General features: G+C 38.8%; 55 protein-coding genes, 10 tRNA genes, 2 riboswitches and 1 other annotated feature (1 of these 68 running past the window's edge). Of the genes, 46 read left to right on the forward strand and 19 right to left on the reverse strand.

Features of this window, described 5'->3' with window-relative positions; all coding sequences use genetic code 11:
- Positions 1 to 19: 19 nt before the first annotated feature.
- The 15 genes from ACOZIR_RS00005 to ACOZIR_RS00075 all read left to right on the forward strand — a co-directional run bounded on the left by ACOZIR_RS00005 (position 20) and on the right by ACOZIR_RS00075 (position 9169).
- Positions 20 to 112 (forward strand) — tRNA-Ser (locus ACOZIR_RS00005).
- 27 nt (positions 113 to 139) lie between these two features.
- Positions 140 to 216, forward strand: a tRNA-Met gene (locus ACOZIR_RS00010).
- 4 nt (positions 217 to 220) lie between these two features.
- Positions 221 to 296: transfer RNA gene (locus tag ACOZIR_RS00015), tRNA-Asp, on the forward strand.
- A gap of 8 nt (positions 297 to 304) precedes the next feature.
- Positions 305 to 380, forward strand: a tRNA-Phe gene (locus ACOZIR_RS00020).
- 10 nt (positions 381 to 390) lie between these two features.
- A tRNA-His gene (locus ACOZIR_RS00025) sits at positions 391 to 466 on the forward strand.
- An 11-nt stretch (positions 467 to 477) separates the two neighbouring features.
- Positions 478 to 551 (forward strand) — tRNA-Gly (locus ACOZIR_RS00030).
- A gap of 6 nt (positions 552 to 557) precedes the next feature.
- Positions 558 to 634, forward strand: a tRNA-Ile gene (locus ACOZIR_RS00035).
- A gap of 3 nt (positions 635 to 637) precedes the next feature.
- Positions 638 to 712: transfer RNA gene (locus tag ACOZIR_RS00040), tRNA-Asn, on the forward strand.
- A gap of 3 nt (positions 713 to 715) precedes the next feature.
- Positions 716 to 806, forward strand: a tRNA-Ser gene (locus ACOZIR_RS00045).
- Positions 807 to 826: 20 nt separating this feature from the next.
- A tRNA-Glu gene (locus tag ACOZIR_RS00050) sits at positions 827 to 898 on the forward strand.
- A 295-nt stretch (positions 899 to 1193) separates the two neighbouring features.
- Positions 1194 to 3155 carry a 1,4-alpha-glucan branching protein GlgB gene (gene glgB, locus ACOZIR_RS00055; protein WP_421535486.1) on the forward strand — a complete coding sequence of 654 codons (1962 nt, stop codon included), beginning with the start codon at positions 1194 to 1196 and terminating at the stop codon, positions 3153 to 3155.
- On the forward strand, positions 3106 to 4257 hold the full coding sequence (locus ACOZIR_RS00060; protein ID WP_016765788.1) for a glucose-1-phosphate adenylyltransferase: 1152 nt from the start codon (positions 3106 to 3108) through the stop codon (positions 4255 to 4257). The genes glgB and ACOZIR_RS00060 overlap by 50 nt, the downstream gene beginning before the upstream one ends.
- Positions 4258 to 4279: 22 nt before the next feature.
- Positions 4280 to 5305, forward strand: coding sequence for a glucose-1-phosphate adenylyltransferase family protein (locus ACOZIR_RS00065; protein ID WP_310878350.1), 1026 nt, complete (start codon positions 4280 to 4282; stop codon positions 5303 to 5305).
- On the forward strand, positions 5302 to 6732 hold the full coding sequence (glgA, locus tag ACOZIR_RS00070) for a glycogen synthase GlgA (RefSeq protein ID WP_033579578.1): 1431 nt from the start codon (positions 5302 to 5304) through the stop codon (positions 6730 to 6732). Before ACOZIR_RS00065 ends, glgA begins: the two co-directional genes overlap by 4 nt.
- Positions 6733 to 6745: 13 nt before the next feature.
- Positions 6746 to 9169 carry a glycogen/starch/alpha-glucan phosphorylase gene (locus ACOZIR_RS00075; protein ID WP_045295389.1) on the forward strand — a complete coding sequence of 808 codons (2424 nt, stop codon included), beginning with the start codon at positions 6746 to 6748 and terminating at the stop codon, positions 9167 to 9169.
- Between the two features lie 38 nt (positions 9170 to 9207).
- Here the strand turns inward: ACOZIR_RS00075 and ACOZIR_RS00080 are convergent, their stop codons facing one another.
- Together ACOZIR_RS00080 and ACOZIR_RS00085 are read right to left on the reverse strand one after the other, a co-directional pair.
- Positions 9208 to 10005: a TIGR00266 family protein gene (locus ACOZIR_RS00080; RefSeq protein ID WP_310878349.1), complete on the reverse strand. Its 798-nt coding sequence runs from the start codon at positions 10003 to 10005 to the stop codon at positions 9208 to 9210.
- A gap of 94 nt (positions 10006 to 10099) precedes the next feature.
- Complete coding sequence (locus tag ACOZIR_RS00085; protein WP_013059568.1) at positions 10100 to 10852, reverse strand: TraR/DksA C4-type zinc finger protein; 753 nt, start codon at positions 10850 to 10852, stop codon at positions 10100 to 10102.
- 353 nt (positions 10853 to 11205) lie between these two features.
- Between ACOZIR_RS00085 and ACOZIR_RS00090 the strand changes: the two genes are divergently transcribed.
- The 8 genes from ACOZIR_RS00090 to ACOZIR_RS00125 all read left to right on the forward strand — a co-directional run bounded on the left by ACOZIR_RS00090 (position 11206) and on the right by ACOZIR_RS00125 (position 22570).
- On the forward strand, positions 11206 to 12627 hold the full coding sequence (locus ACOZIR_RS00090; protein WP_045295385.1) for an isochorismate synthase: 1422 nt from the start codon (positions 11206 to 11208) through the stop codon (positions 12625 to 12627).
- Entirely contained in the window at positions 12614 to 14368 is a 1755-nt protein-coding gene (menD, locus tag ACOZIR_RS00095) for a 2-succinyl-5-enolpyruvyl-6-hydroxy-3-cyclohexene-1-carboxylic-acid synthase (protein WP_310878348.1), read from the forward strand. Before ACOZIR_RS00090 ends, menD begins: the two co-directional genes overlap by 14 nt.
- 3 nt (positions 14369 to 14371) lie before the next feature.
- Positions 14372 to 15181 (forward strand): 2-succinyl-6-hydroxy-2,4-cyclohexadiene-1-carboxylate synthase, encoded by an 810-nt coding sequence (gene menH, locus ACOZIR_RS00100; protein ID WP_045295382.1) that lies wholly within the window; start codon positions 14372 to 14374, stop codon positions 15179 to 15181.
- Positions 15182 to 15197: 16 nt separating this feature from the next.
- The gene (gene menB / locus ACOZIR_RS00105) at positions 15198 to 16016 is read left to right on the forward strand and encodes a 1,4-dihydroxy-2-naphthoyl-CoA synthase (RefSeq protein ID WP_013085280.1); all 819 of its coding nucleotides are present in this window, start codon (positions 15198 to 15200) and stop codon (positions 16014 to 16016) included.
- A gap of 82 nt (positions 16017 to 16098) precedes the next feature.
- Entirely contained in the window at positions 16099 to 17562 is a 1464-nt protein-coding gene (locus ACOZIR_RS00110; RefSeq protein ID WP_045295379.1) for an o-succinylbenzoate--CoA ligase, read from the forward strand.
- 3 nt (positions 17563 to 17565) lie between these two features.
- The gene (gene menC / locus ACOZIR_RS00115) at positions 17566 to 18669 is read left to right on the forward strand and encodes an o-succinylbenzoate synthase (protein WP_045295378.1); all 1104 of its coding nucleotides are present in this window, start codon (positions 17566 to 17568) and stop codon (positions 18667 to 18669) included.
- Positions 18670 to 18947: 278 nt separating this feature from the next.
- Positions 18948 to 19133: riboswitch (cobalamin riboswitch) on the forward strand.
- A 133-nt stretch (positions 19134 to 19266) separates the two neighbouring features.
- Positions 19267 to 21510 carry a ribonucleoside-diphosphate reductase subunit alpha gene (locus ACOZIR_RS00120; protein WP_045295376.1) on the forward strand — a complete coding sequence of 748 codons (2244 nt, stop codon included), beginning with the start codon at positions 19267 to 19269 and terminating at the stop codon, positions 21508 to 21510.
- A 16-nt stretch (positions 21511 to 21526) separates the two neighbouring features.
- A complete protein-coding gene (locus ACOZIR_RS00125; protein WP_013059560.1) occupies positions 21527 to 22570 on the forward strand; it encodes a ribonucleotide-diphosphate reductase subunit beta in 1044 nt (347 codons plus the stop codon).
- Between the two features lie 29 nt (positions 22571 to 22599).
- Here ACOZIR_RS00125 and ACOZIR_RS00130 read toward each other — a convergent pair whose 3' ends face one another.
- Positions 22600 to 22803 carry a hypothetical protein gene (locus tag ACOZIR_RS00130; protein WP_013059559.1) on the reverse strand — a complete coding sequence of 68 codons (204 nt, stop codon included), beginning with the start codon at positions 22801 to 22803 and terminating at the stop codon, positions 22600 to 22602.
- A gap of 65 nt (positions 22804 to 22868) precedes the next feature.
- Positions 22869 to 23027: a DUF1540 domain-containing protein gene (locus ACOZIR_RS00135; RefSeq protein WP_013059558.1), complete on the reverse strand. Its 159-nt coding sequence runs from the start codon at positions 23025 to 23027 to the stop codon at positions 22869 to 22871.
- Between the two features lie 207 nt (positions 23028 to 23234).
- Here ACOZIR_RS00135 and ACOZIR_RS00140 point away from each other — a divergent pair, with 207 nt between their 5' ends.
- Genes ACOZIR_RS00140 through ACOZIR_RS00150 form a run of 3 tightly spaced genes read left to right on the forward strand, consistent with a single transcriptional unit; the run spans position 23235 to position 24800 of the window.
- The gene (locus ACOZIR_RS00140; RefSeq protein WP_028411863.1) at positions 23235 to 23516 is read left to right on the forward strand and encodes a DUF2325 domain-containing protein; all 282 of its coding nucleotides are present in this window, start codon (positions 23235 to 23237) and stop codon (positions 23514 to 23516) included.
- A 54-nt stretch (positions 23517 to 23570) separates the two neighbouring features.
- A complete protein-coding gene (locus tag ACOZIR_RS00145; RefSeq protein WP_310878347.1) occupies positions 23571 to 24326 on the forward strand; it encodes a hypothetical protein in 756 nt (251 codons plus the stop codon).
- Positions 24327 to 24341: 15 nt separating this feature from the next.
- Positions 24342 to 24800, forward strand: coding sequence for a flavodoxin (locus tag ACOZIR_RS00150; RefSeq protein WP_195781698.1), 459 nt, complete (start codon positions 24342 to 24344; stop codon positions 24798 to 24800).
- 30 nt (positions 24801 to 24830) lie between these two features.
- Here ACOZIR_RS00150 and ACOZIR_RS00155 read toward each other — a convergent pair whose 3' ends face one another.
- Both ACOZIR_RS00155 and ACOZIR_RS00160 read right to left on the reverse strand, forming a co-directional pair.
- On the reverse strand, positions 24831 to 25868 hold the full coding sequence (locus ACOZIR_RS00155; protein WP_045295374.1) for a cytochrome d ubiquinol oxidase subunit II: 1038 nt from the start codon (positions 25866 to 25868) through the stop codon (positions 24831 to 24833).
- 15 nt (positions 25869 to 25883) lie between these two features.
- Entirely contained in the window at positions 25884 to 27218 is a 1335-nt protein-coding gene (locus ACOZIR_RS00160) for a cytochrome ubiquinol oxidase subunit I (RefSeq protein WP_045295372.1), read from the reverse strand.
- A gap of 152 nt (positions 27219 to 27370) precedes the next feature.
- On the opposite strand from ACOZIR_RS00160, the gene ACOZIR_RS00165 reads away from it, so the two are divergent.
- The gene (locus tag ACOZIR_RS00165) at positions 27371 to 27616 is read left to right on the forward strand and encodes a type B 50S ribosomal protein L31 (RefSeq protein ID WP_013059552.1); all 246 of its coding nucleotides are present in this window, start codon (positions 27371 to 27373) and stop codon (positions 27614 to 27616) included.
- A 29-nt stretch (positions 27617 to 27645) separates the two neighbouring features.
- Here ACOZIR_RS00165 and ACOZIR_RS00170 read toward each other — a convergent pair whose 3' ends face one another.
- Together ACOZIR_RS00170 and ACOZIR_RS00175 are read right to left on the reverse strand one after the other, a co-directional pair.
- A complete protein-coding gene (locus ACOZIR_RS00170) occupies positions 27646 to 28605 on the reverse strand; it encodes a metal ABC transporter substrate-binding protein (RefSeq protein WP_310878346.1) in 960 nt (319 codons plus the stop codon).
- An 83-nt stretch (positions 28606 to 28688) separates the two neighbouring features.
- A complete protein-coding gene (locus ACOZIR_RS00175) occupies positions 28689 to 29876 on the reverse strand; it encodes a GTP-binding protein (RefSeq protein WP_310878345.1) in 1188 nt (395 codons plus the stop codon).
- A 118-nt stretch (positions 29877 to 29994) separates the two neighbouring features.
- On the opposite strand from ACOZIR_RS00175, the gene ACOZIR_RS00180 reads away from it, so the two are divergent.
- Positions 29995 to 30567: a beta-class carbonic anhydrase gene (locus ACOZIR_RS00180; protein WP_045295577.1), complete on the forward strand. Its 573-nt coding sequence runs from the start codon at positions 29995 to 29997 to the stop codon at positions 30565 to 30567.
- A 3-nt stretch (positions 30568 to 30570) separates the two neighbouring features.
- Here ACOZIR_RS00180 and yidD read toward each other — a convergent pair whose 3' ends face one another.
- Entirely contained in the window at positions 30571 to 30798 is a 228-nt protein-coding gene (gene yidD / locus ACOZIR_RS00185; protein ID WP_013059548.1) for a membrane protein insertion efficiency factor YidD, read from the reverse strand.
- Between the two features lie 150 nt (positions 30799 to 30948).
- Between yidD and ACOZIR_RS00190 the strand changes: the two genes are divergently transcribed.
- From ACOZIR_RS00190 to ytkD, 5 genes are all read left to right on the forward strand, one after another.
- Positions 30949 to 31422: an S-ribosylhomocysteine lyase gene (locus ACOZIR_RS00190; RefSeq protein ID WP_310878343.1), complete on the forward strand. Its 474-nt coding sequence runs from the start codon at positions 30949 to 30951 to the stop codon at positions 31420 to 31422.
- Between the two features lie 163 nt (positions 31423 to 31585).
- A complete protein-coding gene (locus ACOZIR_RS00195) occupies positions 31586 to 32026 on the forward strand; it encodes a Dps family protein (protein WP_043975884.1) in 441 nt (146 codons plus the stop codon).
- An 81-nt stretch (positions 32027 to 32107) separates the two neighbouring features.
- Positions 32108 to 32533 carry a phage holin family protein gene (locus ACOZIR_RS00200; RefSeq protein ID WP_045295571.1) on the forward strand — a complete coding sequence of 142 codons (426 nt, stop codon included), beginning with the start codon at positions 32108 to 32110 and terminating at the stop codon, positions 32531 to 32533.
- Positions 32534 to 32607: 74 nt separating this feature from the next.
- Entirely contained in the window at positions 32608 to 32928 is a 321-nt protein-coding gene (locus ACOZIR_RS00205) for a hypothetical protein (protein ID WP_045295569.1), read from the forward strand.
- Between the two features lie 104 nt (positions 32929 to 33032).
- On the forward strand, positions 33033 to 33503 hold the full coding sequence (ytkD, locus tag ACOZIR_RS00210) for an RNA deprotection pyrophosphohydrolase (protein ID WP_013059543.1): 471 nt from the start codon (positions 33033 to 33035) through the stop codon (positions 33501 to 33503).
- Between the two features lie 47 nt (positions 33504 to 33550).
- Here ytkD and ACOZIR_RS00215 read toward each other — a convergent pair whose 3' ends face one another.
- Genes ACOZIR_RS00215 through ACOZIR_RS00225 form a run of 3 tightly spaced genes read right to left on the reverse strand, consistent with a single transcriptional unit; the run spans position 33551 to position 36114 of the window.
- The gene (locus ACOZIR_RS00215) at positions 33551 to 34357 is read right to left on the reverse strand and encodes an ABC transporter permease (RefSeq protein WP_045295567.1); all 807 of its coding nucleotides are present in this window, start codon (positions 34355 to 34357) and stop codon (positions 33551 to 33553) included.
- The gene (locus ACOZIR_RS00220; RefSeq protein WP_025750714.1) at positions 34344 to 35114 is read right to left on the reverse strand and encodes an ABC transporter ATP-binding protein; all 771 of its coding nucleotides are present in this window, start codon (positions 35112 to 35114) and stop codon (positions 34344 to 34346) included. Before ACOZIR_RS00220 ends, ACOZIR_RS00215 begins: the two co-directional genes overlap by 14 nt.
- 1 nt (position 35115) lies before the next feature.
- Positions 35116 to 36114, reverse strand: a complete 999-nt coding sequence (locus tag ACOZIR_RS00225; protein ID WP_045295566.1) for an ABC transporter substrate-binding protein — start codon at positions 36112 to 36114, stop codon at positions 35116 to 35118.
- 172 nt (positions 36115 to 36286) lie between these two features.
- Here ACOZIR_RS00225 and ACOZIR_RS00230 point away from each other — a divergent pair, with 172 nt between their 5' ends.
- Both ACOZIR_RS00230 and ACOZIR_RS00235 read left to right on the forward strand, forming a co-directional pair.
- Positions 36287 to 37069 (forward strand): alpha/beta hydrolase family protein, encoded by a 783-nt coding sequence (locus tag ACOZIR_RS00230; protein ID WP_045295565.1) that lies wholly within the window; start codon positions 36287 to 36289, stop codon positions 37067 to 37069.
- Between the two features lie 54 nt (positions 37070 to 37123).
- Positions 37124 to 37366 (forward strand): DUF2584 domain-containing protein, encoded by a 243-nt coding sequence (locus ACOZIR_RS00235; RefSeq protein ID WP_028411849.1) that lies wholly within the window; start codon positions 37124 to 37126, stop codon positions 37364 to 37366.
- 34 nt (positions 37367 to 37400) lie between these two features.
- Here the strand turns inward: ACOZIR_RS00235 and pckA are convergent, their stop codons facing one another.
- Positions 37401 to 38990, reverse strand: a complete 1590-nt coding sequence (pckA, locus tag ACOZIR_RS00240; RefSeq protein WP_310878342.1) for a phosphoenolpyruvate carboxykinase (ATP) — start codon at positions 38988 to 38990, stop codon at positions 37401 to 37403.
- A 375-nt stretch (positions 38991 to 39365) separates the two neighbouring features.
- Positions 39366 to 39483, forward strand: a riboswitch (SAM riboswitch).
- Positions 39484 to 39615: 132 nt separating this feature from the next.
- Between pckA and metK the strand changes: the two genes are divergently transcribed.
- Positions 39616 to 40818 (forward strand): methionine adenosyltransferase, encoded by a 1203-nt coding sequence (gene metK, locus ACOZIR_RS00245; protein ID WP_013059536.1) that lies wholly within the window; start codon positions 39616 to 39618, stop codon positions 40816 to 40818.
- 32 nt (positions 40819 to 40850) lie between these two features.
- Here metK and ACOZIR_RS00250 read toward each other — a convergent pair whose 3' ends face one another.
- The 3 genes from ACOZIR_RS00250 to ACOZIR_RS00260 form a co-directional block, all read right to left on the reverse strand.
- Positions 40851 to 41996: a glycosyltransferase family 4 protein gene (locus ACOZIR_RS00250; RefSeq protein WP_045291282.1), complete on the reverse strand. Its 1146-nt coding sequence runs from the start codon at positions 41994 to 41996 to the stop codon at positions 40851 to 40853.
- Positions 41997 to 42014: 18 nt separating this feature from the next.
- Positions 42015 to 42539 carry a phosphatase PAP2 family protein gene (locus ACOZIR_RS00255; protein ID WP_328120091.1) on the reverse strand — a complete coding sequence of 175 codons (525 nt, stop codon included), beginning with the start codon at positions 42537 to 42539 and terminating at the stop codon, positions 42015 to 42017.
- A gap of 191 nt (positions 42540 to 42730) precedes the next feature.
- On the reverse strand, positions 42731 to 43258 hold the full coding sequence (locus tag ACOZIR_RS00260; RefSeq protein ID WP_014457969.1) for a gamma carbonic anhydrase family protein: 528 nt from the start codon (positions 43256 to 43258) through the stop codon (positions 42731 to 42733).
- 107 nt (positions 43259 to 43365) lie between these two features.
- Here ACOZIR_RS00260 and ACOZIR_RS00265 point away from each other — a divergent pair, with 107 nt between their 5' ends.
- Positions 43366 to 44142: an alpha/beta fold hydrolase gene (locus tag ACOZIR_RS00265; RefSeq protein ID WP_013059532.1), complete on the forward strand. Its 777-nt coding sequence runs from the start codon at positions 43366 to 43368 to the stop codon at positions 44140 to 44142.
- Between the two features lie 31 nt (positions 44143 to 44173).
- On the forward strand, positions 44174 to 45232 hold the full coding sequence (locus ACOZIR_RS00270; RefSeq protein ID WP_045291280.1) for a tetraprenyl-beta-curcumene synthase family protein: 1059 nt from the start codon (positions 44174 to 44176) through the stop codon (positions 45230 to 45232).
- A gap of 12 nt (positions 45233 to 45244) precedes the next feature.
- Here the strand turns inward: ACOZIR_RS00270 and ACOZIR_RS00275 are convergent, their stop codons facing one another.
- Both ACOZIR_RS00275 and ACOZIR_RS00280 read right to left on the reverse strand, forming a co-directional pair.
- Entirely contained in the window at positions 45245 to 45814 is a 570-nt protein-coding gene (locus ACOZIR_RS00275) for a class I SAM-dependent methyltransferase (RefSeq protein WP_045291278.1), read from the reverse strand.
- Entirely contained in the window at positions 45811 to 46773 is a 963-nt protein-coding gene (locus ACOZIR_RS00280; RefSeq protein ID WP_275036572.1) for a TIGR01212 family radical SAM protein, read from the reverse strand. The genes ACOZIR_RS00275 and ACOZIR_RS00280 overlap by 4 nt, the downstream gene beginning before the upstream one ends.
- Positions 46774 to 46941: 168 nt before the next feature.
- On the opposite strand from ACOZIR_RS00280, the gene ACOZIR_RS00285 reads away from it, so the two are divergent.
- The 7 genes from ACOZIR_RS00285 to ACOZIR_RS00315 all read left to right on the forward strand — a co-directional run bounded on the left by ACOZIR_RS00285 (position 46942) and on the right by ACOZIR_RS00315 (position 54627).
- The gene (locus ACOZIR_RS00285; protein ID WP_013059528.1) at positions 46942 to 47205 is read left to right on the forward strand and encodes a YtzC family protein; all 264 of its coding nucleotides are present in this window, start codon (positions 46942 to 46944) and stop codon (positions 47203 to 47205) included.
- Between the two features lie 12 nt (positions 47206 to 47217).
- Complete coding sequence (locus ACOZIR_RS00290) at positions 47218 to 47373, forward strand: hypothetical protein (RefSeq protein WP_013059527.1); 156 nt, start codon at positions 47218 to 47220, stop codon at positions 47371 to 47373.
- 158 nt (positions 47374 to 47531) lie between these two features.
- Positions 47532 to 48719, forward strand: a complete 1188-nt coding sequence (locus tag ACOZIR_RS00295; RefSeq protein WP_045291274.1) for an MDR family MFS transporter — start codon at positions 47532 to 47534, stop codon at positions 48717 to 48719.
- Between the two features lie 156 nt (positions 48720 to 48875).
- Entirely contained in the window at positions 48876 to 50198 is a 1323-nt protein-coding gene (locus ACOZIR_RS00300) for a GntP family permease (protein ID WP_045291272.1), read from the forward strand.
- Positions 50199 to 50612: 414 nt separating this feature from the next.
- Positions 50613 to 50831, forward strand: a binding site (T-box leader).
- 64 nt (positions 50832 to 50895) lie between these two features.
- Positions 50896 to 53310: a leucine--tRNA ligase gene (gene leuS / locus ACOZIR_RS00305; RefSeq protein WP_310878339.1), complete on the forward strand. Its 2415-nt coding sequence runs from the start codon at positions 50896 to 50898 to the stop codon at positions 53308 to 53310.
- 417 nt (positions 53311 to 53727) lie between these two features.
- Complete coding sequence (locus ACOZIR_RS00310; RefSeq protein ID WP_045291270.1) at positions 53728 to 54039, forward strand: rhodanese-like domain-containing protein; 312 nt, start codon at positions 53728 to 53730, stop codon at positions 54037 to 54039.
- A gap of 408 nt (positions 54040 to 54447) precedes the next feature.
- Positions 54448 to 54627 (forward strand): sporulation protein Cse60, encoded by a 180-nt coding sequence (locus tag ACOZIR_RS00315; RefSeq protein WP_013059521.1) that lies wholly within the window; start codon positions 54448 to 54450, stop codon positions 54625 to 54627.
- Positions 54628 to 54631: 4 nt separating this feature from the next.
- Here the strand turns inward: ACOZIR_RS00315 and ACOZIR_RS00320 are convergent, their stop codons facing one another.
- Positions 54632 to 55903, reverse strand: coding sequence for an NAD(P)/FAD-dependent oxidoreductase (locus ACOZIR_RS00320; RefSeq protein WP_045291267.1), 1272 nt, complete (start codon positions 55901 to 55903; stop codon positions 54632 to 54634).
- Positions 55904 to 56114: 211 nt separating this feature from the next.
- Between ACOZIR_RS00320 and ACOZIR_RS00325 the strand changes: the two genes are divergently transcribed.
- Positions 56115 to 57533, forward strand: the 5' portion of a protein-coding gene (locus tag ACOZIR_RS00325; RefSeq protein ID WP_310878338.1) for a polysaccharide biosynthesis protein. 225 nt of this gene lie beyond the right edge of the window; only the first 1419 of its 1644 coding nucleotides appear in the window; its start codon is at positions 56115 to 56117; the stop codon falls past the right edge of the window.

Consider the following 57533-nt stretch of genomic DNA (forward strand, 5'->3'; position numbering starts at 1 on the left):
ACATTTGTTATAAATATACGGAGGAATACCCAAGTCCGGCTGAAGGGATCGGTCTTGAAAACCGACAGGGGTGTTAAAGCCCGCGGGGGTTCGAATCCCTCTTCCTCCGCCATTTATATTTATATCATCTTCATATCATCGCGGGGTGGAGCAGTTCGGTAGCTCGTCGGGCTCATAACCCGAAGGTCGCAGGTTCAAATCCTGTCCCCGCAACCAAAGTGGTCCCGTGGTGTAGCGGTTAACATGCCTGCCTGTCACGCAGGAGATCGCGGGTTCGATTCCCGTCGGGACCGCCATTTTGTTTGGCTCGGTAGCTCAGTTGGTAGAGCAAAGGACTGAAAATCCTTGTGTCGGCGGTTCGATTCCGTCCCGAGCCACCATTTTAAGACGGCGATTGTGGCGAAGTGGTTAACGCACCGGATTGTGGTTCCGGCATTCGTGGGTTCGATTCCCATCAGTCGCCCCATCTTAAGTAATGCGGGTGTAGTTTAGTGGTAAAACCTCAGCCTTCCAAGCTGATGTCGTGAGTTCGATTCTCATCACCCGCTCCAAATGAAGGGCCTATAGCTCAGCTGGTTAGAGCGCACGCCTGATAAGCGTGAGGTCGGTGGTTCGAGTCCACTTAGGCCCACCATATTCCACAGTAGCTCAGTGGTAGAGCTATCGGCTGTTAACCGATCGGTCGTAGGTTCGAGTCCTACCTGTGGAGCCATACGGAGAAGTACTCAAGTGGCTGAAGAGGCGCCCCTGCTAAGGGTGTAGGTCGTGTAAGCGGCGCGAGGGTTCAAATCCCTCCTTCTCCGCCAGTCGTTTTAAATTTAAATATGGCCCGTTGGTCAAGCGGTTAAGACACCGCCCTTTCACGGCGGTAACACGGGTTCGAATCCCGTACGGGTCATCTTAAAAAGGTTTGCATATATGCAAACCTTTTTTTTATTTGCGCTTTTTTAAAGATTAAGTAAACAGAAATAATAGTTAGGAATAATTACCATGAATTTTCAGAATAAAAAGTAAGTTTTAAGCAGGATTTTCCCTATATCATATGGAATTATTCATAAAGTAATAAAGTATGAAGAGTATGGGATAAAGAGTAATTTTAAAGAACATTTATTCTATTATATTTGTAGAAAAGGTTTATGCTTTTACTGTAAAAGGGAATGAGTGGTAAGAAGCGTATATTATGTGCGTATATTATGTTTGAAGTTAAAGGGGTGGCAAAAGTGAATCTAGCGGTTCAGCCTACTGAATTTGATGTTCATTTGTATCACGAAGGAAACTTATTTCGCAGTTACTCTATTTTCGGTGCGCATCAGGTAACGGTAGAAGGAATTGAAGGCGTACGATTTTGCGTGTGGGCACCTCATGCAAAGGGTATAAGCGTTGTAGGTGATTTTAATAAATGGAACGGTTTTCAACATTCAATGGTTAAAGTTAATGAAGAAGGTATTTGGATGACATTTATCCCTGAATTAGAACAAGGGACTATTTATAAATATGAAATCATCACACAAAGCAATCAAAAAAAATTAAAAGCAGATCCATACGCTTTCTTCAGTGAAGTGCGTCCAAACACTGCTTCTATTGTTTACTCATTGGATGGGTACAAATGGAACGACCAATATTGGCGTAGAAAGAAAAAACAGCAAAATATATATGAAAGACCACTGTGTATTTACGAGCTGCATGCAGGGTCTTGGAGGACTCATGAAGATGGCAGCCTTTATACATACAGTGAATTAGCACAGGAGCTTATTCCTTATATTGCTGAACAAGGTTTTACACATATTGAGTTATTACCAGTCATTGAGCATCCGCTCGACCGATCTTGGGGATATCAAGGAACTGGATACTATTCTGCTACCAGTCGATACGGTACACCTAAAGAGTTGATGAACTTTATAGATGAGTGTCATCAAAATAATATAGGCGTTCTTTTAGACTGGGTACCCGGGCATTTTTGTAAGGATGAACATGGTCTGTATATGTTCGATGGAGAACCTACTTATGAATACAAAAAAGAACCCGACCGTGAAAACTATGTTTGGGGAACAGCTAATTTCGATTTAGGAAAGCCTGAAGTACAAAGTTTTCTCATTTCGAACGCTTTGTTTTGGTTGGAGTACTTCCATATAGATGGATTTCGAGTAGATGCTGTAGCTAATATGCTTTATTGGCAAAATTCTTCTGGAAAAGCAGTGAATGATGGAGCTGTCAGCTTCTTAAAAAAATTGAATGAAGCTGTTTTTAAATCTGATGAGACGATATTAATGATGGCAGAAGATTCAACGGATTGGCCCCTTGTTACAGCACCTACGTATGAGGGCGGTTTAGGCTTTAATTATAAGTGGAACATGGGATGGATGAATGACGTTTTAACATACATGGAAGCTGGCGTGGAAAGACGTCCTTACCTTCACGATAAAATGACCTTTTCACTAATGTATGCGTTTAACGAAAACTTTATTTTGCCGCTTTCTCATGATGAAGTCGTACATGGGAAAAAATCATTACTTAATAAGATGCCAGGTGATTACTGGCGCAAGTTTGCACAGCTTCGACTGCTATATGGATATTTCTTTGCTCACCCTGGGAAAAAGCTTCTATTTATGGGCGGAGAGTTTGGCCAATTTGATGAGTGGAAAGATTTAGAGGAGTTGGATTGGATGCTTTATGACTTTGACATGCATCGCAATCTTAACGGATATATGAAGGACCTCATCAAGATTTATAAGAGAAGCAAGTCTTTATATGAATTAGACCATAATCCAGAGGGCTTTGAATGGATTGATGTTAACAATCATCATCAACAAATTTTCTCCTTTATTCGCAAGTCGAAAGAAAATCAGGAGATTTTTATAGTTGTTAGCAATTTTTCTGAGCATCCATATCATTCTTACAAAGTTGGAGTTCCAGTTGAGACAGAGTACATTGAAGTTATTAACAGTGATGACGAAGTGTACGGCGGTTCAGGCATTGTAAATAAAAAGTCATTAAAATCAGTGGATGAATCGTTTCACGGTCAACCTTTTTGCATTGAAATGAATATTCCGCCGTTTGGCATTAGTATACTACGAGCAAAGAGAAAACGAGGGGAGAGAAAACAACATGTTAAAAAAGAAATGTGTAGCGATGTTATTGGCAGGAGGAAAAGGTAGTCGGCTAAGTTCGCTTACAAAAAATCTAGCAAAGCCAGCTGTACCATTTGGTGGTAAGTATCGAATTATTGATTTTGCTTTAAGTAATTGTACAAATTCAGGTATTGAAACAGTAGGTGTATTAACACAATATCAACCGCTAGTTCTCAATTCATACATTGGAATTGGAAGCGCTTGGGATTTGGACCGACGAAATGGTGGCGTGACGGTATTGCCTCCATACGCGGAGTCAGATGGAGTAAAGTGGTATAAAGGCACGGCTAGTGCTATTTATGAAAATTTAAACTATTTGACACAATATGATCCTGAGTACGTACTGATTCTATCCGGTGATCACATTTATAAAATGAACTATGAAAATATGCTTGATTATCATATAAACAAAGAAGCAGACGTAACGATTTCTGTTATTGAAGTACCTTGGGAGGAAGCGAGCCGTTTTGGTATTTTAAATACAAATAGTGACCTAGACGTAATGGAGTTCGACGAAAAGCCACAGCGTCCTAAAAATAATCTAGCTTCCATGGGGATTTATATTTTTAAGTGGAGTATTTTAAAAGAATATTTAGAAATGGATGCACGCAATCCATATTCAAGCCATGATTTTGGGAAAGATGTTATTCCGCTTTTACTAGATGAAAAGAAAAAGCTAATTGCATACCCATTCCAAGGTTATTGGAAAGATGTAGGAACTGTAAAAAGCTTATGGGAAGCGAATATGGACTTGTTATGTGATAAAGACGAGCTTAATTTATTTGACTCTTCATGGAAAGTATACTCTGTTAACCCTAATCAGCCTCCTCAATATATCGCGCCAAACGCCTGCGTGGTGGAGTCATTAGTAAATGAAGGGTGTGTTGTTGAAGGGAACGTAGAGCAGTCCGTGTTATTTCCAGGTGTACAAATCGGCTCAGGTTCTGAGGTTAAGAAAACGGTTGTCATGCCTACTGCAAAGATAGGCTCTAACGTATATATTGAAAACGCAATTGTTCCATCGGACATTGAAGTTCCAGACGGTACTATTATTCGACCGACCAAAGGAAGCGAAGAAGTAATTCTTGTTACCCAAGAATTGATTGAATCAGTTGCTAAATGCATTTAACGAACAGAGAGGATGAACGACATTGAATAATCAAATGCTTGGTATTATTGATGCTTGTACAAACACAACAGCGCTGCAGCCTTTAACCTTTTATAGATCGATTGCTGCCATTCCTTTTGCAGGGCGCTATCGACTAATCGATTTTACGCTTTCTAATATGGTGAACTCTGGAATTTCGAGCGTTGCCATTTTTCCTCGTGATCGCTATCGCGCATTGATGGATCATATAGGTTCAGGAAAAGAATGGGATTTGGATCGGAAGCGAGATGGATTGTTTATCTTTCCTCCTATGACAAGTGATTTACACTTAGAAAGTCCATCACTATTCACACAGTTCCGTTATCATATTGACTATTTCTTAAGAAGTAAGCAGGAATACGTATTAATTGCTAATAGTTATACGATATGTACAGTTGACTTTGAGCACGTACTGCAGCGTCATATTGCTTCAAATGCAGATATTACTGAAATGAAGCAAGGTGATAAATCGCTTAATATGTATATTATTAATAAATCTATTCTTGTTGATATTTTGCAAAATGAATCCCATGATTTCTATACGATTAAAGAGCTAGTTCGATATGTGGCACAGTCTCATCGTGTAGAAAAGTATGAGCACCATGGATATACGGCTGAGATTTCTAGCTTAGATGCCTACTATAAAACAAGTATGGAAATTTTATCTCCAGATGTTTGGAAGCAGTTATTTATCAACGAACGTCCTGTTTTCACTAAAGTAAAAGATGAACCGCCTACTCGTTACGCAAAAAAAGCGGTTGTGAAAAACTCAATGATCGCAAATGGGTGCGTGATTGAAGGACATGTGGAAAATAGTATTATCTTCCGAGGCGTTAAAATTGGAAAAGGTACGGTTGTTAAGAATAGCATTGTGATGCAAAAAGGCGTTATTTTAGAAAATAGTGTATTAGAAAACGTTGTTTTAGACAAAGATGTGAAAATAGGAAGTAATGAAACGTTGCTAGGTGAGTCAGGTCTACCTAGAGTCATTGCTAAAGGAACAACTCAAGGAGCGTTGATGAAGTCGTGAATGTATTATTTGCTGTATCAGAATGTGTACCTTTTATTAAAACAGGAGGATTAGCAGACGTAGCTGGTGCCCTGCCTAAAGAATTAAAAAAATTAGGAACGAACGTATGTGTAGTTATGCCAAAGTACGGAACCATTCCTCAACATTATCAAGATGAAATGGTACTTGAGAAAGTTATTCATGTGCAGGTTGGGTGGAGAAGACAGTACTGCGGAATTGAATCGTTAACGATGGATGGCGTTAAATATATTTTCATTGATAATGAATATTATTTTAAAAGAGATAGCTTATATGGGCACTACGATGACGCTGAACGATTTGCTTTCTTCAGCAGAGCTGTGCTTGAAGCTATCCCATTTTTAGAGAATGAGCCTGATATTATTCATTGTCACGACTGGCATACGGCTATGATTCCATTTTTACTTCGTGCTAATTATGATATGTATGATCATATTCAAACGGTCTTTACGATTCATAACTTGCAATTCCAAGGAATCTTCCCTAAAAGCAATTTATATGAGTTATTGAATTTAAATGATTATTATTTTACTACAAGCCAGCTCGAGTTTTATGGGAATATTAATTTTATGAAAGCGGCTCTTGTATCAGCTGATAAAATTACCACGGTAAGTCCTACATATCGAGATGAAATTCAAATGCCATATTACGGAGAAAGTTTAGATGGATTATTGCGTCAGCGAAATCAAGATTTAATTGGGATTGTAAATGGAATCGATGAAGAAGCTTATAGCCCAGACGCAGATCAACTTATATCTTATCCTTATTCGGTAGAAGAGATTGAAGGAAAATATAAAAATAAAAAAGAGCTCCAGCGCTATCTTGAATTAGAAGAAAATAAGGATGTTCCAATTATTTCGATGGTTACAAGATTAACTCAGCAGAAGGGATTGGATTTAGTTAAGCATGTTTTCCATGAGACGGTTAACTTAGGAGCCCAAATTGTTATTTTAGGAACTGGAGAACACGAGTTTGAGCAGTTTTTCCGTGAGATGGAAGATACGTACCCGCAACAAGTAAAAGCCATTATTGGTTTTAATGAGGAACTTGCTCATAAAGTTTATGCGGGTACGGATTTATTTTTAATGCCTTCCCGTTTTGAGCCTTGCGGACTCGGACAATTAATAGCCTTAAAATATGGAACCATTCCAGTCGTGCGTGAAACGGGCGGCCTGAATGACACGGTCAAAGCTTATAATGAATATAGCGGAGAGGGAAATGGCTTCTCTTTTAAGAATTATAATGCTCATGACATGCTTCATACGTTAGAAAGAGCTGTTTCATTTTATCACCAGAAAGATGTATGGAAAAAATTAATGATGGATGCTATGAGTCAGGATTATAGCTGGGGGCAATCGGCATTTAAATATAATCAATTGTATTCAAATTTGACATCTACTCCATCGTGAAAGGGTGAGCAGATTGTTCTCTGATAAAAAAAGCTTTCAAGAGGCTTTTTTAAAAAAGCTGGAAATGACATATGGAAAGAGCTTTAAAGAATCTACTGTTCAAGATCACTATCATACATTAGGAAATATGGTGCGAGAATATATTAGCAGCGATTGGATTTCCACCAATGAAATTCATAGGTCTTCACATACAAAGCAAGTGTATTATCTTTCTATCGAATTTTTATTAGGCAGACTATTGGGTCAAAATCTGTTGAACTTAGGAATTCGGGAAGTTGTAAAAGAAGGATTAAGTGATCTGAATATTTCACTTGAAAATATTGAGGAAATAGAAGTAGACGCAGGATTAGGAAACGGCGGATTAGGTAGGCTTGCTGCTTGTTTTTTAGATTCTCTTGCTTCACTTAATCTTCCTGGTCACGGTTACGGGATTCGCTATAAACACGGTTTGTTTGATCAAAAGATTGTAAACGGCTTTCAAATTGAGCTCCCAGAACAATGGTTAAGGCATGGGAATTCATGGGAGGTACGCAAATTAGATCAAGCCATAGAAGTGAACTTTTGGGGCGAAGTTGAAATGGTACAGGAAGATGGAAAATTCTCTTTTCGTCATGTAAAAGGAGAACCCGTCTCTGCTGTTCCTTATGACATCCCGGTTATCGGGTATAAAACAGATACAGTGAATACACTTCGCCTTTGGAATGCGGAGCCTTCATCATTTCCAGTACATAAAGATGTGATGGAGTATAAGCGTCAAACAGAGGCTGTATCAGAATTTTTATATCCGGATGATACACATGAAGATGGTAAAATATTAAGGTTGAAACAGCAATATTTTCTTGTGTCAGCCAGCTTACAAAGTATTATCAGAGCACATCGAAATACCTATCAAACACTTACAAACTTTCACGAAAAAGTAGCCATTCATATTAATGATACGCATCCTGTACTTGCGATTCCTGAGCTAATGAGAATTTTACTGGATGAAGAAAAAATGGAATGGGAAGATGCATGGCATATTACGTCCAATACGATATCATACACAAATCATACGACTCTTTCTGAAGCCCTTGAGAAATGGCCGATTGATTTATTTCAACCCTTGCTTCCACGCGTGTATATGATTATTGAAGAAATTAATGAGCGTTTTTGTAAAGAATTATGGGAAGCATATCCAGGGGACTGGCAGCGGATTGAAAATATGGCTATTTTAGCGCACGGGTTAGTAAAGATGGCTCATTTAGCAATTGTGGGAAGTTATAAAGTAAACGGCGTGGCAAAGATTCATACTGATATTTTAAAAGAACGAGAAATGAAAGATTTTTATCAGTTTTATCCTGCTAAATTTAACAATAAAACGAATGGAATTACTCACCGGCGCTGGTTGTTAAAAGCTAACCCGCAGCTTTCCTCCCTTATTACCGAGATGATAGGAGATAAATGGATTAAACAGCCGCATTCTCTTATAAAGCTCCAAGAGTATGTGGAAGATCCAAGCTTTTTACAAGGACTAAAAACAGTAAAACAACAGCGTAAAAAGCTGCTTGCGGATATTATTCAAGAGCAAACGGGAATTAAAATAGATTCACATTCTATTTTTGATGTACAGGTTAAAAGGCTTCATGCTTATAAAAGGCAGCTTTTAAATGTGCTGCACATTATGTATTTGTACAATCGATTAAAAGAAGACCCTAATTTTCAAATTGTTCCTCGTACATTTATTTTTGGTGCGAAAGCATCTCCCGGCTATTATTATGCAAAAAAAGTCATAAAGCTAATTAATTCTGTAGCTGATGTTGTCAATCATGATCCACAAACATCACCGTTTTTAAAAGTCGTTTTTTTAGAAAACTATCGAGTGTCACTTGCTGAGTATATCTTTCCGGCAGCGGATGTCAGTGAACAGATTTCAACAGCCAGCAAAGAAGCTTCAGGAACGGGAAATATGAAATTCATGATGAACGGAGCATTAACTCTTGGCACCATGGACGGAGCGAACGTCGAAATTAGCGAGGCAGTAGGAAAAGATAATGTCTTTATTTTTGGGCTAAAAGCCGAAGAAGTGTTGAGCTATCAGCAAAATGGAGGATACCGTGCCTATGATTATTACCATCATGATAAACGGATTCGACAAGTGCTCGAGCAGCTTACAAACGGCTTCCTACCTGACACATATGACTTATTCGAGCCTATATATGATTCATTACTAATGCAAAATGATGAATACTATGTACTCCGTGACTTTGACTCATACGTTACGGCACAGCAAAAAGTAAACGAAGCTTATAGAAATGAAAATAAATGGCTTCAAATGAGTGCGACGAACATTGCACATTCCGGCTTTTTTTCTAGTGATCGAACGATTGAGGAATATGCATCTGATATTTGGGGAATTCACTCCACTAAAAATTTATTGAATCAATCAATAAATAAATAAATAAAAAAGGTCCAGTCTTTGACTGCACCTTTTTTATTTTATCTGTTGTCGCCGTTTAAGAAATCACCTAAAGAACCAAAGATGCTGCCTTCACCTTTACCTCCCGTTGGCGAAACTGCACTTGATAAAACGCGATCGGCTAGTCGGCTAAAAGGAAGAGATTGAATCCAAACTGTTCCCGGGCCTGACAGAGTAGCAAAAAACATGCCTTCTCCTCCAAACAGAGCTGTTTTGATTTTCCCTACATATTCGATGTTGTAATTTACATCACGGGTCATGGCCACTAAACAGCCAGTATCCACACGAAGGCGTTCACCCGGCTGCAGCTTCCTTTTATGAATGGTGCCGCCTGCATGTAAAAATGCCAGGCCATTACCTTCCAATTTTTGCATAATAAAACCTTCACCGCCAAAGAAGCCCGTTCCTAGTTTTTTTTGAAAATCAATACCAACGGATACGCCTTTGGCAGCGCATAAAAAGGAGCTTTTTTGACAAATGATTTTATGATCGAGCTGCTCCAAATCGACAGGAATAATCTTACCTGGAAAAGGTGAAGCGAAAGATACTTTTCGTTTGTGATATCCGTTATTTGTATATAACGTCATAAATAAACTTTCACCAGTTAATACCCGTTTCCCTGCTCCTTTTAGTTTATTAAAAAGCCCGCTGCTGTTGGAGGAAGAACCGTCACCAAAAATGGTTTCCATCTCAATATCATCTTCCATCATCATCATTCCTCCAGCTTCTGCTATAACGCTTTCTGAAGGATCTAATTCAATTTCAACAAACTGCATGTCATCTCCATACAATTTATAATCAATTTCATGTGCATTCATCATTTTCACCTCATTATAAATTCTAATCTCCTATTCATTCGATGTCATCTCCTATAGCTCCTACTAAAAATAGAAAAAAGAGTAGTATGAAGAACTACTCCTTTTCAGTGTATGGATCTTTCTCATAGGCCGGTAAATCTCCAAATATGGTCATCGTACCTTCTTCATCCAGTGCATTTTCATATCGCTCATGCTCTTTTGAAGGGTAAATAGGAAGAGGCTGTCCATATAAATCGGTAGCGGCAAAGTTTTCATAATCTTCAACGTACCCGATAGCTTCATCCGCCTCAATATAGGTTTCACTATAGTTGGACGTATCTTCTATAAAATCAGAAGGAGATTCAGACGTCCCGTAACGCGCAACGTCTTGCCAAGAATCTTCTGCGTCATACCCTGTCGTTTCGGTATCATCATAGTCGTATTGACCAAATGGGTGATGGAGAACATTTTCTTCTACAGGCCTGTGCTTTGGAATATCCTGTGACGGGCTGTGTTCTCTACAGTATAAAGTAGTTGGTACAGCCTGAAGTCTTTCAAACGAGATATCTGCTCCGCATACTTTGCATGTTCCATACGTGCTGTGAGCGATTGCCTGAAGTGCTTCTTCTATTTCATGTAGCTCTTGTTTTGCATGTTCATTTAGTGCAAGGTCCTTTTCACGCTCGTATGTTTCTGTGGCTGTGTCACCAGGGTGGTTATCGTAGCTTGAAAGTTCTCCTACAGCATCGTGAGCGTCGCTTCGAGTTAGACCAAAATGATCATTTTGGTCAAAGTGCGATTGAATATCAGCCTGCTGCTGCTGTAAATTTTGTTTTAACTGACTGATTTCTTGTTTTGAAAGTGTCATGAAGCTCCCCCTTAAAAATTTAGTGTGCTTTTGTAGTATGTGTTAAAAATTCAAAAAAACACGATTCATATTAGGAGGATTTGGGGTATTCATGAAGCTAAGAGAGAAAAGGAGTGGAAAATTAAAGAAAGGTAAAGGTTATAGAAAAGGGTATGATAAAAGTAACGTTCTCAAGGTTTAAGGAGTACTAAATAGATCATAAAGATTTTTGATTCATTTAATGAAAAGACATAATTTAGACAAGCGAAATTAATTTTTTCTCGTGAATCGCGATGCTAGATTTTTTTGAACTGAAAGTTTATAATAAGTTAGTTACAGACTTAAGAAAAAAAAGATGAACGGGGGGACGTAGTGTGATTGCAACGACCGAACAGTTAGTACAAGAATACATTAAAGATGCGATTGAGTGTGCAAAAAATGAAAATCAGCCAAAATTGGTCAGTTTAGTGAAAAAAGTAAGACCTATTGACCCCCTTATTTTTTATGCGAACGGACATGACCAGTTTTATAAAGAACGCTTTTTTTGGAAAGATCCCAACAGTTATTATACATTTGTTGGATTAGGATATGCGCATACTATTTGCACCAATGCGGCAAAAGAACGTTATTTCCACATTGAAAATGAATGGAAGCGCTTTATAAAAGAAGACTTTTATAAAAACAACCAAATTTTCCCGGATGGGACAGGTCCTCTTTTATTTGGAGGATTTTCATTTGACCCAAATCAGTATCGAGAAAACTATTGGAGTGATTTCCCGAGTTCAAAATTTATGATTCCAACTGTGTTATATACTCAGGTAGACAAAGAAGGATATCTTACCGTTAATATGATGGTTAAAGGACAAGATTCTGTAAAAGAGCACATCAATTATTTTGAAGAGGTCCAAAAACTTGTTCGTTGTGAAGAGTACGACGGGGAATCTCATATTTCACCTTTGCTGTTGGAAAAAGAGGAAATTGGGGTAGAGAAATTTAAAGGAAATGTTGAAAGAGCTACTACTTTAATTAAGCAACAGGCTATAGAGAAAGTGGTTCTTGCTCGCCAATTAAAAGTAAAATTTAATGAAGATATTTCTACTGAATACGTGCTTCAGCGTCTGTTAAAGGAACAGCCAACTAGCTACACATATATTTTAGAGGGAGAGAATCAGCATTTTATCGGCGCTTCCCCAGAAAGACTAGTGCAAAAACAAGGAGATTATGTGTTTTCCACTTGTTTAGCAGGTTCGATTCCAAGAGGAAAGACAAGGCAGGAAGATCACGAACTAGGTGAGGAATTGCTTCAAGATCCTAAGAACTTAATTGAGCACGATGTTGTTGTTCATATGATTAAAGAAGCGATGAATTCTTATTGTTATGAAGTAGAAATTCCAAGTAAGCCAAGTTTATATAAAACAAAGCATATTCAACATTTGTATACACCTGTTAAAGGGCGTATAAAGGAAGATGTGACGCTATTTTCATTTATTCAAAAGCTCCATCCAACACCAGCGCTAGGAGGATATCCTCAACAGGAGGCATTGCCTATTATTCGAAAGCTAGAATCCTTTGACCGAGGGTGGTATGCAGCTCCTTTAGGATGGATGGATATCAACGGAAACGGTGAATTTATAGTAGGAATCCGCTCCGCTGTTATTCAGCAAAAAGAAGCCGTTTTATTTGCGGGCTGTGGAATTGTAGCAGATTCTACGCCTGAAAGTGAATATGAAGAAACAAGAATTAAATTCAACCCGATGCTTTCAGCTTTAGGAGGGATTATGCGTGGAACACATTAAATCATTAACAACGTATATTGCGTCATTCGTGGATGAATTAGTAGAAGCAAATGTTGAAGAAGTAGTGGTCAGTCCAGGGTCACGTTCAACGCCTATTGCGATGCTTATGGCTGAGCACCCTGATATTCATGTGCACTTAAACATTGATGAACGTTCTGCCGGCTTTTTTGCTCTAGGAATAGCAAAAGCAAAGAAAAAACCAGTGGCGCTTGTATGTACATCTGGAACAGCTGCAGCGAATTATTATCCTGCAGTAATTGAAGCTCACTACTCACGCATTCCTTTAGTAGTTATCACAGCGGATCGGCCGCATGAGTTAAGGGATATAGGTGCCCCGCAGGCCATTAATCAGAATCATCTTTTCGGTCAATATGCGAAGTGGTTTGTAGATACAGCTTTACCAGAAGAAAGTGCAGATATGAATCGTTATATTCGAACAGTAGCTTCAAGGGCTGTTCATACAGCTCAAGCTATACCGAGCGGTCCTGTACACATTAACGTACCTTTACGTGAACCGATTGTACCAGATTTGTCTATTGAAGATTTATGGAGTCAGGGGAAACGCGGTAAATCATATGTGGCTGCTATTCATGGAGAAGCATCTCTATCTGAAAAAGGATTCGAAGAAATTGTGAAGCGCTTAGAGGGAACAACAAAAGGACTTATTATATGCGGAGATCAAATGTCTTTAAAAGCAGTAGACAGCGTATGCCGTTTAGCTGACGCTTTAAGTTTTCCCGTGCTCGCAGATCCGTTATCACAATTAAGAAGCGGCAAGCATTCAAAAGAAAATGTAATAGAGACATATGATACATTTTTAAAAAGTGATAAGGTTGATGAGCGTTTTCACCCGGAAGTTGTCATTCGTTTTGGCGCGATGCCGGTATCGAAACCTTTATTGCAATTTTTAAAAGCACACGAGCCGAAAGAAATGTTTGTAGTTGACCAAGGTAAAGGCTGGAGAGATCCTACTTTACGTTCAACAGTCATGATTGAAGCTGATGAAACATTATTTTGTGAAGAACTGATCAAGCGCCTTTCAGCGAATCAAGAGGAGTCTACTTCATGGCTGAGGCTGTGGAAAAAGATTAATAATCAAGCCGCACAGGCTCTGAAAACATTAACTTCTGGCCAGGAGTGGTTCGAAGGACAAGTGGTTCAAGAAATTGTTGATGTAGTACCTGAAGGCACGGCTTTGTTTGCGGGAAATTCAATGCCTGTTCGAGATATTGATTCTTTCTTCTTAAATACGGAAAAAGATATTCCACTCTTTGTAAACCGAGGAGCAAATGGAATTGATGGTGTGGTTTCGTCTGCTCTAGGCGTAAGCACTGCTTACGACCACACCGTTTTATTTATTGGTGACCTATCGTTTTATCACGATTTAAATGGTCTGCTGGCAGCTAAAATGCATAATTTAAATTTAACCGTTGTGCTAGTTAATAATGACGGCGGAGGAATTTTTTCATTTTTACCGCAGTCGAAACAAGAAAAGCACTTTGAATTTTTATTTGGTACGCCAACTGGATTAAATTTTGAGCATGCCACTCGTCTGTATGATGGCACATTTTCTTCAGCAAGCAGCTGGGAAGAATTTCGACATGCAATGAACCATGCTTTCACAAAAGGCGGGTTACATGTTGTAGAGATTCGTACAACTCGTACAGAAAATGTAGAGACTCATCGCAGTTTGTGGAAACTTGTTTCCGAGGAAATAAATTTGTCAAACGGTGAGGAATAGGCAATGATGTATCAATTAAATGGTGTATCTTACTATGTGCACACCGAGGGAAAAGGAGAGCCGCTGCTTCTGCTTCACGGCTTTACAGGTTCTTCTCAAACATGGCGTACCTTTATAAAGAAATTTGTTAAAGACTATCAAGTAATTGCTGTTGATATTATTGGCCATGGTCAATCAGCAGCTCCGAAAGAAATCAAACCATACTCAATGGAAGCAGTTGTTGAAGCACTGCATGAGCTACTTCAACAGCTATCTCTATCACAGGTGAATGTAATTGGATATTCGATGGGAGGAAGGCTTGCTCTTTCATTTGCTCAGCGATATCCACACCTTGTGAAAAAGTTGGTATTAGAAAGCGCATCGCCTGGTTTAAAAACGCGAGAAGAACAAAAGCTAAGAAAAGAAAAAGATGAACAGCTGGCGAGCCGCATTATGAAAAATGGGATTGAAGAATTTGTGAACTTTTGGGAGGGAATCCCTCTTTTTAGTTCTCAAAAGCAATTGCCTAGCCATGTTCAAGAAGCGGTGCGTAAAGAAAGACTTTCACATACAGAAATCGGCCTTTCCAACAGTTTGAAAGGAATGGGAACAGGAGTTCAGCCGTCCCTTTGGGAGAAGCTGGACGATCTGTTGATGCCGGTTTTGCTTATTACAGGAGAAGTAGATCAAAAGTTTTGTTTAATTTCCAAAGAAATGCAAACATTAATACCAAATGCTACTTCTAAAATTATTTTAGGGACAGGCCATGCAATTCACGTGGAACAACCCGAGATTTTTGGTAGAATAGTAAGTGAGTTCTTAGCTACTACATAATTAGGAGGAAATAAAGATGACAGTTGAATGGACATCAGTACGTCAGTATGAAGACATTTTATACGAAACATATAATGGAATCGCTAAAATTACGATTAACCGTCCGGAAGTGCACAATGCATTCCGTCCAAAAACAGTAATGGAATTAATCGATGCATTTGCTTATGCTCGTGACGATGCAAGCGTTGGAGTAATTGTATTAGCAGGTGCTGGAGACAAAGCATTTTGTTCAGGCGGAGACCAAAGAGTTCGTGGCCACGGCGGCTATGTAGGAGAAGACGAAATTCCACGTCTAAATGTTCTAGATTTACAGCGTTTAATTCGCGTAATTCCAAAGCCGGTTGTTGCGATGGTATCAGGCTATGCAATTGGTGGAGGTCACGTTCTTCACGTTGTATGTGACTTAACAATTGCAGCGGATAACGCAGTCTTTGGACAAACAGGTCCTAAAGTTGGAAGCTTCGATGCAGGATACGGCTCTGGTTACTTAGCTCGCATCGTAGGTCATAAGAAAGCGCGTGAGATCTGGTTCTTATGCCGTCAGTATAACGCTCAAGAAGCACTAGACATGGGATTAGTAAACACAGTGGTTCCACTAGAGCAGCTTGAAGCTGAAACAATTCAATGGTGTGAAGAGATGCTAGAAAAAAGTCCGACGGCTCTTCGTTTCTTAAAAGCAGCATTTAATGCTGATACGGACGGCTTAGCTGGTATCCAGCAATTTGCGGGTGACGCAACGCTTCTTTATTACACAACGGACGAGGCAAAAGAAGGTCGCGATGCATTTAAGGAAAAACGCAATCCAGACTTCCAACAGTTCCCACGTTTCCCTTAAGCAGCTGAAACAGCTTGGTGATTATCATCAGGCTGTTTTTTCAATTTGATTTAGTTAATCAGTATAAAAAGGAGAGAAATTTATGAGTAGCCAAACGATTCCTAATGGGCTTATGCAAAGAGCATATTTGACACCAAATCGAGTGGCGGTAGAAACACCGCAAACGTCGCTTACTTTTCAAGAGCTTCATAAGCGTGTTCAAAAAGTAGCGCAGCAGCTTTCGTTTAACGGTGTAAAGCAAGGTGATGCCATTGCTTTATGCATGAAAAACAGCGTGGAGTTTATTGAGATTTTACATGCGGTTTCTTATATTGGCGCTCGGGTGCTGCTCGTCAATACGCGTTTGACAAACGCAGAAATCAATTATCAGCTAACAGATGCAAACGTGTCGTTGCTTATTATGGATGAAGCATTTTTGATGAGAGAATTTCAAAGTTCCATTACTCAGCTTTCTTTATCTGCCTTAGAAAGTTCTCCAGAAACAGAAACGTATTTTCAAAAAACGTGGAATCTCGAGGAGACGTTCACTATTATGTATACGTCTGGAACAACAGGTAATCCAAAAGGAGTGCTGCAGACATATGGAAATCACTGGTGGAGCTCCGTTGGATCAGCGCTTAATTTAGGATTAAATGAAAAAGACTGCTGGCTTATAGCGGTGCCTTTGTTTCATATTAGTGGCTTATCTATTTTAATGCGGAGCGTCTTTTACGGAATGAAAATCATTTTAGAAGAACGATTTGAAGCAAGAGCGGTGAATGAAGCAATTGAAAACAAAGGAGTAACAATTATTTCGGTTGTCACTTCCATGCTGTCCAATATGCTGGATGAATTAGCTGAGCGGAAATATCCAAATACATTTCGCTGTATGCTTTTAGGAGGGGGACCCGCACCGCTTACTATTTTAGAGGCTTGTGTGACTAAAGAGATTCCTGTTTATCAAACGTATGGAATGACAGAGACATCTTCACAGTTCGTTACGCTTTCACCTGAAGACAGTTTGCGAAAGCTTGGATCAGCAGGTAAACCATTATTTCCGTGTGCAATGAAAATTGTAGATGAGAATGGAAATGAAACACGTGAAGCAGGAGAGATCATTGTTAAAGGTCCAAATGTTACAAAAGGATATTTAAATAAACCTGAAGCTACTAAAAAAGCCCTTCAACAAGGTTGGTTCTATACAGGAGATATCGGGAAAGTGGATGAAGAAGGCTTTCTATATGTATTAGACAGACGTTCGGACCTCATTATTTCAGGTGGAGAAAATGTATATCCAGCTGAAATTGAAAATGTTTTGTTGAAGCATCCCGCTGTTAAAGAGGCCGGTGTAACGGGAGTAGCTGATGAAAAATGGGGACAAGTTCCAGCTGCATGTATTGTTGTAAACGAAGACGTTTCAGATGAAGAGTTATCTTTACACATTCAACAATTTTTAGCAAAGTACAAACTTCCAAAGTATTTCGTTCGAGTAGAGGAGCTGCCCCGAACGGCTTCTAATAAAATCATACGCCGAAAGCTATCATCGTTCATACAGAAAGGGAGTTAATCGATGATTATAAAAAAAGTCCATCTCTATAAAATTGACATGAAGCTTCTTTCTCCTTTTTCAACAAGCTATGGTACGGTCCAGGATCGAGAATTGATTTTGCTTGAAGTAGAAGATGAAAAGGGATTTACAGGGTGGGGAGAAGTCGTTGCGTTTTCATCTCCTTGGTATACGGAAGAAACGATTCAGACATGTTTTCATATGTTAGACGATTTTTTAATTCCTTCGCTTCTTCATCAGCATCTTCAAAAACCAGAAGATGTTCAAAAGTTATTCAAACCTTTGAAGCGGAACAACATGGCTAAAGCAGCTTTGGACTGTGCTGTATGGGATTTGTATGCAAAGCGGCAAAATAAGCCCTTAGCTGAAGTGATTGGCGGAGTAAGGCCTGCTGTAGAAGCTGGAGTGGTAGTTGGCTTAAATGATATTTCTATAATGAAAGAACAAATAAGGACTTACATGAAAGATGGCTATAAGCGTTTTAAAGTAAAAATCAAGCCGGGTGCTGACTATGAGCTACTGAAACAAATTCGAGATGAATTTCCAAGCATTCCTCTTATGGCTGATGCCAATTCAGCCTATACGTTAAGCGATAGTGATTCATTGAAAAAACTAGATAAATTGAATTTAATGATGATCGAACAACCGTTAAGTTCTGATGATATCCTTGATCATCGATTATTACAAAAGCAAATGCAGACGCCGATTTGTTTAGATGAAAGTATTGTGAGCTATGAAGATGCACGTCATGCAATCGAACAAAAAAGCTGCAAAATTATCAATGTGAAAATCGGTCGAGTTGGCGGAATGTCCGTAGCAAAGCAGATTCATGATTTATGCGCCCAGCACGGTGTAAGGCTTTGGGTGGGAGGGATGTTAGAAGCCGGGATTTCACGAGCTCATAACATTGCCCTTGCCACACTGCCTTCTTTCACGATACCAGGTGACATTTCCGCGTCGTCTCGCTATTGGGAAAAAGATATTATTAAGCCCGAAGTAGAGGTAGAAGCCGGAGTAATAAAGGTGAAGGAAAAACCGGGGATCGGGTACGATATTGATAAAAAGTTTATCAAAACAATCACAGCATTTGAAAAAGAATACAAATAAAAAAAACCGTTTTTTATGAAAAACGGTTTTTTTTATTGATGTTGTCAATGTTTAGTAGAAAAATAGGACAAATTTTTTAAAAAGAGCACATTGTTCCATCAAGCGTGTCAAAACATGTTATGATGGAATAGTTTGATGAAAAAAGTCGAAGGGTTTTATCGTAAAAAACAAAATTATTTTTGAAAATAGGTTGATAGTTTTCTAAGTTGTCCTATATAATGTGTTTATAACATAACACAATATGTTGTTTGTTAAACAATAATAAAATACTATATTTTGTGTTTTCCAGTGAAAAAGGTGTCTGATAAAAAGACTTAAAAGGGAATTTGGTGAAAATCCAAAGCTGTCCCCGCAACTGTGAATGCTGATGAAATAAGGAGATCCACTGTGAGTAAACATCATGGGAAGGCCTTAAAGTAAAAAGAAGCATAAGTCAGGAGACCTGCCTTTTTTATGTCGTTTTATCTTCTTCGGGAGGTGAGAGGGTAGAGCGAGGATTGAGAAAAGACTTAGTGTCTTCTTCTATCTTCGTTCTATTCGCTCACCGAGGTACGGTGAGCGATTTTTTATTTTGAAGTGAAGAGAGGAGCCATATTTATGGTGAATACATTAAAGCCTACAATTCTACATGAATTAACTGCATATATTGAACGTCTAAAAAAAGAATTTACGCAGCTTGATTTTTCTTTGTATGAGGAAAAGGTTATTCAAACTGTTACAGTAAAGGAAAATATGACGGACGAAAAGGTTGCAAACGTACTAATTTTGGCAGCCCTAGAGCGTATTTCAATGGAAGAACCAGATTGGACGTACGTGGCAGCAGACGTCTATTTAAACGAACTATATCGAAAAGCAGCAGACAGCCGAGGTTATGATAAAAAAGAGAAGTACGGTTCGTTTTATCAGCTTATTCAAGAACTAACAAAAATCGGCATTTATAATAAACAACTATTAAAAACATATACAGAAGAAGAAATTAATGAAATTGCTTCAGTCATTATTCCTGAACGCGATCGTTTATTTACATATATTGGATTGTTGACATTAGCAGATCGCTATTTAGCGACATCACATGATAAGCGCGTATACGAACTACCGCAAGAACGTTTTCTTATCATTGCTATGACACTGATGTCTCAAGAAAAGAAAGAAAATCGAACAGCATTAGTAAAAGAAGCGTACTGGGCGCTTTCTAGTCTATATATGACGGTTGCCACTCCAACGCTTTCAAACGCAGGAAAAAGCTACGGACAGCTGTCTAGCTGCTTTATTGACACGATTGATGACAGCTTACGCGGTATTTATGATAGCAATACAGATTTGGCCACGCTTAGTAAAAATGGAGGCGGAATTGGTGTCTACCTCGGTCATATTAGAAGCCGAGGAAGTGATATAAAAGGTTTTAAAGGCGTATCATCAGGAACAATTCCATGGATGAAACAGCTAAATAATACGGCTGTAAGTGTCGATCAGCTAGGTCAGCGACAAGGAGCTATTGCCGTATATTTAGACGTATGGCATAAAGATATCTTTTCATTTTTAGACGCGCGTCTGAACAATGGTGACGAACGCCAGCGCACGCATGATTTATTCACTGGCGTATGTCTGCCAGATTTGTTTATGGAAAAAGTAGAAGCACGTGAAGACTGGCACTTATTCGATCCTCACGAAGTTCGTACGCTGATGGGCTACTCGTTAGAAGATTTTTATGATGAAGAAGAAGGCAGCGGTTCGTTCCGCACTCATTACGCTGAGTGTGTAAACAATGAACAGCTTTCAAGAGAAACAGTGCCTGCTATTGAAATCTTCAAGCGCATTATGCTTTCGCAGCTTGAAACCGGAACTCCTTATATGTTCTATCGTGATACGGTTAACCGAGCTAATCAAAACCGCCACGCGGGTATGATTTACTGCAGTAACTTATGTACAGAAATCACGCAAAATCAAAGTACAACGGTCGTAACGGAGGAAATTACGGAAGACGGAAAAATTATTATTACAAAGAATCCGGGCGATTTTGTCGTATGTAATCTTTCTTCTATTAACTTAGCGAGAGCCGTAACTGAAGATGTGCTTGAACGTTTAATTCCAATTCAAGTACGCATGCTTGATAATGTTATTGAGCTAAATGATTTGCCAGTACTTCAAGCAAAGCTAACGAATCAAAAGTACCGCGCAGTTGGGCTTGGCACATTTGGCTGGAACCATCTGCTTGCCTTGAAGAAAATAGCATGGGAGACAGATGAAGCGGTAGCATACTGCGATGAATTGTATGAACAAATTTCTTACTTAACCGTGCAGGCAAGTATGAACTTAGCTAAAGAAAAAGGCGCATATCCATTATTTAAAGGCTCAGATTTTGAGTCAGGCGCTTATTTTGAAACACGTGAATACACAAGCGAAGCGTGGAATGAACTGCGTAACGAAGTTCAAAGCAATGGGATAAGAAATGGATACTTAATGGCTGTAGCACCTAATTCATCAACATCTATTATCGCGGGTTCTACGGCAAGTATTGATCCGATTTTCCGTAAGTTTTATTCAGAGGAAAAGAAAAATTATAAAATCCCAGTGACGGCACCAGATTTATCGCCAGCAACAAACTGGTATTATAAGTCCGTTTATTTAATTGATCAGCACTGGAGCATTAAGCAAAACGCAAAGCGCCAGCGCCATATTGATCAATCTATTTCATTCAATTTATATGTACAAAACGATATCCGAGCAAAAGAGTTACTGGATCTTCATATGACGGCATGGAAAGAAAAATTAAAAACGACCTATTACGTACGTTCAACATCAAGTGAAGTCATTGAAGAATGTGAAAGCTGTCATAGTTAAAAGGAGTGAATAATTGATGACAAGCATGTTAAAACGAGAATTAATGAACGAAACAGCTCCGAACCGTTCGACAGGAATCATCAACGGCAAGAGCTCCAATATTCTAAACTGGGATGACGTCCGATTTTCATGGGCGTTCCCTAAATACAAGCGTATGCTAGCTAATTTCTGGACGCCGTTTGAAATTAATATGGGTCAAGATATTAAGCAGTTCCCTCAGTTAACCGCTGACGAACAAGAGAGCTTTTTGAAAATTATTGGCCTGCTGGCGCTGCTGGACAGTATTCAATCAGATTATGCTAGCAAAGTAGCTGACTATGTAACCGATTCTTCGATTAATGCTCTAATGATTATTTTAGCGCAGCAAGAAGTGGTTCATAATCATTCGTATTCATATGTTTTATCAAGTCTTGTACCAAAAGGGAAACAAGATGAAGTATTTGAATACTGGCGTACAGACGAAAAGCTTCGGGCACGAAATGACTTTATTACAAACGGATATAAAGCATTTAGCGAAGAAGCAACGGTTGAAAACTTTTTGAAGTCTATGGTATATGATGTTATTTTAGAAGGTCTTTTCTTCTATAGCGGATTTGCGTTCTTCTATAATCTTGCGAGAAATCAAAAGATGGTGGCGACATCTACGATGATTAACTATATCAATCGTGATGAACAGCTTCATGTTGGATTATTTGAAAAGATTTTCAAGGAAGTACTAAATGAAAATCCAGCTTATCGTACGGAGGAGCTAGAAACGTTTGTAGTTGAAACGTTCCAAGAGGCGGCCCGTCTTGAAATTGAATGGGCGGAATCTGTTATTGGAGAAAAATTCGATGGCATTACGATGAAAGAACTGCAGCAGTACATTGAATATATGGCTAACAAACGCTGTAATCAGTTAGGCTTCGGTCGAGCTGCTTTCCCAGAAGCACCGATTGAAAATCCTCTTCGTTGGATTATTGCTTATCAAGAGGTAGATTTAGGGAAAACGGATTTCTTTGAACAGAAATCACGACAATATACAAAAGCATCAGATGCAAATGGATTTGATGATCTATAAACACAAAAGCTGACTAATTTCCTTATCGATTAGTCAGCTTTTTTTAAGTGAATAAGTCCAAGTTCTAACGCACGTGTAGTAATTAAGTCATCAATTTCTTCTGGAATATTTTCAAGTGTTCCCCATTTGTATGTCCATAAATGAGTAAACGATTGTACATAGATTGGAAAGGTTTGTTCATTTGCCTTTATGGCTTCTTCTTTAAAAAAATGAATCAGTTGTTCAGTCTTCATATTAGTCTCCTTTTTATGATCTTGAAGAGAGAAAAAAGACAACCCAGAGGCTGTCCTTTTGCGGGTTACGCTTCAGTTGGCTTGAACGTTTTACAGTCTGTTTCATAGCTGCTTGCTGCATGTTTTCCGCTATGACTTACTACGTAAATTTCTTCTGCACTGCAGTGATTTCCATTTTTCCAAAAGTGACAGTTATTTACTTCACAAAGAATGTTTTGTTCCAACGTTAACCCTCCTTTGTATGTGATAGCTATAGTATGGTCAAAATTCAGCTAACTTATAAGAAAGGTAGTAGACTTTCATTTTAATTGAGAATTTTTATCAATTAAACATTGACAAAGAGAATCATTCTCAATTAAACTGTGTATATAGTAAAGAATACAGGTTGTTGTCAAATCATTAAATGAATAATTAATTGGGAGGGAACAAACATGTCATCAGTAATGGTTGTAGGAGGAGACAGGTTAAAGCATATTACAGATCGTCTAGCCGGAGAAGGGTTTAATGAAGTAATTCATTTAGATGGCCGTAAAAGCAATATGGTGAAGCGAGAAATTCCTGAACATATTGGGTTTGTATTAGTTATTACGGATTTTATTAATCACAATATGGCAAAAGTCATTAAAGAGAAAGCAAAAAAACAGCAAAAACCAATTTATTTCGTCAAACATTCATGGAGTGCTATTCGTAAAGTGATTGAGCAAATTTCATGATTTAATTTTTAATCATTATTGAGAATGAATTTCAATTAGGGTGGTGAGACATAGATGGAACCGATGAAAGTGCATATAAAGACACTTTCCAATAACCACATCGAACAATTTATTCGATGTCCGTACAAATTTTATCAGCAGCAGCTTCTTTTGAAAAAGACATCTATAGATTGGAAACAGCATGTTCAAGTAACTGTCCATCAAATCATTAAAACATACTATAGCAAGCCAGTTGAGTATCGCTCAAACCTCTATGTTTTACAGCTTATTGAAAAATATTGGCGCCTAAAGCCAAATATGTTTTCATCACCCATTCACTATTACGATGTGTTAGCTAAAGTAAGTGATTATTTACTGAGGTTTTTAGGCGAGAAAACACATGTGGAGCTACCTCTTTTTGTGTTTGAGAAATACAGCGTTTATGTAGAAGAAATTCAAAGCAACCTTTCTCTAACCATTGATTTTGCTGCATGGACAGACAAGTCTTATACGGTAACAAAATTCATTCTAGATGACCATGAAGAAGTGAAGAACGCAATGAAAGACTTTATTATTGTTTTTTCGAAACAAGCTTTTAAAAAGGTTCCTGAACAAATTCGTTTTTATTCATTATTAACCGGAGAAACAACAACTTATCATATTGCACCAGACGATTATGAAAAAGCCATACTTCAACTACATATTGTCAAAAGTGTGTTAATGGAACCAAAACATTTTCAAAAGAATTATGCATCCAGTGAGTGTGAAAATTGTCCTCTTAAGCAAGAATGTGATGAAGAAGGGGATGTGCGGCCAACACTGCTGGTGTAAAGGAGCGTCATTTATATGAAGGAAATCTTACTAGCTTATGCGAGTATGTCAGGCAACACAGAAGCAATAGCCGATTTGATCGAAGAAGAATTAGTCAAGCATGGACTGCATGTGAAACGAGCAGAGGTATATGACATTGATGCTTCTGACCTTGTATCCGCAGAATCTATTATCTTTGGAGCTTATACGTGGGGAGATGGAGAGCTGCCAGATGATTTTTTAGATCTTTATGATGAAATGGATGATATAGATCTCAGTCAAAAGCAGATGGCTGTATTTGGTTCAGGTGATTCATCATATGATGTTTTTTGCGGCGCAGTTGATTTAATTGAAGAAAAAATAAAGGGACGCAACGGAAATATAGCCGTTCCCGGTTTGAAAATCGAGCTCTCTCCCTTTGGAGAAGATGTAGAAAAATGTAAGGTATTTGCTAAAGACTTTGCTGAAGTAGTGGCAAAATCTGCTGCTTCATAAGAAAACCCGGTCAAGTGCTGACCGGGTTTTTTAATATGGCTTCTTTTTGCTGTATTCTTTATTATCTTTCATGAATAGACGCCAGAAATAAAAGAATCCAGGAAATAAAATAGCAAAGCCAACAATATACACAATAAATAACGAACGAAACGCATCGGGATGTGTAAATCCATTCTCAATCGTTACGTTTGGATAGACCACATAAGGTAAGTGGCTTCGTCCGTATACGTAACTTGCTAAGAAATATTGAAGGATAATAGATACCACGGCTAAACGAGGCATGCCTTTTCCTTTTTGAGAAGGCAGCAGCAGAGCAATACCAGCTATTACAAATAGGCCTACAGATCCGTAAAGAAGAGGCTTAAACTGCATCATTTTATCATATAACCAGCTTGCTTCTGATTGCATTGTAATCATAATAAAGATAGCCATTAGCAGGGAAAGAGGCCCCGTAATGAGCGCATCACGCCGATAGACCGCATAAGCTTCCATTTCGTCAGATGACTTCGAGTAATCTGCTAATAACAGAGACGATAAAAACAGCGAAGAGGTAATGGCAAAACCGATAAATGAATAGACGTGCGGACTTGAAAATACTTTTGCTAAATTTAATCGCTGCGTTCCGTCAATTATATCAATAAACCCACCTTGACTTACGGGCAGTACGGCGATTAAAAAAGCAGGAATTAACACGCCGGATATACCGGATATATAAACCAATGCTCTCCGATATTTGAAGCTGCTAGCATAGTGTGAAAACACTAAAAACCCGCTTCGAATAGATAAGAGAAGTAAAATGATACTTCCGGGTATTAGTAACACTGTTCCAAGCGTAAATGTAGCTCGAGGAAAAAAACTAAACAGCGCAACAACAATCGCCACAATAAATACATTGGTTACTTCCCAAGTAGGCGATAGATATCTGTTTGCTACATCTGTAGCGTTCGTTTTCGTACGATTAATATATACCATCGACCAAAAGCCAGCTCCAAAGTCCATCGTTCCCATTACGGCATAGATAAAAATGAAGCCCCATATTACAGTGATTGCTAGTAATGAATCAGCCATATTCTCACATCCTTTTTAATCTGCTTGCGCAGCAAGCTCTTTAGAAAGCGGATTTCGTCTAAAATAAAACACCAGTACAAGGGCGACTGCGGCCACGAGTACGATATAAACAAGCAAAAATAAAAAAAATAAAATATGCAAATTAGCAGAAGTGGTAACTGCTTCTGATGTACGCATGATGCGGTAAATGACCCAGGGTTGTCTGCCTGTACATGCGAAAATCCATCCGAATTCAATGCCCATGATCGCGAGAGGGCCCGTTGCGACAAATGCCCACATGAAAACTTTAGGGAAGCTTTTCTTCTTTAAAAACTTGTACCAAACAACGCCCACTAGCGCCACTAAAATTAAAATCGATCCGATAATGACCATACCGTTAAACAAGGTATGCACAAAAAGCGGCGGCCAATAATCTCTAGGGAAGTCATTGAGTCCAGTAATCACTGTATTAAAGCTATTACCCGACAAGAAGCTGAGCATCCACGGAAACTCAATTCCATACTTGACTCGCTGTTCTTTTTCATCTGTAAATCCGCCTAAAGCTAATGGAGCATGATCTTGCGTTTCAAATAGACCCTCAGCAGCTGCGAGTTTTTCAGGTTGATATTCGTATACTTTTTGCATGGATTCATGTCCATTCAAAGCCGTTACAAAAGAAAAAATCCCGCCGATTACTAATCCCATCATCAAAGCTTTATGATGAAATTTATATTCTCTTGGATTATGTTTTCTCGCACGAAGCATTTTAAAGGCAGCTACTGAAGCAATGACAAAGCCTCCGGTTGTATAGGCAGAAACAGCTACGTGACCGGACGTTACAAAGAAACTCGGATTAAAGAAAGCTGCCCAAGGATCTACGCTTACAATTTCGCCATTTAAAATCCGAAATCCAGCAGGTGTTCCTTCAAATGCGTGCACGTTTGTAATTAAAACGGCAGAGGCAAGGGCGCCTATTGCTACTAGAACCAGACTAATAATCCGCATCTTTCGAGAAATACGGTCCGCTGCGTATACATAAATGGAGAGAAAAAGAGCCTCAATAAAGAAAGCATAAATTTCAATTTGAAAGGGAAGAGCCATCACTTTTCCTACGATTTCCATAAAGCCTGGCCAAAGCAACGCTAATTGTACACCAGCAATCGTTCCTGTGGGAATGGCGACTCCAAGCAGGACAGCAGCTCCTTTTGTCCAGCGCTGTGCCATAAGTTCATAATCTTTATCTTTTGTTTTGTAGTAAAGAATTTCAGCCAATAAAATCATGAGAGGAATGCCGACGCCAAGAGTGGCAAAAATGATATGTACTCCCATGTTCAGACCAAACATTGAACGTGCAGTAACTAAATGATCCATTCATTTTTCAACCTTTCCAGTAAAGTATTGATAAACCTTATTGTCCACTTTTTACCACGCTTTATGCATCAGAACTGGTAAAACATATCACTTGAAAATAGTAATCATTACGATTATAATAAATGTATATTGTTTTAAAGGAGAGATATTTAATGAAAACAAATATTCATCCAGACTATCGTAAAGTTGTATTTATGGATACAAATAGCGGAACATCATTTTTATCAGGATCTACAAAACAATCAAATGAGACCGTTCAATGGGAAGATGGCAACACATATCCGCTTTTAAAAGTTGAAATCAGTTCGGATACACACCCATTTTATACAGGAAAACAAAAATTTGCTGATAAAGGCGGCCGTGTGGAACGCTTTAAGCAAAAATATAAATTACAATAAAAAAACTAGCCGGGAGGCTAGTTTTTTTATTAATATAATGCTTTTTTCAACGTATCAATGTTGTGCTGCATAATGGAGAAATAATCTTCTTTATTTTTAACATCGTTTTTCGTTAATGACTCTAAGTTATGAAGTGTTAAAGCTTGAGCTCCCACTTCATTTTTTACAAGCGTAGACACTTTAGGCTTTAAATTTTGGTCAAAGATAAAGTATTTGATATGGTCTTTTTTTGCTTGTTTTACGATGTTTTCTAATTGTTTTTGAGACGGCTCATTTGTAGGAGATAAACCCGCTACGCTAATTTGCTTTAAGCCGTATCGTTTTTCCCAGTAGCCATAGGCTGCATGTGATACTAAAATTTCTTTATGAGGTGCGTCGCCAATCGTTGTTTTTAACTCTTGGTTCATATCTTCAAGCTGAGTCTTTAACGATTGGAAGTTCTTTTCAAATTCTGCTTTTTTATCCGGTTTTAATTCAACAAGTTCATTTTTAATATTTTCTGCTAATTGAATAGCTAAAATAGGATCAAGCCAAACGTGAGGGTCTGTATCTCCGTGGTTATGCTCTTCTTCATGTGTATGTTCGTCCTCGTGGGCATGCTCATCTTCAGAACTCTTTGCTAGTTCAATTCCTTTTGCAGCTTCTACTAAAGCGACATCTTCATTCTTTAGCGTAGACTGTGCTTTATCTGCAAAACCTTCAAGTCCAATTCCTGAGTAAACAAATGCGTCCGCGTTGGCGATTTTGACCATTGTTTTTGTGGTAGGTTCAAATGAGTGAGCATCTACACCAGTTGGTAAAATACTTTTAGCTTCTACATATTTTCCACCGATTTTTTCAGTGAAATCTTGTAAAGGGTAAATTGTTGTGTAAACTTCTAATTTTTTGTTTTTATTATCAGATGCGTTATTTGCACTGCTTGAACTGCACCCTGCAAGGGCTGTTCCAATTCCTAATGCCAGCACCATTAAAAGTGGTTTGAATTTCATTATGTTGCTCCTTCCGTTCGTATCGTAACCATTTATGACCTATGTTATTATATCGTAATTATTACGATTTGAAAACTAAAAATTTACGTACTTACTGTAAACTTCGGAAGAGGATCTTTGAAAGTAGTCCAATCCTGATTCATTTCCTCAGTTGTCAACAAACAGTGGTCTAATGTTTTAATAATTTCAGCTTCGTTCATATCAATACCAATGAACACAAGCTCGTTAATACGGTCTCCAAATTGCTCATCCCATTTTGCTCGTAATTCAGGTTCTTCTTTTAAGATTTGTTCTCTTTCCTCTGCTGTGTACGTCGCCACCCATTCACCCGCTCCTTGAATCATAATGGACGTACCTGCTTGAGAAAGAAGTCCTGCCGTATGGTTACGTGAAGCAAGCCAGAAAAATCCTTTTGCACGTACAATATCAACCGGCCAGTTCTCTAACCATTTCATAAAGCGTTCAGGATGAAGGGGACGATTTCTTCTGTATACAAAAGAAGAAATACCAAACTCTTCCGTTTCAGGCGTATGGTGTTCTTCATTTAGTTCTTTAATCCACCCGGCTCCTTGACTAGCTCTTTCAAAGTCGAATAAGTCGGTATGAAGTATGGCTTCAAGGCTTACCTCACTATTAATTGTTTGGATAACAGTGGCTTCTGAGTTTAATTTGTGAAGAACAGCCTGCAGCTCATCTGCATCATCTTTTGTTAACAAATCAACTTTGTTTAACAAAATGACGTTTGCAAATTCAATTTGATCGATTAATAAATCAACCACTTCTCTTTTATCGTTTTCATCTGTTCCTTCTTTACGGTCTAATAGGCTTTCGCCGGATGAAAAGTCTTCCCAAAAGCGATTAGCATCTACTACAGTGACCATTGTATCTAAGGAACATTTTTGAGTTAAATCAATGCCAAGCTCTTCATCAATATAAGTAAATGTTTGGGCAACAGGGATAGGTTCGCTGATTCCAGAGGATTCAATGACAATATAATCAATATCACCATTGTCAGCTAGGCGTTCTACCTCTTTCATTAGATCATCTCGAAGCGTACAGCAAATACAGCCATTTTGCATTTCAACAAGTTTTTCTTCTGTTCGGGAAAATCCGCCTTGTTTAACTAAGTCTGCATCAATATTTACTTCGCTCATGTCATTGACAATAACCGCGACTTTTAAACCTTCTTTATTTTTTAAAATATGGTTCAAAAGAGTTGTTTTACCTGAACCAAGGTATCCGCTTAAAACGGTAACGGGAATTTTTTTCACTGTTATAACCTACTTTCTTGTTTATAAATAATAATGATTACGATTTAACACTTTTCATCTTATAGGAAAAAGTATTATAATACAAGAAAGAATTTTTTTATAAAGGAGAAGACAGCAGATGAGCTTATTACAAGACGTTTTAGAATTTAACCAAAAATTTGTAGAAGAAAAGAAGTATGAACTTTACGAAACAAGCAAATTCCCTGATAAAAAAATGGTCATTTTATCGTGTATGGACACAAGATTGGTAGAATTGCTTCCGCACGCTTTAAATCTGCGTAACGGAGACGTGAAAATTGTTAAAAACGCAGGAGCGCTTGTTTCACATCCATTTGGAAGTATTATGCGAAGCATTTTAGTAGCTGTGTACGAGCTACAAGCTGATGAGGTATGTGTAATTGGTCACCACGATTGTGGAGCAGGTAAACTTCAGGCAGAACCTTTTTTAGAGAAAGTAAGAGCAAAAGGCATATCAGATGAAGTGATTAATACCATTGAATATTCTATGGACTTGAAAAAATGGTTAACGGGTTTTGATTCAGTAGAAGAGACTGTTCAGCATAGTGTAGAGACAATCCGTAAACACCCTCTATTCTCAAAAGATACTCCTGTACATGGACTAGTTATTGATCCAAATACAGGAAAGCTAGATGTTGTTGTAAATGGATATGAAGCAATCGAAAACAACTAAAGCCTAGTGTGATTTTTTCTCAGGTACTTCATCAATGCCACCCGGATGGAAAGGGTGGCATTTTAAAATGCGTTTTACAGTCAAATAAGATCCCTTTACGGCACCAAAACGTTTAATGGATTCAACTCCGTACTGTGAGCAGGTAGGGTAAAAGCGGCATCTTGCCGGAAGAAAAGGTGAAATTCCTTTTTGATAACCTTTTATAAGTAAAAGCAAAAGCTTTGCAATCATTTATTATCACGTTCTTTCTTTCGTGTTTGCTCATACTATAAGGGATAGAAGGAATAAAAAGCAACTAAAAGAAATAAAGGTTATTAAATGGATGAAATATATCGGAATTGCATGTTATGATAGGTGAAAGAAGAAAAAAGGAGTGGTATTATGCCATCAGTAGAAAGTTTTGAGCTAGACCATAATGCGGTTAAAGCACCTTACGTAAGACACTGCGGTGTTCACAAAGTGGGAAGCGACGGTGTTGTAAATAAATTCGATATTCGTTTTTGCCAACCAAACAAACAAGCAATGAAGCCGGACGTTATTCATACGTTAGAGCATTTATTAGCTTTTAATATTCGTACTCATGTAGAAAAATACGATCACTTTGATATTATTGATATTTCGCCTATGGGATGTCAAACGGGATACTACTTAGTAGTGAGCGGTGAGCCGACTGTACGTGAAATTATTGATTTGCTGGACGATACGTTAAAAGATGCAATTGACATTACTGAAATTCCAGCAGCAAATGAAAAGCAGTGCGGCCAAGCGAAACTTCACGATTTAGAAGGAGCAAAACGCTTGATGAAGTTCTGGTTAGAACAGGACAAAGAAGATTTAGAAAAAGTATTTGGCTAAAAATAAGCAGTCCGCTGGGCTGCTTATTTTATTTGGAAAAAGATGAAGAATTTTCTCTGGGTCTAAAGAAAGGGAAATGTCTCTTTTTATGAAAAAAATGTTTTAATCAACTAAAAAAGGGTACAACTATACTATACAAAGAGTTCATAAAGGAGCGAAAAAAATGGAAGTGAATGTAAATGAAATCGTTAATAAACAAGTGGCAAATTTTAGTGTAATGTACATAAAACTCCATAATTTTCACTGGTACGTAAAAGGTGAACAATTTTTCACTCTTCATGAAAAGTTTGAAGAGCTGTATACGGAAACAGCTACAATTATTGATGACCTTGCAGAACGCCTTTTAGCATTAGAAGGAAAACCTGTGGCGACAATGAAAGAATCGTTAGAACTTTCTTCTATTAAGGAAGCTGATGGAAGCGAAACGGCTAAAGATATGGTTGCTTCTTTAGTAAGCGATTTTGATACGCTAACTGCTGAATTAAAAGAAGGAATGGACGCAGCCGGTGAAGCGGGCGATGAAACAACAGGGGACATGCTTTTAGCCATTCATCAAAGCTTGGAAAAGCATACGTGGATGTTAAAATCATTCCTAGGCAAGTAAGTAAAACCTGCGAGCAATCGCAGGTTTTTTTACGATAAGATGGACGAACACTTTTTTTTCACCGGCATATACTGTAGGGATATGACTGCTGAAAGGGTGAAAAAAGTGGATATGCAGAAGCTTTCTGTCTTGATAATCTCAAGTTTAGGTTCACTGGCTTTTTTTTTATTTGGAGAGTGGGACTATTTACTAATGGCTTTAGTAGCATTAGTTGCAATGGATTACTTGACGGGTACAATTGCAGCTTTTATAAATAAACGTTTATCTAGCAAAGTAGGTTTTAAAGGAATTGCCAAAAAGATTTTTATTTTTGCCATGATTGCGGTAGCAAACTTTATCGATTCTGTATTCTGGGAAAACGGTCATATTATTCGAGATGGAGCTATTTTGTTCTATATTTTAAACGAAATGATTTCAATTACAGAAAATGCAGGAATTGTAGGAATTCCAATTCCAGAGCCGTTAAAAAAAGCAATAGCGATTTTAAAAGACCGCTTTAAATCGTAGAGTGTATAAAAAAAGAATAAGATACAAATAAGAAAGATAAGTTGGCACTAGAAAGAAGGAGCTGAATATCTTTCATGACAAAAAAATATTATGTATCCCTAAGTTCAGGAGAAATCAATCAGTCAAATACTGCTTCAGATTGGAATTATGCGATTGAAGCAACAGATGAAGAAGTGGAGAAGCTGAGAACGTATTTAGATCAGCGTGCTTCAAGCGATTGGTCAAGCTTTTGGCGATCACATATTCCGTATCTGGAATATCATCATGATTCTCAAAATGATATGTACGATAAAACGACAGTTGACATATATGCCCTGCTTTATCAGCTGGGAGACGATGAAACAAAATCACATATCAAACAGATGAATATTTTATCTTCAGATAGAACGGAATAAGGGGTAAAAAGCAAAGAAAAAAAGTACGAGCATACTTTTCTTATCAGGTATGGCCGTAATGTATGATAAAATAAGGGAAAAATCAAATGGAGTTTGAGTCGACCATGTACACATTTAAGGATGCATATCATAATCAAGTATTTTTATCATTTGAAAAAAATCCATTCTCGAAAACTCCACGTCATGTTTGGGTCGTATGCAGGTATGAAAATCAATGGTTGCTAACGAATCACTCAAAACGAGGTTTAGAATTTCCCGGAGGAAAACTAGAAGGCAATGAAGTACCAGAAGAAGCAGCGGTTCGAGAAGTATTTGAAGAAACAGGCGGAGAAGTCTCTTCTTTAACTTATATTGGTCAATATAAAGTAGTAAGCAAAGGAAAGACCATTATTAAAAATATTTATTTTGCTACTATTGGAAATGTAATTAAGAAAGAAGACTACATGGAAACGGATGGTCCCGTAATGATTGATGAACTACCTTCGGGCATTCAACAAGATGATGCGTACAGCTTCATCATGAAAGATAATGTTTTGCAGTATGTAATGAAATATGTAAAGCGAACATTTTTGTGAAAGCATCATGTCAACGAAAATACCCCCGTTTGTACGGGGGTATTTTTTTATGAGCGTCGGATCAATTTCTTTTCTAAATAAGCCACGCCTTGGTACATAATCGTAGCGAAAATGGCAATTAATAATAAGCTGAGAAGAACAAGAGTGAAGTTGAAGACTTGGAAACCATAAATAATCATATATCCAAGCCCCTTTGAAGAAACTAAAAATTCTCCTACGATGACGCCTACCCAAGATAAACCGACATTTACTTTAAATGTAGAAATAATGGCAGGCATGGAAGCTGGCAAGATTGCTTCTTTAAAACAGCGGCTTTTCGTTGCCCCAAAGCTTTTTAGTAATTTAATATAGTTTGGATCCACTTCTTTAAATGCTGTGTAAACGACGATGGATGTAATAATAACGGATATAATGGCCCCCATCGTTAAGATTGAAAAAAATCCTGGACCGATAGCTACAATTAAAATAGGGCCCAGCGCTACTTTTGGCATGGCGTTTAAAATAACGAGGTAAGGGTCTAATATATGTGCAAGCCTAGTTGAATACCAAAGAGCCGTGGCAAGTAAAATACCTAGCACTGTGCCTAAAATGAAGCCAAGAACTGTTTCAAATAACGTAAAACCAATATGTTCTGCCAGAGAGCCGTCGGCAAGTTTAATTAAAAATAAATGCCATACTTTAGTAGGGGAACTGAAGATTAAAGGGTCAATCCACTTTAAACGAGAAGCAAGTTCCCATAAGCTAAAAAAGGCTAAGAAAATGACCAGCTGCACGCTCAGTACTAATCGTTTTTCGACCCGAACCTTGCGAAGGTAGCTTTCGTGAAGAGTATCTAGGGAGCTAGTGGGTTTCAAGTTGATCAAGCTCCTTCCATATGTCCATAAATAAGTCGTTATAGACAGGGTGCTGTCGTGCTTCAAACGGAGAGAGGGTTCGTAAAATAGAAGGAACCGTGAATGTTTTTGCGATTTTTCCCGGCTTGGCTGAGAATAAAAAGATTCGGCTGCTCATAGCAATGGCTTCGCCGATATCGTGCGTGACCAAAACAGCCGTTTTTTGATAAGTCATCAGCGTTTTGGAGACAAGTTCTTCAAGCTTAAGTTTTGTTTGAAAATCTAGTGCTGAAAAAGGTTCATCCAAGAGTAAAATAGCGGGGTCGATGGCAAGTGTTCGGACTAAAGCGACGCGTTGTCTCATGCCTCCGGATAACTGGTGTGGATATAGGTCATCTACGCCTTGTAGACCAATTTCTTTTAGGAGCAGCAATGCTTTACTCTCTGTTTTATCTGTTAGCTGTCCGCGAATTTCAAGCCCAAGTAAAATATTTTCTTTAATGGTTTTCCACGGAAACAAATAATCTTGTTGAAGCATATAACCGATGTTTGGGACTGATGTTCCGATATTTTCACCGTCTATTGTGACAGAGCCGGACGTTGGTTCAATCAAGCCTGCAATAATCGATAGAAGCGTCGTTTTTCCACATCCGCTTGGGCCGAGAAAGGAAACAAATTCTCCTTCTTCAATAGACAAATTAATATGTTCAAGTGCAGTGGTAGCAGACTTTGTCGTAAGATACATATGCTGAACATCTTGAATGTGAAGTTTTGTCATATTACTCACTCATTGCATCTTTTGCGAATTTTGTGTTGACTAGCTTGCTGTGATCAATGTGTCTTGGAAGTTCTCCAGATTCGTCCATGATTTTTTGTAAATGATCCCACTCTTTTTGATCTAATAAAGGGTTAGTTGCAAAGGATTTTTGGGATTTATAGCGATCAATCACGGTTTTCAGCGTTTCTTTAGGTGTATCTTCAAAATACGGTGCAACCACTTCAGCAATTTCATCTGTGCTATGTGTATTCACCCATTTTTGTGCTTTGTAAATAGCTCGAGTAAATTTAGCTGCTGCTTCAGGGTTATCTTTTAAATAGCTTTCTTTGGCCATAAATGTTGTATAAGGAACTGTTCCTGATTCTTTTCCGAAGGAAGCAACGATATGTCCTTTTCCTTGTTTCTCTAAAATGCTAGCCGTTGGCTCAAATAATTGAACGTAATCTCCAGTACCAGAAGCAAAAGCATTCGCAACGTTAGCAAAATCAATGTTTTGAACGAGTTTTACATCTTTTTTAGGGTCAATATTATGCTGTTTCAACACATATTCTCCTACCATTTGCGGCATGCCGCCTTTGCGTTGACCAAGAAACGTTTTGCCTTTAAGCTGATCCCATGAAAACTGATCGACCTTTTTACGCGCTACTAGAAATGTTCCGTCGGTTTGGGTTAGCTGTGCAAAATTGATGACGGGATCACTAGACCCCTGTGCATATACGTAGATTGAAGTTTCCGAGCCGACTAAGGCGACGTCGATACCATCAGATAAAAGTGACGTCATTGTCTTATCTCCGCCCCACGTTGTTTTTAAATCTACCTTTAGTCCTTCTTCTTCAAAAAAGCCTTTTGAAATAGCGACGTACTGGGGAGCATAAAAGATAGAGCGAGTTACTTCGCCGACACGAACCGTTTGTACAGGTGTTGTTTTGCTGCAGCTAATTAGTGGAATGAGTAAAATCATGATAGCAAGCAAAGAAAAAAGCCATTTAATTGGTTTCATAAAGCAAACCTCCTTAAAATAATAAAATATTTTATGATAATGTATGTAAAGAAGTGGAAGAAGGTGAGTGCCTATATAACTATGTGGAAAATCAAAGAAGTATTAGTCAACGACTGAAAGTAAACCTTGGCGGAAGAAAGCAGGCTAGTTATATAAAGAATGGAGGAAAAAAATGAAAGATGGAACAATTCTTCATAAACAGCGTTTCCCATCATCAAACCCTCGCGTGGCGCTGTGGGTGATTACATATGCATGTCAAGGGCTTAAGATTAAAGGAATGCTCGCAGAGCCAAAAGAAAAAGGAATGTATGACGGCTTTTTATACTTAAGAGGAGGTATTAAGAACGTAGGAACGGTTCGTCCTGCTCGACTCATTCAATTTGCTTCTCAAGGTTTTATTGTGATGGCTCCGTTCTATAGGGGAAATCAAGGAGGCGAAGGAAACGAAGATTTTGCAGGAGATGATCGTTACGATGCTTTTGCTGCTTACGATTTACTGAAACAGCTTCCTAACGTCCACCATGACCGCATTCATATTTTTGGGTTTTCAAGAGGGGGAGTGATGGCTTTACTCACAGCCATTGAAAAAAAAGACAGCCGTTCTCTTGTGCTATGGGGAGGCGTCACGGATATGGTATTGACATATGAAGAAAGAGAAGATTTAAGAAGAATGATGAAGCGGGTGATTGGAGGAACTCCTTCTAAATATCCTGAAAGATACGAATGGAGGACACCTTTGCATCGTGCTCATCTCGTCGAGCCGCCGGTCTTGCTTATTCATGGTTTAGAAGATAAAAACGTGTCGATTGATCATTCCTATCAGCTCGAATCTAAACTAAAGAAGTCTAATAAAAAAGTTACCAGCTGGTATTTCGAAAACTTTCCGCATGCTTTTCCACCAAAAGAAAACCGAGAAACGGTAAAGAAGTTAACGAAGTGGATGAAAGCGCAATAAAAGATATGCTACGATAGAAAAAACAAGTAGAATAACAGTGAGGAGTGAGAAAAAATGGGGATGCCGCTAGAATTAAATACAATGATTGTGACAAAAGGCAACGAAAAGCGTGTAACGGATAACATTTTTCAAGTTGAGAAAAAAGGATATCGCCTGTATCCTTTAGATATTCCATTAAACATTCACAAAACGAAAAATGGAGAATGTATTGGAACTGCTGTTGTGCGTAAGGTAGAAATGGAACAGGAAAAAACCATTGTCACATATGAACTGACCAAATTACATTCGACTAACTAAAAAACCGATCGTCTATAAGACGATCGGTTTTTTATTAGACTCTAGGTCCGCCCAATGTTGAAATGTCAGCTGCTACATCATTAAAACGCTTGAAGTTCGCTTTAAATTTAGCGGCAAGTTCAGTTGCTTTTTGGTTATAAGCTGTTGCATCGTTCCATGCTTTAGAAGGCTGAAGCACTTCATCAGGAACTCCCGGAACATGAGTTGGAATTGATAAACCAAAAATAGCATCTGTTACTGTTTCGGTATTAGCTAGTTCTCCTTCAAGAGCTGCTTGAACCATAGCTCGAGTGTAACTTAACTTCATTCGTTCACCCACGCCGTATTCACCGCCGGTCCATCCAGTGTTTACAAGGTAGACATTCACGTTATGTTCATCGATTTTCTTTCCTAGCATTTCTGCATAAGTTGTTGGAGCAAGAGGTAAGAAAGGCTCACCAAAGCATGTAGAGAAAGTGGCCTGTGGCGATGTTACGCCGCGTTCTGTTCCAGCTAACTTACTAGTGTATCCGCTCAGAAAATGGTACATCGCTTGTTCTTTTGTAAGCTTGCTGATTGGAGGCAAGACGCCGAAGGCATCAGCAGTTAAAAAGACAATAGCTGTAGGGTGCCCAGCAACGCTTGGCAATACCGTATTATCAATAGAGTCAATTGAATAAGCGGCACGAGTATTTTCTGTTAAACTATTATCATTGTAATCTGCTACTTTCGTATTTTGATTTAACACTACATTTTCCAGTACGGCGCCGAAGCGAATTGCATTAAAAATTTGCGGTTCTTTTTCTTCGGAAAGCTGAATGCACTTCGCGTAGCAGCCTCCTTCAATATTAAATACACCAGAGCTTGACCAACCGTGCTCGTCATCTCCGATTAAACGACGGTTTGCATCAGCAGAAAGCGTTGTTTTACCCGTTCCAGATAAACCAAAGAATAATGCAACGTCACCTTCTTCTCCTACGTTAGCAGAACAGTGCATGGATAGAATATTGTTTTGGGGAAGCAAGAAGTTCATCACTGAGAAAATAGATTTTTTCATTTCACCAGCGTATTCAGTTCCTCCAATTAGCACAATCCGTCGCTCTAATGAAAGAATAATGAAGGTTTCAGAATTCGTCCCGTCTGTTTCAGGATCAGCTTTGAACGTTGGAGCTGCTACAATTGTAAACGGCTTCACATCATCATTTGTTTTTTGTTCAGCTGAAGGGCGAATGAATAACTGCTGAGCGAATAGGTTGTGCCATGCAAATTCATTAACTACTTGAATTGGTAACTGATACTTTTTATCAGCTCCAGCATATCCATTAAAAACAAAAAGTTCATCCTGCTTCTTTAAGTGGGTTAAGACTTTTTTGTATAGCGCATCGAATCGCTGAGCAGAAATTGGCTGATTGACCGGTCCCCATTCAACCGTTTTTGAAGATACAGCATCGCTTACAATAAATTTATCCAAAGGAGAGCGACCTGTATATTTTCCGGTTTCGACTGACACAGCACCTGTAGAAGTCAGCGTTCCTTCGCGTCGAGCTAGAATTTTTTCAACAAGTTGTGGAACAGATAATTGGTGTTTTGTTGTTTTTAATTGAAGCAAACCATTTAATTCGATAGACATATCAACAGTACTCATGTGCACTACCTTCCTTTTTTAGCTATTATTTATTCATTAATGTTTGAAATTTATAATTAGTATAACACATTTATTTAATTATTCTATACTATTTAACTAAAAATGTTTGTGTATTATAAAAAAATGTACGTTATACCTATTTTAGACACATGTATATGTGCTAGAAGCGAAAAAAGTGAAGGTATTTTAAATGAAAGCCTTTTTAAAAATCTGTCTTGTTAACCAAACTTCGTTTTCATTCTTAATAAGGTATACTATTTTTAAATTTGAGTATGTTACATTAAAACAGCTTCAAACATAAAGAGATGATTTCCATTTGAATGTTGTTGACAGTGAAGCGCTTTTTCATGTATTATATGTCCTTGAACGGATACTCTCTTATCCCGAGCTGGTGGAGGGACAGGCCCTGTGAAACCCAGCAACCATCGTCATTTTTTTGTGTAGACGATAAGGTGCTAACCTGATGCAAGGGCACAACCTTGATCGATAAGAGTGAAAGGCTTATGTAGAATTTGATACCTTTCCTCGATACAAGGAAAGGTTTTTTTATATTTTTTAACGTGTAATGAAAATAAGGGAATGAGTACCGTATCACAATGTATCGTATTTATAAGGAGGAAAACTGATGTCAACACAACGTCGTCTGTTCACGTCAGAATCTGTTACAGAGGGACATCCCGATAAAATTTGTGACCAAATTTCTGACTCAATTCTTGATGCTATCCTAGCAAAGGATCCAAATGCTCGTGTTGCTTGTGAAACAAGCGTAACAACTGGTTTAGTTTTAGTAAGCGGTGAAATTACAACTTCTACTTACGTGGATATTCCTAAAACAGTTCGTGAAACAATTAAAGGAATTGGCTATACTCGTGCAAAATACGGATTTGATGCTGAAACTTGTGCAGTATTAACATCTATCGACGAGCAGTCAGCTGATATCGCTGCTGGTGTAGACCAAGCGTTAGAAGCACGTGAAGGTCAAATGTCCGATGAAGAAATCGAAGCAATCGGAGCTGGAGACCAAGGGTTAATGTTTGGTTATGCATGTAACGAAACAAAAGAATTAATGCCTCTTCCAATTTCATTAGCTCATAAACTTGCTCGCCGTCTAACAGAAGTACGTAAAGAAGAAATTCTTCCTTACCTTCGCCCAGATGGTAAAACACAAGTAACAGTTGAATATGATGAAAACAACAAACCTGTTCGCATCGATACAATTGTTATTTCAACTCAGCATCACCCAGAAGTAACGTTAGAGCAAATTCAACGTAACTTAAAAGAATATGTTATTAATCCAGTTGTTCCAAATGAGTTAATTGATGAAAATACAAAGTATTTCATTAACCCAACAGGACGTTTCGTAATCGGCGGCCCTCAAGGAGATGCTGGTTTAACTGGTCGTAAAATTATCGTTGATACTTACGGCGGATATGCTCGTCACGGCGGCGGTGCATTCTCTGGTAAGGACGCAACAAAAGTAGACCGTTCAGCAGCTTATGCAGCTCGTTATGTTGCGAAAAACATTGTAGCAGCTGATCTTGCTGATAAATGTGAAGTACAACTAGCATATGCAATTGGTGTTGCACAGCCAGTATCTATTTCAATTGATACATTCGGTACAGGAAAAGTTTCTGAAGAAGTACTAGTAGATGTAGTACGCAAAAACTTTGACCTACGTCCAGCAGGCATCATTAAAATGCTTGATTTACGTCGCCCAATTTATAAGCAAACAGCAGCTTACGGTCACTTTGGCCGTACAGATGTGGAGCTTCCTTGGGAGTTCACAGACAAAGCTGAAGCATTAAAAACTCAAGCTTTAGCTAAATAATAAAAAAATCTCCGTGAAAACGGAGATTTTTTTTATGCCCATTGAATGCCTTCAGCAGATTTTTCTACGACATCTTCATATTCTGAAAGCAAATGCTGAAAAATGGCGTCCCATGATTGAGTAAGAGCATAGTGTCTCGCTGCATGGCCAAAGTGAAGCCGCTGGTGCAAATCATCGAGTAAACCTGTAATAGCCGAACTGAATTCTTCTAAGGAGTGAGGTTTGCAAAGGTAGCCGTTTCGCCCGTGCTGAACCATCTGTTTAACTCCTCCTGCATTTGCTGCCACTACAGGAGTTCCAGAAGCAAGAGACTCCAGTACGACATTTCCGAAGGTTTCTGTTTCTGAAGGAAAAACAAACAAATCAGATGACGAGTAGATATGAGCAAGTTGCTTACCTTCAAGAAAGCCTGTAAATGTCATATGCTCAGATGCTTGCTGCTGCATCTGTTCCTTTAAAGGGCCGTCTCCCACAATAACCCAGTGAATTTGATGACGGATATGATCAGGTAGAGATCGTGCGATTTTTATTAAAAAATCAGCGTTTTTTTCTTTAGCTAATCTGCCTACATACGTTAAAATGTAGGGTTTTTTAATATTGTATTTAATACGAATATCAAAGCGGTCATAGTGGGGATGAAACAATTTGTGATTCACCCCTCGCGACCAAATAGCTACGTTGTGAAACCCTTGTTCTTCTAGCTGCTGTTTGGTTACTTCGGAGGGAGCGAATATTTTCTGTACAGGTTTATAAAACCATTTCATATATTTTTGCAGTGGTACACGCATTTTTTCAAGTTCATAGTGAGATAAATAATCATCAAAATTGGTATGATAAGAGCCGACAAGAGGAACACCTAATCTTTTCCCGTAATAGGAGCCGCAAAGCCCCATTGTAAAAGGGGTGGCCAAATGAATGAGAGAAGGGTTGAATTCCTGCAGCTGCTTTTTAATTTTTAGAACGTTTGGCAATGAAAAGCGGCTGTTTGGATAAAGGAAAAAAGGCATGCTGGGCGAGCGGTGAACATACGTTGAAAATGACTGATTATGAGCAAATTCAGGAGCAAATACCTGGATGGGAATTTGCTTTGATTTGACATACTGAGTAAATTGATAAAGTGTTTTAGCAGCTCCGTTAACTTCCGGAGCAAATGTATCGGTAAATAAAGCAATTCTCATTAGTACTCCTCCTATCAATTAGACTAAAAATATGTTCAGTGAAACAGCACCTGAAAAGATGCCGAGTATCAGGCCTACCATGACATCCGTCGGATAGTGCAGACCGAGATAAATTCTTGAAACTCCTACCGTGACTGCAAGAGGCAAAAGAATGGCAGCGAAGGCTGGATAAGTAATCATCAGAGGGGTAACTAACGAAAAAATAGCTGTTGTATGCCCCGATGGAAATGAATGATCTTTTAATGGATTTTCTAATACTTTTGTATGCTTTAGTTGAATATAAGGCCGTTGTCTAGGATATAGCTTTTTAGCAATGGCAACAGGAATATGGCTAACAGCTAGAGAAAACCCACAAGCGTAAGCAACGGATGAAGGGTGCAGAAATAGCAGCAAGCATGCTATCACAATGGTAAACGTGGCTCCGCCGGCGTGAGTTAGTAAACGTAAAAACCTATTTAAGTGCTTTCGATCAAAGTGTTGATTTACACTTTTGAATAATCGGCATTCGGCATCGTATACATACTGAATTAACTTAGCTTTCATAGAGTCGCTCCCTTTTCAATAAATACGTCTTTATTATTCAGTTTAATCTTTAATTGTGGAGGCAGTACTAAAACGATGTAAATTAATATGGAAATTTCTTTACAATTGTGGGGAGAATAGAACATGATTAGAGAGTTTGTGGAGATACTAAAAAAATTCCCTCAGTATGACTTTCTGAGGGAACGTTTCCTTTATAATGAAGAATCAGATTTCTTAATAGACTTATAATACTGCCCTTTTTCTACATATTCTGTACGGATGCGCTGCATATCTTTTAAATCCTCCTCAGTCAGAGTGCGGATCACTTTAGCAGGTCGACCGAGTGCGAGAGTATTAGGTGGTATTTTTTTACCGGGAGGCACTAAACTTCCAGCACCGATAAAAGCACCTTCACCAATTTCCGCACCGTCTAAAATAATAGAGCCCATGCCAATGAGCGCGCGTTTGCGGATGATGGAGCTGTGTAAAATAACTTGATGTCCTACTGTCACATCATCCTCAATAAGCAACGGAGCATTTGGGCTTTGATGGAGTGTTGATTGATCTTGTATATTTACTCGTTTACCGATAATAGTAGGCGAAACATCTCCTCTAATAACAGTGTTAAACCAAATGCTGCTTTCTTCACCAATGGTGACATCTCCAGTAATCGTGACATAGTCTGCGATGAAGCAGCTGGGTGCAATGGTAGGCATTTTTTCTTTATACGGATAAATCATCAAATCATCTCCCTTTATTAGTTGAAAAAAAGTAGTAAATCTTCTAATGTAAGTGTACAAAGGTTTTTAAAGCAGGTAAACAAAAAAAGGAAGAAGGAGTAACTCAAATGCATAAATGGGAAGCAGTAAATCCAAAAGGCGTTATTGTCATGGTCCATGGAGCGGCGGAGCATCACGGGCGCTATCGCTGGCTGATTGAGATGTGGCGTTCAGTTGGAATGCACGTAATCATGGGAGACCTTCCTGGCCAAGGCTTAACAACGAGAAGAAGAGGACATATCCTATCCTTTGATGAATATGTATATGAAGTGGAAGAATGGGTACGTGAAGCGCAGAAATATGATTTGCCTATTTTCCTGTTAGGACACAGTATGGGAGGATTGGCGGTTATTCGTACGCTTCAGACAAAGAATCTCCCTATATGGGGTGCGATTCTTTCCTCACCTTGTTTAGGATTAAAAGAGCAAGTACCAGCTTACTTAGATATGTTATCTAAAGGATTAAATAAAGTCATGCCGAACAAACTTTTTGATTTGGGTCTCACTGTTGAAAAAGCAACAAGAAACCAAGAAGTTCGAGATGAAGATGAAAACGACTCACTGTACGTTACAAAAGTTTCCGTAAGATGGTACCGAGAATTGATTCAAGCTGTTAACTTAGCTTTTAAAGATATCGATCGTTTGCCGGATGTTCCGCTTCTTGTGATGCAGGCAGGAGAAGATAAAATTATTGAAAAGCTGATTGTTAGACAGTGGTTTGATGAAATAGAGCTAAGTGAAAAAATCTACAAAGAATGGTCTCAGCTGTATCACGAAATCTTTAATGAGCCTGAAAGAGAATACGTTTTTACATACGCGAAAAGCTTTGTTGATCTTCACATTTAATGAGTGCTGTCAGAAATTGAGGTGAAAATAAATGAAGATTCCGTCTCGTCCTATTTCATTAATGAGAAAAATTTATCGAGAAGTGTTTCCCGTCGTTCATCATGAGCTTGACCATTGGCGGGAACGGGCAAAAGAGATTCCTAATAAAGAATTACGCACTCAAGCATTGGCAAGCATCGATACAAAAACTTTTCATTGTGAAGGAGGCGGCATCCTATCGATTTTAGCGAAAGAAAACATGATTGAATGCGTAAAATTTATCGTTGCCTACCAAACAATCAGCGATTACTTAGATAACTTATGTGACCGCAGCAATTCGCTCGATCCTAAAGATTTTGCAGCCTTACATGAATCGATGCCAGATGCGTTGACTCCTCATGCACCTCTTGGAGATTACTATCGTTTTCGAACGGATAAAGACGACGGAGGATACTTAGGGGAACTTGTCCAGACTTGTCAGCAGTCCTTGCGAAAAGCCTGTAATTACCATATCGTCTCTTCACATTTACTAGAACTAGCTACTTATTATTGTGATTTGCAAATACATAAGCATGTTGAAATCAAGGAAAGAGTTCCGCGATTAGAGAATTGGTTCGATGCTCACCGGCACAGTGTTCCTGAAATGGAGTGGTATGAATTTTCAGCGTGCTCTGGTTCAACGTTAGGCATTTTTTGTTTGGTCGCTTACAGTTTTCAAGAAGAGATGACCGAAGAAATGACGGAGAAAATAAAAGCGGGATATTTTCCTTATATTCAAGGTTTACATATTTTACTCGATTATTTAATTGACCAAGAAGAAGATAAAGCAGGAGGAGATTTGAACTTTTGTTTTTATTATCCTCACTATCAGCAAATGATGGATCGCTTTTTGCATTTTGTTGTAAAAGCGGACGAATATGCTAAAAAACTGCCGGATTATCACTTTCACTGCTTTATCTATAAGGGACTCTTGGGCGTTTATTTGTCCGATCAAAAAGTGCGGGCACAAAAACATGTTCATGTGAATGCACGTAGATTAATAAAAGCGGGGGGAGCACTCAGCTACTTTTTCTATATCAACGGACGCTTGTACCGAATGCTAAAAAGATAAGCCATATGCGGCTTATCTTTTTTCAATAGCAATGATGAACGGAGGATTGTTTTGCTGATTCATGAAGCTGTATTGTAGAACATGGACGTTTTTTTGATCAAGGTTTTGGACATACGTTAGTAAATCGTCTCTTTCTTGTTTCCCTTGTTCGTGTCCATGATAAATAACGAGCACAATCACTCCTTCAGGTGCTAGCAAATCAAGTAACTGCTCAATTGCAGAGATTGTTGTTTCAGAAGTGGTGACGATGTCTTTATCTCCACCTGGTAAATAACCTAAATTAAAGACAGCGCCCGTAACTCGTCCATTAATAGAAGTAGGAAGCAGGTTTATATTGCTGTGACTTTCTTGGATAAGCGTGACTCGGTTTTCTACATTATGTTCTGTCAATCGCTGCTGAGTTGCTTGAATGGCTTGGGGCTGAATATCAAATCCATATACATGACCTGCATCTCCGACTAAATTAGCTAAAAACAATGTATCATGTCCATTTCCTGCCGTGGCATCAATCGCGACATCTCCTTCGGCCACAGCATTAGTGAGCAACGTGCGGGCAAAAGGCAGGATACGTTCTATTTTCATCTTTCCATCAACTCTTTTTCATAATATTTTCCTTGATAGCTTTGGCGACGTTCGAGCTCTTGATCAATGGCATTTAACACGCTCCACTTATTCACGCTCCACATCGGTCCGATCATGAGGTCTATCGGTCCATCACCAGTAATACGATGAACAATCATCTCAGAAGGGATCACTTCGAGCTGGTCGCATACAAGCTTTACGTATTCTTCAAATGAAAGAAATTCAACAAGGCCCTTTTCATACTGTTTGACCATAGGAGTTCCTTTTAGCAAATGAAGCAGGTGAATCTTAATTCCTTGAACGTCTAATTTCGCTACTTCTCGTACCGTTTTCATCATCATATCAGGTGTTTCTAAAGGCAGGCCATTAATGATGTGAGAACAAACGCGGATACCGTGTTTTCGAAGTTTTGCTACACCATCTACATAGCATTGATGATCATGTGCCCGGTTGATAAGCAGTGAAGTTCGTTCGTGAACAGTCTGCAGTCCAAGCTCTACCCATAGATAAGTTCGTTCATTTAATTCAGCCAAGTATTCCACCACATCGTCGGGGAGACAGTCAGGTCGTGTGGCGATAGAAAGTCCAACAACTCCAGGAAGCTTTAAGACCGCTTCATATTTTTCACGAAGCTCCTCAACAGGAGCATGAGTGTTAGTGAATGCTTGAAAGTAAGCAACGTATTTTCCGTCTTTCCATTTATGATGCATTTTTTCACGGATTTCGTTAAATTGTGTCACAAGATCATCCGCTCTGTTTCCAGCAAAATCTCCTGAACCGGCAGCGCTGCAAAACGTACAGCCGCCGTGAGCTACCGTGCCGTCTCTGTTTGGACAATCAAATCCTCCATCTAAGGCTACTTTAAATACCTTATGGCCAAAGTGGTTACGTAAGTGGTAATTCCAGGTATGATAACGTTTGTTTTCAGATTTATACGGAAATGGGTTTGTCTGATTCAAATCAGCAACCTCCTTTTTACATGCAATATACATCAACAAATTGTATCAAAAACGTGAAAAAGTGCCAAACAAATTTAGGATGCTTATATTTAACAGGTTCTTCTTGTCGTAAAGGAGAGTAAAGTTGCGCAAAATAAGACAGAAATGAACGAATAGGAGGAATAGAGAATGACAACTCGTCAAGCAGTGGATCAACTTATGCAGCAGTGTGAAGATGCTATTCGCTTTGGACAAGGTCAGTTGCAGGAAGGCATGAAGCAAGAACATTACAATGACACTGAATATACAAAAGCACAGGAAAAATTAGAAAATGCTTATAAAGAAATTGAAGAGTTTTCTCACAGTGCAAATGCACAGCAAAGAGAACAGCTATATCGCATGCGTCTGCAAGTTCAGCAGCTGCAAAATAAATTAATCACAACTCAGCATTAAGGAGAGGATTTTATGGCAACTCGTTCAAATCAAAATAACCCGGAACAAAAAACAAAAAACGGGATCAACAGCAATGACATTGAGCTAGGAAAAGATTTTGATCCGGTAAAAGAATTAAAAGCACGAAACAGCAAGCGTGCACAGCCGGTTCGTTCGAAGCAAAAATAAGCGGTGAAAAGGTGATTTTGCATGATATTGTCATGTGAAATCACCTTTTTAAATAGTCAGCGAATTTCAAATAAATTGTCTATATGTAAAAGCATTGCGAACCCTTTAAGAAAAGACTAGAATGTACGTTGGCATTCGAATAGATAGGGGGGAGATCAATGCCCAAATCACTTTGGTTTTTGATTATTGGTATGCTTGTAAACGTAACGGGAGCTTCATTTTTATGGCCTCTCAATACAATTTATATAAATGAACATTTAGGAAAGTCGTTATCCGTTGCAGGAGTGGTTCTTATGCTGAATTCTGCTGCAAGCGTAGTGGGTAATTTGTTAGGGGGAACACTTTTTGACAAAATCGGAGGATATAAATCCATCTTATCAGGAATTATTATTACTCTTATTGCATTAGTGGGACTCGTGTTTTTCCATGGTTGGCCTACATACGTTGTTCTCTTGGTTGTTGTAGGGTTTGGATCTGGTATTGTCTTTCCATCTATGTATGCAATGGCAGGATCCGTTTGGCCACAAGGCGGAAGAAAAGCATTTAATGCGATGTACGTTGCTCAAAATGCAGGAGTGGCTATCGGCGCTGCGGTAGGAGGCATTGTAGCATCTTATTCATTTACGTATATTTTCTTAGCTAATACAATTTTATACGTTATTTTTCTGCTTATTGCTATTTTTTCATATCGTCATATTTCGGTTACCGTTGGGCAAACGAATGTCCTTAATGAAGCTGGGAGCATTGGGCATAAAACGAAGCTGACTGCTCTTCTTATTTTATGTACGGGGTATGTCTTATGCTGGGTAGCGTATGTTCAGTGGCAAACAACGATTGCTACGCATACGCGTGAGCTGAATATACCTCTTTCTAGCTACAGTTTACTTTGGACGATTAACGGGATTTTAATTGTAGTCGGCCAGCCTTTGATTGTACCCATCATTCAAAAAGTAGCAAAAACATTAAAAGTACAGGTCCTAATTGGAACGGTTATTTTTGTGGCTTCTTTCATCATCGTGGTGAATGCTACAACATTTCCGCAGTTCTTAACAGCAATGGTTGTATTAACAATTGGAGAAATGTTCGTTTGGCCAGCCATTCCAGCTGTTGCGAGTCAGTTGGCTCCATCTGGAAAAGAAGGATTTTATCAAGGTGTAGTTAACAGCATGGCTACTGCAGGTAAAATGATTGGTCCTCTCTTTGGAGGCGTTATTTTCGATGCGTTTAATATGTCTACGCTGTGCTATTTATTAATTGCGCTATTGCTATTCAGCATGTGTACAACATGGATATACGATTATAAATTAAAAGAAAAACGTCAGCGTTCATTAACCATCTCTAAATAAATAGAGATGGTTTTATTTTTGACTGCTTAATAAACGTAGGAATGTCTTCAGTATTCCTTTAATAATATAGTAGGGGTTGTGACAAGCAAAGAAAGGAGTATATACCTGTAAAATTGTAAGCGTTTTCTAATTATATGACTTCATGGGGGGCTAAACATGCTTAGTATGATTGGATTAATTGGAGGATTATTGCTGCTCATTGTATTAACGATGAGAGGCATGAATTTATTTATAGCAGGTCCGCTCAGTGCTTTAGTTGTTGCGTTAACAAGCGGAATGCCTTTATTTCCACAGCTGGTGAAAGAAGGAGAAGCAAATTTTGTTGGAAATTACATGTCTGGTTTCACAGGATTTATTGCCTCTTGGTATTTAATGTTTCTATTGGGCGCCGTCTTTGGAAAAGTAATGGAAGACAGCGGGGCCGCTGATAGTGTTTCTCGCTGGATTGTCAGTAAACTAGGAATGAAAAGAGCAGTGTTGGCGATTGTACTTGCCTGTGCGGTCTTAACATACGGAGGAGTCAGTCTGTTTGTAGTAGCATTCTCTGTTTATCCAATGGCTTTAAGCTTATTCAAACAGGCGGATTTGCCGAGGCGGTTTATCCCTGCTGCTTTAGCATTCGGTTCCGTTACGTTTACGATGACCTCGGCTGGATCTCCTGAAATCCAAAACTGGATTCCAATTGAATATTTGAAGACTAGTCCGTATGCAGGGTGGGAAGTTAGTTTAGTTGTAGCGGTAGTGATGGCTGTATTCGGCTACTGGTGGTTAAAGCGCTTGATTTCAAAAGCAGTTAAAAATGGAGAGCGTTTTATATCACGCGAAAAAGATCCAGCAGTAACGGAAAATCAGTCTCTTCCTAATCCGTTATTGAGTTTGCTTCCGCTTGTGGTCGTGCTCATTATTTCTTTTGCGCTTCATAAGCCACTTCAGCAATCTGCGTTGATTGTGGCACTTTTAAGCGGGATCATTGTCACTTATATTGTGAACCGAAAGCATTTTAAAGGGTTTTGGAACGCAGCCTCAGAAGGAACGCTGGGGGCGTTAATTGCGATTGGGAATACAGCTGCTGTCGTAGGTTTTGGAGGAGTTGCTAAAGCTGTTCCCGCGTTTGGAGTGGCTGTAGACGCTATGACGCATATTCCAGGAAGTCCGTTGATTGGGGGAGCTATTGCGGTAAGTGTTATCGCGGGGATGACAGGTTCGGCTTCAGGAGGTCAGGCGATTGCTTTGCCAATCTTAGCCCCTCACTATCTAGATGCTGGTGTAAATCCAGAAGCTCTCCATCGCGTAGTAGCTATTTCTTCTGGAGTATTAGATTCTTTGCCTCATAATGGTTATGTCGTCACCACAATTAATTCTATTTGCGGAGAAACTCATAAAGATGCGTATGGATCAGTTGCAGCGATGACGGTAATTGTTCCGCTTGTTGGTCTTGCACTTGCGATTATCCTGTTTTCTTTTGGATTTGGCATTTAATAATAGCTGCTAAAGAAAGTAGAGGCTGAGACAAAAGGATTTTAGCCGAAGGAAGATCCGAACGATAAATCGTTCGGATTTTTTCATTATTATGGTGAACGTAGATCTTACGCGTTTAGTTGCTTTAAGCTGCTGATTGGAGGGCAAGGTAAAGCCTTGCACGAAATCAACAGTTTTGTAGCAAAGAGTCCAGATATCCTATTTATTCACCTTTAGATAAGATTGACTTAGTTATGTCTCAATCTCTTTTTTTGTTTTACGCTGCATGTATGTTTTTGGGAGAAGTTGTTCATATATAAGAATGAAAGAGAGGATTTAGCAGCAAAGCAGTGCTGCAGTGCAGAAACTTTTACAAAATCCGTTGAACAACTTGCAGTTTGCGAACATATTATTTACAATACAAGGTAGTATGATATAAAAACTATGATAAGGAATAGTAGTGAACGAAGCGAGCTAAGAGAGCTGACGGGTGGTGCGAGTCAGCAAACGGGCGTTCATGAACTCACCTTGGAGTTGTAAATGTGAAGTAAAGTAACATTTGCCGTCTATCCGCGTTAAGGAAAATGAGTGAGTACATAATTGTGCTAATTTGGGTGGTACCGCGGGAAGTTTATTCAACCTCTCGTCCCTTTGTTTGAGGGATGAGGGGTTTTTTAGTTTAATTAAATACAGCTGGAGCGTACAAGGAGGATTATGTATGGCTTTTAATCATGAAAAGATCGAACAAAAATGGCAAAAAGTTTGGGAAGAAAATAAAACATTTAGAACAACAGAAGATGAAGGAAAGCGTAAGTTTTACGCATTAGATATGTTCCCTTATCCATCTGGAGCGGGTTTACACGTTGGGCATCCAGAAGGTTATACAGCAACGGACATTTTATCTCGTATGAAGCGTATGCAAGGATACAATGTACTTCATCCAATGGGATGGGATGCATTCGGACTACCTGCTGAGCAGTATGCATTAGATACAGGAAACGATCCGGCTGAGTTCACTGAACTTAACATTAATAATTTCCGCCGTCAAATCAAATCGTTAGGTTTCTCTTACGATTGGGAGCGAGAAATTAATACAACTGATCCAAACTACTACAAATGGACACAGTGGATTTTCTTACAGTTATATAAAAACGGCTTAGCTTATGTGGATGAAGTAGCTGTTAACTGGTGTCCTGCTCTAGGAACAGTACTTGCGAACGAAGAAGTTATTGACGGCAAAAGTGAGCGTGGGGGACATCCGGTTGAGCGTCGTCCAATGAAGCAGTGGATGCTTAAAATCACAGCTTATGCAGATCGTTTACTAGAAGATTTAGATGAGCTTGATTGGCCAGAAAGTATTAAAGAAATGCAGCGCAACTGGATTGGCCGCTCTGAAGGAGCTCACGTGCACTTCACAATCGATGGATACGAGGACACATTTACTGTGTTCACAACGCGTCCTGATACGCTATTTGGGGCAACGTATGCCGTTTTAGCACCTGAACATCCGTTTGTGGAAAAAATTACAACAGCCGAACAAAAAGAAGCGGTAGAAGCTTATTTAGATCAAATTAAAAGCAAAAGCGATTTAGAGCGTACAGACTTAGCTAAAGACAAAACGGGCGTATTCACAGGTGCTTATGCAATTAATCCTGTAAACGGCGAGAGAATGCCGATTTGGATTGCTGACTATGTTCTAATGAGCTATGGCACAGGTGCAATTATGGCTGTTCCTGCTCATGATGAGCGCGATTATGAGTTTGCTGTTAAATTTGAGCTGCCGATTAAAGAAGTGGTAGCGGGCGGAGACGTTTCAAAAGAAGCTTATACAGGCAACGGCGAGCACGTTAATTCAGACTTCTTAAATGGTTTAGATAAAGAAGAAGCAATTTCAAATATGATTCAGTGGCTTCAAGCAAATGAAAAAGGTGAAAAACAAGTAACATACCGTCTGCGTGACTGGTTATTCAGTCGTCAGCGCTACTGGGGTGAACCAATTCCTGTTATTCACTGGGAAGATGGCACAACGACTGCAGTTCCTGAAGATCAGCTTCCGCTTGTGTTACCAAAAACGACTGAAATCAAACCGTCAGGCACAGGTGAATCTCCGTTAGCAAACATTGATGACTGGGTGAACGTTGTAGATCCGGAAACAGGCAAAAAAGGGCGCCGCGAAACAAATACAATGCCTCAATGGGCAGGCAGCTGCTGGTATTACTTACGCTACATTGATCCAACAAACAGTGAAGCGTTAGCAGATGCAGATAAATTAAAAGAATGGTTGCCGGTTGATATTTATATCGGTGGAGCTGAACACGCTGTTCTTCACTTATTATATGCTCGTTTCTGGCATAAGTTTTTATATGATATCGGCGTAGTTCCAACAAAAGAGCCGTTCCAAAAACTGTTTAACCAAGGTATGATTCTTGGAGAAAACAATGAAAAAATGAGTAAGTCAAAAGGTAACGTTGTAAACCCAGACGAAATCGTAGAAAGCCACGGAGCAGATACGCTTCGCCTTTATGAAATGTTCATGGGGCCTTTAGATGCGTCAATCGCCTGGTCAACAAAAGGGCTTGATGGTGCACGCCGTTTCTTAGATCGTGTATGGCGCTTACTTGTTGACGATAACGGTGAATTAAGCAGCAAGGTTCAAGAAAGCAATGACACTACGCTTGAACGCGTGTATCACCAAACGGTGAAAAAAGTAACGGAAGATTACGAAGGCCTCCGTTTTAATACAGGTATCTCTCAGCTTATGGTATTCATCAATGATGCATACAAAGTTGACGTGCTGCCAAAGCAATACGTAGAAGGATTTGTGAAGCTATTAGCACCAATTTGTCCTCATACGACTGAGGAATTATGGAGCAAACTAGGTCACGAAGATACAATTTCGTATGAGGCTTGGCCTGCGTTTGACGAAGCAAAACTTGTAGATGATGAAGTGGAAATTGTCGTTCAAATTAACGGTAAAGTACGTGCGAAAGTAAACGTACCTGCTGAGGCGTCTCGTGAAGAGCTTCAAGATATTGCAATGGCTAATGAAGACGTTCAAGAGTTCATTGAAGGTAAGACAGTGCGCAAAGTAATTGCTGTGCCTGGTAAATTAGTAAACATCGTAGCTAATTAAGTATTGATGTAGAACAGACCCCCTGACTAAAGAGCAGTCAGGGGGTCTGTTCTAGACCTAAGGGCCTGATGTCCCCCTTTCGGGGTTGACATCAGGCCCTTAGTCAAAATCTTTGAAAGTAAGAACGAAGTAGTCTGGTTAGCCAATGATAGAGTCACTTGGTCGAGTGGTCTTCTTTGTTTCTTTTTTTAGATACACTCCAGAGTGAAAGAGCTAGAGTAGCTTGTGTTCTAGACTTAAGTAGATGTGCCTTGCTTTCGGGTTTGATCTTAAGAGCTTAGTCAAACCTTTAACTACAATTGGAAAAGCTTAGGCAGGGTGCTGTTTAAGCTTTTCTTATTTAGTGGCATAAAGGTATTTGAATTTGCTACAATAGCGATAGCAAGCTGAATGAAAGAATAGAGAGGAATGACGAAGATGGAAGAAGTAAAAGTAATTACGCCTGAAGAACTTCAAAAACGCGTTGAAAATGGAGAAGAACTTCATTTAGTTGATGTGCGCGAAGATGAAGAAGTAGCAGAAGGGATGATTCCAACTGCTAAACACATTCGTATGAATGATATTCCAGTTAACTTGGATTATTTTGATAAAGACAAAGAATATATTTTCATTTGCCGTTCGGGCCGCCGCAGTGAAAACGTATGTTACTACCTTCAAGAACAAGGACATAAAGTAACAAATATGGTTGGCGGCATGTTAGAGTGGGAAGGAAAAACGGTTAATAAATAAAAAAGAGGCTGGGATAAAAGTATCTCAGTTGAAGTGAAAAATGAACTATTAATCAACATGTTTGATTAGTGGTTCTTTTTTTTGTTTCGTGCCTTTTAGCAGTTGATTGGAGGGAAAGGCGACGTCTTGCATGAAAATCGACTGCCGTGTTACAAGCGGTTCAGCTCATGTATCCCATTTGTTCGTCTTTAGATTGGATTAAGTTCGTTATGTCTCAACCTCTTTTTTTGAATTAAACTTCTGCCATCCGACTAAAATGATAGTAGCAAAACAAATGATGACTAAATCTATAAAAGTCTTCATAAAAATAAAGGTAGGAAGAAGTTGAAAATCAGTACAAAAGCCATCATTGAGAGAAGCAGTCCATTCTGATTGAAACAAATTTGATAGGACAAGGTGGTAGAAGCTGTGATACAAGTGAAAATGTTTGATAAAGAGCATGAAAAAGATTTAGAGTTTGCGGTGAACCGATTTTTACGAAAATTAGAAGATGAAGACGTCGTGGATATTAAATATCAAGTCACAGTGGATGTTGATCGTGATGAGCAAGTGTACTGTTTTTCAGCCATGGTTATGTATAAAGCCTAGCATATTATGCTAGGCTTGTTGCAAATTCTCCTGCATTACTCCCCGCCAAACGGCCTGTTACAAGAGCAGAAGTAATATTGTATCCTCCAGTATATCCGTGGATATCAAGAATTTCCCCGCAGAAGTAAAGGCCTTGCATAAATTTCGAAGACATTTCTTTTGGGTGAATTTCTTTAACTGATACGCCGCCTCCTGTGACGAATGCTTTCTCTAAAGAAAGCGTGCCGTTTACAGCAAATTCAAATCGTTTGCACATTCTCGAGAACTCTCTCAGTTTTTCATGCTGAATCTGTCCCGCTAGTGCTTGGCTATCAATGTCTGCTTGCTCGAGTAAAAATAATAGATAGCGTTCAGATACAAAACCTTTTAAAACATTTTTAATCGCTTTTTTCGGCTCTTCTTTTGTCATTTTGGCTAATTTTTGAAAAATCTCTTCTTCATTTTGGCTAGGAAATAAATCAATAGACATTTGAACAGTGTTGCTTTTTTGTTTCTTTAACTCTTTAACGACATATTGGCTGCAGCGAAGAGCGGCGGGACCAGAAATGCCAAAGTGAGTGAAAATCATATCCATCTGATGAGTAATGACAGGCTTGCCTTTTTTATTAAGCACGCTTAATCCTACATTACGAAGCGATAGACCTTGAAGCGTTTTGGTTTTAATAAAGTGTTCGCTAGATGTAATAGGAACTTCTGTTGGGTAAAGTTCAGTAATTTTATGCCCCGCATCTTTTGCCCATTGATAACCGTCTCCTGTCGAACCTGTATGAGGCACTGATTTTCCACCTACTGCAATCACAACGCTTTTCGTTTGGATTGCTTCTCCGTTTTGAAGCACAACTTCTTTCACGGTGTTGTTTTCATAGGTTACGCGTTTAACGGCTGTATTTGTACGAATTGTCACACGAAGACGGTGAAGTTCGCTAATTAATGCATCAACAACAGATTGAGCTTTATTGCTAACCGGAAACATACGCCCGTGATCTTCTTCTTTTAATTTAATTCCAAGGCCTTCAAAATAGGAGATGATATCTTCGTTATTAAAAACAGAAAACGCACTGTATAAAAAGCGTCCGTTTCCTGGAATGTGTTTAATAAGTTCATCAATCGGAAGGCGGTTTGTTACATTACAGCGTCCGCCCCCAGAAATGGCAAGTTTTCGTCCGAGTTTATTGCCTTTATCAATTAATAATACGTTTGCACCTGACTCTCCAGCTGCAATCGATGCCATCAAACCAGAAGGTCCTCCTCCGATTACGACTACATCATATATCATACTTTCACCAACCTGTCTATTCTTAAAAAATTTTAGTTTGTTCACTGACAAATCTCTCAACATTGGATAAAATGGGCTATAGTCTTTGTTTTTTTAGTTTGTTGACGAGTGCGAGTGAGTATAAGACCTTTCTTAGTGTATACTGTCACTTGCTTCTTTTCAATTCTATCATTATTATCAGTATGTAACATTAAGTATCGGAGGCAAACGTATGTCTGATTCAAAATTGTTAAGAGGGACCTTTGTGCTAACGCTTGGCACGTATGTATCCCGAATCTTGGGAATGATTTATTTATTTCCATTTGCGATCCTTGTTGGAACCGTAGGGGGAGCACTGTTTGGTTACGGATATAACCAATATGCTATTTATTTAAGTATTGCTACAGCCGGTATGCCAATGGCCGTATCGAAATTTGTGTCAAAATATAATGCACTCGGTGATTATTATACGAGTAGAAGAATGTACCGGGCCGGCATGAAATTAATGCTTGTCACAGGAATACTTGCATTTTTACTTTTATATTCGTTAGCTCCTGTTATGTCTAGAATTACACTGGGAGGTTCTGATTTAAATAACTCCTTAGAAGATGTAGTAATGGTTATGCGAATGGTTAGTATTGCGTTAATTGTAGTACCGATGATGAGTTTAATGCGAGGATTTTTCCAGGGACACCAGTCTATGGGACCAACAGCCGTTTCACAAGTAGTTGAACAGCTTGTGCGGGTTGTCTTTTTATTAGCATCGACCTATATTGTCATCAAAGTTGTACATGGGAGTCTTGCATTAGCGGTTGGATTTGCTACAATGGGGGCTTTTGTAGGAGCTCTTGCTGGACTGGCCGTATTAATTTGGTACTGGAAAAAACGAAAGCCTCATCTCGATAAAATGGTGAACGAGCAGACGGTAACGCCTACGCGTATTTCTACCTTATCCATTTTTAAAGAGCTGCTTACGTATTCATTGCCATATGTATTTGTCAGCTTAGCTATTCCGCTGTATCAGTATGTGGATCAATTCACATTTAACCGTGCGATGGTAGCGGCTGGACAAAAAGAAATAGCGGAGTCCATGAACGGAATTGTTCAGTCTTATGTTCCAAAGCTTGTGATGATCCCTGTTTCATTAGCTACTGCGTTCGGTTTGACTCTTGTACCAACGATTACACGTTCATTTGTGAATAAAGATTATAATGTATTGCAAAAGCAAATTGATCAAACATATCAAACGATTATGTTTCTTGTGCTGCCAGCATCTGTAGGGTTAATGGCTTTAGCTGGCCCAGCCTATACGTTTTTCTTTGGAACAGATGCATCGGATGCGGGTGGAAATGTCTTGCTTTATTATGCACCGGTAGCTTTATTATTCTCATTTTTTACGGTTAATGGAGCTATTTTACAAGGAATCAACAAACAAAAATATGCTGTTTTAAGTTTATTATTTGGGTTGATTGTGAAAATTGTTTTGAACGTTCCATTTATTCTTATGTTCCACGAGATTGGTTCAGTTTTAGCGACAGCACTAGGCTATATCGTATCTCTTGTTTATATGTTTGCGCTTATTCAAAAACACGCAAAATATAACTACAGTGAGTTTATAAAACGCTCCGTGCTCATTCTCATTTTTGTTGCG

Origin of the sequence: Priestia sp. D3YE.R1, from assembly GCF_049199565.1 — a bacterium.
GTDB classification, from domain to species: domain Bacteria; phylum Bacillota; class Bacilli; order Bacillales; family Bacillaceae_H; genus Priestia; species Priestia aryabhattai.

Coding starts and splice junctions, on each gene's coding strand:
- ACOZIR_RS00130 (WP_013059559.1), bottom strand. CDS start 22,803: ATGAAGACTGAACAACTGATTCATTTTTTTAAAGAAGAAGCCATAAAG.
- ACOZIR_RS00295 (WP_045291274.1), top strand. CDS start 47,532: ATGCCCAAATCACTTTGGTTTTTGATTATTGGTATGCTTGTAAACGTA.
- ACOZIR_RS00310 (WP_045291270.1), top strand. CDS start 53,728: ATGGAAGAAGTAAAAGTAATTACGCCTGAAGAACTTCAAAAACGCGTT.
- ACOZIR_RS00260 (WP_014457969.1), bottom strand. CDS start 43,258: ATGATTTATCCGTATAAAGAAAAAATGCCTACCATTGCACCCAGCTGC.
- glgB (WP_421535486.1), top strand. CDS start 1,194: ATGTTTGAAGTTAAAGGGGTGGCAAAAGTGAATCTAGCGGTTCAGCCT.
- ACOZIR_RS00300 (WP_045291272.1), top strand. CDS start 48,876: ATGCTTAGTATGATTGGATTAATTGGAGGATTATTGCTGCTCATTGTA.
- ACOZIR_RS00155 (WP_045295374.1), bottom strand. CDS start 25,868: ATGGCTGATTCATTACTAGCAATCACTGTAATATGGGGCTTCATTTTT.
- ACOZIR_RS00160 (WP_045295372.1), bottom strand. CDS start 27,218: ATGGATCATTTAGTTACTGCACGTTCAATGTTTGGTCTGAACATGGGA.
- metK (WP_013059536.1), top strand. CDS start 39,616: ATGTCAACACAACGTCGTCTGTTCACGTCAGAATCTGTTACAGAGGGA.
- ACOZIR_RS00285 (WP_013059528.1), top strand. CDS start 46,942: ATGACAACTCGTCAAGCAGTGGATCAACTTATGCAGCAGTGTGAAGAT.
- ACOZIR_RS00190 (WP_310878343.1), top strand. CDS start 30,949: ATGCCATCAGTAGAAAGTTTTGAGCTAGACCATAATGCGGTTAAAGCA.
- ytkD (WP_013059543.1), top strand. CDS start 33,033: ATGTACACATTTAAGGATGCATATCATAATCAAGTATTTTTATCATTT.
- menC (WP_045295378.1), top strand. CDS start 17,566: ATGATTATAAAAAAAGTCCATCTCTATAAAATTGACATGAAGCTTCTT.
- ACOZIR_RS00265 (WP_013059532.1), top strand. CDS start 43,366: ATGCATAAATGGGAAGCAGTAAATCCAAAAGGCGTTATTGTCATGGTC.
- ACOZIR_RS00085 (WP_013059568.1), bottom strand. CDS start 10,852: ATGACACTTTCAAAACAAGAAATCAGTCAGTTAAAACAAAATTTACAG.
- ACOZIR_RS00180 (WP_045295577.1), top strand. CDS start 29,995: ATGAGCTTATTACAAGACGTTTTAGAATTTAACCAAAAATTTGTAGAA.
- ACOZIR_RS00150 (WP_195781698.1), top strand. CDS start 24,342: ATGAAGGAAATCTTACTAGCTTATGCGAGTATGTCAGGCAACACAGAA.
- ACOZIR_RS00165 (WP_013059552.1), top strand. CDS start 27,371: ATGAAAACAAATATTCATCCAGACTATCGTAAAGTTGTATTTATGGAT.
- ACOZIR_RS00235 (WP_028411849.1), top strand. CDS start 37,124: ATGGGGATGCCGCTAGAATTAAATACAATGATTGTGACAAAAGGCAAC.
- ACOZIR_RS00140 (WP_028411863.1), top strand. CDS start 23,235: ATGTCATCAGTAATGGTTGTAGGAGGAGACAGGTTAAAGCATATTACA.
- menH (WP_045295382.1), top strand. CDS start 14,372: ATGATGTATCAATTAAATGGTGTATCTTACTATGTGCACACCGAGGGA.
- ACOZIR_RS00145 (WP_310878347.1), top strand. CDS start 23,571: ATGGAACCGATGAAAGTGCATATAAAGACACTTTCCAATAACCACATC.
- ACOZIR_RS00250 (WP_045291282.1), bottom strand. CDS start 41,996: ATGAGAATTGCTTTATTTACCGATACATTTGCTCCGGAAGTTAACGGA.
- pckA (WP_310878342.1), bottom strand. CDS start 38,990: ATGAGTACTGTTGATATGTCTATCGAATTAAATGGTTTGCTTCAATTA.
- ACOZIR_RS00195 (WP_043975884.1), top strand. CDS start 31,586: ATGGAAGTGAATGTAAATGAAATCGTTAATAAACAAGTGGCAAATTTT.
- ACOZIR_RS00220 (WP_025750714.1), bottom strand. CDS start 35,114: ATGACAAAACTTCACATTCAAGATGTTCAGCATATGTATCTTACGACA.
- yidD (WP_013059548.1), bottom strand. CDS start 30,798: ATGATTGCAAAGCTTTTGCTTTTACTTATAAAAGGTTATCAAAAAGGA.
- ACOZIR_RS00120 (WP_045295376.1), top strand. CDS start 19,267: ATGGTGAATACATTAAAGCCTACAATTCTACATGAATTAACTGCATAT.
- ACOZIR_RS00270 (WP_045291280.1), top strand. CDS start 44,174: ATGAAGATTCCGTCTCGTCCTATTTCATTAATGAGAAAAATTTATCGA.
- ACOZIR_RS00320 (WP_045291267.1), bottom strand. CDS start 55,903: ATGATATATGATGTAGTCGTAATCGGAGGAGGACCTTCTGGTTTGATG.
- ACOZIR_RS00170 (WP_310878346.1), bottom strand. CDS start 28,605: ATGAAATTCAAACCACTTTTAATGGTGCTGGCATTAGGAATTGGAACA.
- ACOZIR_RS00255 (WP_328120091.1), bottom strand. CDS start 42,539: ATGAAAGCTAAGTTAATTCAGTATGTATACGATGCCGAATGCCGATTA.
- ACOZIR_RS00225 (WP_045295566.1), bottom strand. CDS start 36,114: ATGAAACCAATTAAATGGCTTTTTTCTTTGCTTGCTATCATGATTTTA.
- ACOZIR_RS00060 (WP_016765788.1), top strand. CDS start 3,106: ATGTTAAAAAAGAAATGTGTAGCGATGTTATTGGCAGGAGGAAAAGGT.
- ACOZIR_RS00200 (WP_045295571.1), top strand. CDS start 32,108: ATGACTGCTGAAAGGGTGAAAAAAGTGGATATGCAGAAGCTTTCTGTC.
- ACOZIR_RS00275 (WP_045291278.1), bottom strand. CDS start 45,814: ATGAAAATAGAACGTATCCTGCCTTTTGCCCGCACGTTGCTCACTAAT.
- menB (WP_013085280.1), top strand. CDS start 15,198: ATGACAGTTGAATGGACATCAGTACGTCAGTATGAAGACATTTTATAC.
- leuS (WP_310878339.1), top strand. CDS start 50,896: ATGGCTTTTAATCATGAAAAGATCGAACAAAAATGGCAAAAAGTTTGG.
- ACOZIR_RS00080 (WP_310878349.1), bottom strand. CDS start 10,005: ATGAATGCACATGAAATTGATTATAAATTGTATGGAGATGACATGCAG.
- ACOZIR_RS00230 (WP_045295565.1), top strand. CDS start 36,287: ATGAAAGATGGAACAATTCTTCATAAACAGCGTTTCCCATCATCAAAC.
- ACOZIR_RS00125 (WP_013059560.1), top strand. CDS start 21,527: ATGACAAGCATGTTAAAACGAGAATTAATGAACGAAACAGCTCCGAAC.
- ACOZIR_RS00290 (WP_013059527.1), top strand. CDS start 47,218: ATGGCAACTCGTTCAAATCAAAATAACCCGGAACAAAAAACAAAAAAC.
- ACOZIR_RS00205 (WP_045295569.1), top strand. CDS start 32,608: ATGACAAAAAAATATTATGTATCCCTAAGTTCAGGAGAAATCAATCAG.
- ACOZIR_RS00110 (WP_045295379.1), top strand. CDS start 16,099: ATGAGTAGCCAAACGATTCCTAATGGGCTTATGCAAAGAGCATATTTG.